Raw genomic sequence first — 57,671 nt, forward strand, 5'->3', positions numbered from 1 at the left:
CGGCTTACCGATAGTCGAGAGCATGGCTTGCGGAACCCCGGTTGTGACGTCGAACTGTACGGCAATGCCAGAAATTGCGGGCGGCGCAGCCATACTCGTGGATCCCGTATCTGTTGAAGAGATTTCGGTGGCAGCAAAGCGGCTTTTGGAAGACTCCCAACTGCGTCGCACCCTTGCCGAGAAGGGCGTGATTCGCGCTAGGGAGTTCAAATGGTCAGATGTTGCGGCAAAGGTCGAAAGCGTTCTGACGATGCTAGATGTAACAGCCGAATTAGCGCAAGGTCACCGCGTGTCATGAGTCGGCGAGCGACTCATTCGTCGCCTAACGGCATGAGCCCAAAAATGGTAGTACTGCCGAAGAGCAAGTCCTTATCCCATGGATAGCCGCATTGTCAAGAACACGGCGATTAATTTCGCAGGCCTGTTGCTGCCGACGTTTGTATCACTTGCTACCGTGCCAGCATACGTTCACCTGCTAGGGCTGGAACGCTTCGGCGCTGTCGCGCTGATATGGGTGCTGATCGACTATTTCAACGTCCTAGGCTTTGCGATGAGCGTGGCGACGCAGAACCAAATTGCTCCAGCTTATTCGAGTGATGACCTAGTCACATGTCGCGACCTACTCTGGAGCGCATTCTGGTCAAACCTTGCAGCCAGCCTGGTGATTGGCATTGCGGTATATGTGTGCGGATGGGCTTATAGCAGGTACTGGATGGATCCGACCGCAACGCTAACGCAAGAGGTGAGAAATAGTCTGCCTTTACTGGCGTTAGCTGTTCCTGTCGCAAGTGGTTCTTGCGTTTTCTCGGCGGCTTTGGCTGGCGCTGAGCGCTTTGCCGCGTTCAACATGATCCAGACTTCGGGCACCATTTTATTTCAATTGGTTCCGCTTTTTTCGGTCTGGTTATTTGGTCCGACTGTCGGGATCGTTCTCGGTTCGGCGATAATTGTCCGCTCGCTGACAGCTCTGCAACTACTCGTCGAATCGTCCCGCGTACTCAAGTTTCGTACAATATGCCGGCCAAGGTTGGACACGATTCGGCGGCTGTTGAATTTCGGTGGTTGGATGCTCGCAACCACAGTCGTTACTATGGTGACGGATTCGATCGATCGGCTTGTCGTTGGCGCGACATTTGGAGCTCGGACCGTCGCCTGCTACACAGTGCCTAAGAACCTTGTGATGCGGCTAAACATCGTGTCAATCGCGCTCGGGCGGACGCTGTTTCCGCGGCTTTCGGCAGCGAGCCGAGATCAGGCGAGGGTGCTCACGCAACAGTCCCTTGGTCTCCTTGTGGCAATATTCACCCCGCTATCGATAATGGCGATGACTGCGATCGGCCCGTTCTTGCAGGCATGGGTGGGCGGCGACCTAGCATTGATTGCGGCTCCGATAGGGCGCGCACTGATCATAGCTATGTGGTTAGGCGGCCAAGCGGACGTTACTCGAATTCTGATCCAGTCGCAGGTCAGTGCAGCCAGCGCCGCAAGAGCATCGCTTCTGCAATTATGTCTGTACATGCTCATTCTTTATATAGCAATCAATCGGTTCGGGTTGATGGGGGCGGCCGTCGCAACGGTACTGCGAGCCATGTTTGAATATCTCCTTTTGGTTTACGTGTCGCGCGTGCAAGCTTGGCCCACGATACTTTGCATGCTTTCTCAGTTCCCGTTTTTGTTGGCCGATCTATGGCTTACCACTTTATCGCTTGGAAACCTAATGCAGCTGGCCTTGGGCGCAGTACTCGTTGTGGCCAGCTTGGGGCTGTCCTTTAGCACATCTTTGACGTTTCAAGATGTTGTGCGGTCCTCCTGGCAACGGCTGTCGCCAAAAAGCGGAGTATGAGTCAGAGAAATCGCGGCGCAAACCGATGAGCGACTATTGACATGAGGCAACTTAAAGAGTCGAGACGCAGGCTGCTTGCCTCTCTAAAGGCGACCGCCGCATTCGCCGTGTTATCAAGCGCTGGTATGCGAATCCGCGGCGCGCCCACGAATAGCAGAAACGCCGTCCGGACACCGGCCGTGCCAGCGGCGTTCGGAGCAATAGCCGATGGTTTATCGCATCCATTGTCGACGCGCTTCGCCACACTTACTGCCGCACGTGCGGTGTATCCATTCGCAAGCGGACTACATCATGAGATCGACTGGTGTGCCATTCAAGCCGCCATCATGTCAGGCACGCCGGTTAGACTGGCGGCTGGCCATTATCGCATCGACGATACGCTGGCACTTAGGAGCGGCAGTACGTTGGTAGGGGCGGGGGACGCTACCGTTCTCTTGTGGACCAAACCAGTTCTCGGCACAATCTTTTCGATCTTTGCCGCAGAACGCGTTACAGGTGTCCGGCTCGAGAATTTCTCTGTTGTCGATTCGAGCGGCTCAATGACCGGATACGTACTCGCCGGCTATAACGTCCAACACGCATCCGTCGCACGGCTGTCGGCCAGAGGCTTAGCGATCGCTGCGTTTCTGCCTGCTCGAGAAGCCGAGGATAAATACAATCGAGTAACCATAGAGCTCAGCGATGCCGGATTTAACGGTAGTGCCTATTTGAGCGTCACTGGATGCACCGCAGAAGATGTGGCGGAGAGCCCGGACGCGCGAGCGGCCGTTCTATTTAGGTATTGCGTGCAATGGTCAGTGACAGATTGCAGTTTTGCAAACATTCCGTTCGGAGTGCAATGGTGGGGAGGCGACTCCGACCCTGCAGTCGACGGTGGAATAGGGAACCGGCGCAAGTGTATAGATGGAAAGGTAACGAACGTCAAGGCGGTCCATTGCATCGCGGGGGTTTGGGGTTCCATGGGCGACGACGTCCACGTCGTCAGGTGCGAGGTTGATGCAGCCTCTGATGTTGGCATCGACTTTGAAGGATGCGTAGACTGCTCGGCAAGCCAGAACCGAGTGAGCCATTGTAAGAACGGCAACTTGACAATATTTTGGTGGAATGTGGGTATCTCGTTCGTCGAAAATGTTTCTAAACAGATTCGCTCAGACTATCCGCATGTTCGCGTGTACAACGCTGCTCAGGACATTAGAAATCGATCACTCCTCGTCAAAAGCAATAGGTTCTCTACTGAAGGCGCTATAGGTGTCGTTGATACGGGTTCGGGATGTGTCGAGTCGCTGACCTTTGAAGGGAATGAGCTCTTAGACACTAGCATCAATTTTGTCGCGAATAATCTGCGGTACGTGAACGTCATGCGCAATAGAACCGTCTTTACCCGCCTGCTGTTACAGCCTTGCTGTTGTGCCATGCAGATTGGTCAACTCCACAACGGCGGCCGAGCGGTGGTAGCCGAAAATACCCTCGTATCTACGGTTGAGCAGATAAGCCCGGCTATCGCAATCTACTTGTGGTCGGATGACTACAATTCGGACGCGGAGTTCACCGTAGTAGAAAATTCCATACAAGGCTTTCGGATTGGCCTCACGACGGACAACTTCGGTAGAAACCCGGGTAAAACGAGCATCTTTTTCATCGAGAATAATAGGTTTGGATCGGGCGTATACAGGAAGTTGGATCACGGTTCAAGGCCGAGTCAATCATTCTTGCGCGGCAATACTCCTTTGATCGACTAGGCACCGCGATTCGCATCACGCGGTCATGCAAGGCATCGGTTCGGTCTGCTCGAACCTCCACGACGAGTTAAACCAAGAGGAGCACTGACATGCGTGCAAGGTCTCAACGGATATCTTCAGAGGAAACCTGTGTCGAACGCGTTAATGCTTTGGTCGAACGAGCAGACGCGTTGCGAATGCAGTTTGCAGCTGTTCCGGTGAAGGACCTCGTTATGATTCTCAGAACGTATCAAGCCGTCCACAAGCAAGATGAGTGCGTGCCCGTGGGAGATCCACGTGTCCCCGCTGCTACCGAAGAACCAGACGTGGAGGACGTCGCTATGTCTCGCGAGATGAGCAGTTCCGACCACTAAACGATCGTTCCGCCTTGATATGCTCCCGGTGAAGCGCCTGACCTATGCAAAAAGGTTTCAGTATCCGTCTAGCTTCTGCTAACCGGTTGCCTTACTGCCGGGTCTACCGCCCGATGGCTCCGAACGTGTCTTACTTTTCCATCGTTTCAATACATGACGGATTGGGTTCACCAGGCAATAATGCTGCAAAGCGGGCAGCGGATCGTCCCACCGGATATAGCCGTCGAAGACTTGCATGGGCCGAGTTCGCAAGTGGCGAGGGACGCGGTCGGTGATTGAGGCGCGCCAAGCCACATCTGTTTCTTGCGCGTCATCCTGCGCCGGCGGCAGGCCGACTTCGTGCCTAAAGGCGGCTGCGGGAATATTCGTGCCACAAAGCGTGGCAATTTCTTCCTGCCAATCCGTCCTTCCGACAGTGGGCTCAATCATCATGAATTTCTTATAGTTCTCATCCCACTTGTATTCCATGCTTCCCATGCCTTCGAAACCGGCACGTTCCGCGAAGGCCATTGTCATTGGCTCGAGTATCCTACGGACTTCAGGTGCCCTCACACATACGGCCGTGCTTCCGACTTGACGAGGATAGCTAAGCAGCTTACGGCCCGTGAAAGTAGACACATTCCGTCCGTTAGCGCCCCGATAGAAAAGGGTGAAGTATATGTTCGAGTCGGGTCCCTCAATCCATTCCTGTGCGACAACCTTGATCCCTGCGGCCAATGTCGAGCGCGCTTGCTCCTGAGCGTTGACCAACGAGGACGCGAGCACTGCCCGGTCCACACTTCCCACCAGGACTTTGCGCTTGTCATCCGGCTTAAGGACACAAGGAAATTGTAGCTGCGCTAGCTTTTCGAGGTCGTTCTCCGTCTCAAGGACAACGGAACGAGGGACCGGGAAACCTTCTCTGGAGGCGAACTCGTGGAATTTAGACTTATCGCTTAAAATCTTGACGGACTGATCTTCGGGCAGGCGAATGCGAAACCATCTAGATAACCGTTCGCGACCTTCTGACACTGGATGGACGCACTCTTCAAGTGTCAAAAAAAGGATGGGGCGGCGAGTAAACGTCTTGCCTAGTGCGATCATGTCTTCCATGAACGGCTCGCCGGTAAAGCCTCTGATCAGACGCGCTGAGGTGTGACGAGACCATAGCGCGGCACCAGTGTATCTGGTGCCGACCGCGGTAACACCTATTCCGGCACGTGCCAACGAACGAGCGACACCGAGTCCATTGAGGGAGCATCCCACGACTACGGCCTCTGTTTCTGATTTCGTCACTGTTCGCATAGATGTCAGATTGGATTGCATATAATGTCGGTATCCCGAACGAACTTTGGCATCGCTTGATCGCGTTGTCATGCGGTTGATGTGTGGCGCCAACGAGCCTTCGGAAGTATTCCGACGTTGTTAGGGGATGACCTCTGCAGGACAATTGAAGATCATTTCGGAAGAGGTCACGACTGCTCCGGACGATTACTCTGCAATACCCGGGAGAAAGTGATACCGGGGATGACTTGATAACGGAGACTATGCGAAAAACGACTGACAGTGTGCGACGTACAACACGCTATGTGGTGTAGCGCACATGCGGTTGAAAGGCATCGCGAAGGCCGTTCCCGCGCATACGTCTCCTGGCGCCTCGATTTAAACCTGTGATGGTGGGCTGGTTGATGCAGCTCAGTGCCTCTGCTGGCGAAATTTTGCCTACTGCTGCGGCATGAAGCGACGACTGGTTGGCGCGCCTGTATCGTCAGCGTTCTGCGGTGCAGGCCTCGACAGTTTGCGCATGATTGTTCGCTGAAAGCAGCTGAAGCTGCGATTGGTGATAGGGCTGGAGCGCAACAGCGCGAAGAAGTTGGCGTCGGGAAATGATAAACCCATCAAACGACTGTGGATGAACGATAACCATGTCTCTGGCATTACAGCGAGCGGTCTTGCCGCTCAAGCATGGATGTGGTGACATGCCCGTTGTTGGTTTCCGCCCACTCATCGCCGGTGCATCCTCGACCAAAAGCGCGATCGGCAAAGCACTTAGCGTGGGCTATCGGCACTTTGACTGTGCGCAGCGATTTCTGAATGAGCGTGAGCTGGGCAGAGCTTTGCGTGACAGACTGTTGAGCGGAGAGGTTCGTCGTGAAGAAATATTCATAACGACCCGGGTATGGACTCGCAGGCGACAGCTCATCCGACCCGCAATCGACGCGAGCCTTGAAAGATTGAAGGTTGACTATCTCGATTTATATCTTATGCAGGTTCCGCTCGCTGTTCTTCCGGCAGGTGAGCATGATCGGCGGGACTCAAGCGGGAACATTCTGCGTCTTGAACACGCGATGCTGCGCGACGCTTGGAGAGGTATGGAAGACCTGGTCGACAGCGGGAAATGCCGCGCGATCGGGCTGTCCGACACCAGTCTTGTTGAACTGGGGCATCTTTATAAGTCGGCGCGAATCAAGCCGGCGGTCGTTCAGGTCGAGGCGCACCCGTATCATCCGAGGACCGAACTCTTGATGTTCTGCAAGGCGCACGGAATTGCTTTCTTGACATTCTCACCTTTAGGCCGCGGAGTCAAACCAGGTCCGCTGGACGATGGCGTCATACTCGGCATCGCCGCCCGATTGAACCGGACGCCGGCTCAAGTGCTGCTTGCCTGGGCTGCTCAACGAGGTACGGCATTCCTAACCACGCCTGAGACCGGGCAACGCGCGAAAGAAGTTTTGGCTAGTGCAGTGCTTCCGGACGAGGCATTCGAACAAGTAGACGCGATCCACAGGAGAGCGCGACAGACTTCATATGCAGTTTCATCAGGCACCGGCACGCTGTTATTGTATAGCGGGCCGCGCTGCACTCGGTCTATAGCTGGCGGTGTTTAAATGCCTTAAGTCCTGGGAACGGCGCGGGCATATGGTCCTCGACAATGGAGGAGTTCTGGGCCGCAATGGGCGCTAAACCGGCGCATCGGGACAACTTCGAGGCGCTGCGGCAGCGGATCACTGAGCCAGCGGTGGCGGAGCTACGCTAGAAAAACGGACTTTTGATCGACTGGCAACTCATCAAAGACGGGCGCAGGGTCGGGGCGCTGCGGTTTAAGTTCGTGCGGAACCCGTAAGGCACGCTGTTCTGAACCGGGTATTTGGTTCAATTGGTTGACGCGTTCGGTGTACCGCAGGGCGGCTGCTTACCGCAGGGCAATACCCCGTAGCGCGGCGCTTTACGCAGCGAAGCACAACAGCAGCATCTCGGTTCCTTCGCGCCATTTGCACTCGAAGCTATGTACCGGGTGATCGGAAGGGCTATTCCCCGCCTCCTTCTCTTCTGCGCGCCGGGTACTGCCCTCTCCTGACCGGCGAATTTATACCCGATCCAGCGCTCATTGTTGACGAAGAGCTTGGCGCCGCAACGCCAATTTGTTCGCGGACGTCAGCCACGGTACCACGCTGATTGAGCCAGATCGAAATGTTCACGCTCACAATCATCAGCACACCGATCGACAACATGCTGAGGTTGCGCAACTCGTCCTGGAAACCGAACAGGAGAAAGAGCGGCACATTGACGACAAGCGCAATCCACACATGGCGCCGCACTGCGTCCGGCAGGGCGCTCCAGCCCGCTCGCAGCAGCAACACGGCGATCGCAAAAACAATCAAGTTGAAGCCTTTGGTGGTCACCACGCCGTAGTTGTATTCGAAGCGCAGGTAGCTCTTCGCATGTGCGAGGAAAGCTAAGTTGTCCAGCAGGTGATACTCGACCATTCCTCCGCCGTTGTGCGCATAGCGCAACTTAATCAGCATGTTGACGCCCCCTGCAAACGCCAACATGCTTGCTTGGATCGTCCAGGCTTTCGGCGCTGAGAAACTGGCCCGCAAAAATGGATACAGCGTCAATGTAAAAAACAAAAACGATTCCTTGTTGAACGTTGCGACGACAGTCACCGCGAGCAGCCATAGCGCGCGGCCCGTGATCGCCATCCAGACGGCGAGCGCCATGAACAGCAATTCAGGAAAATCGTAGAAATAGCCCCCCTCCGTAAGAACCAACGGTGAAGCCGCTGCGACGACCATTGGCGCGAGCGTGCTTGACACCGGGTCTGAATTTAACGCCAAGCACACGGCGCGCATGGCGAACATCGCCAGGAACAGCGCCGCGAAACACATGTAAAACACCAGGTAGTAACGAAGCGCGTACTTGGGGTTGCGCGCGTCCCAGGCGTTCGGGTAAAACCAGGCAATCGGGCCGTGCACGCGCCCATCCGCAAAAAGCCAGTCTATCGCGCGTGCTCGAAGCGTCTCTGGTGTAACACGCTCCACTTCATTGGCGATCGCCGGCAAGAGCCGCCTGTAAACAAAAGGACGATCGCTGGTTCCGTCGAGCATGGCTGGCAACGCGAACTGGGGGGTCTCATCTCGAAACTTCCATTTAGCGAAGTAACCGTGGAACGCGGCCGCCGCCACCAGGTAGAAGATCACGGCCAGAAGAAACCAGCCGGCGCTGCGGCGTCGAATCGGAGCATCTGGCATCTAATTCTCCAATGCTATGCGCAATTCCGGTGCGCGCGGTGCGCCGGCCGTCCAACCCGCAGGAAGGAAGTCGTGCAAGCGTTCCGAACGAAACGCGCATGTTCGCCCAATTTTGTTACCAGGAAGGTGGTTTACCGCACCAACGTTTGCACTGCCAACGTGAGCGAACGTTCGGGACCGGAAACTGCTGCAGGGAGCGACGCGCAATCAGGCTTCGGCGCGCTAAGCGAAGCAGCACCCGCCTGCATCATGGCGACGCGGCTCAGAGCGGGACGCGCCAATCGAGCATCAAAGAAGCAGCGGGGGTTTTGGTAGCCTGTGCGCTGCGCATCCCACCCTACGTCATTCGCACGGATGGACACGCCGATCTGGTCACCCAGATTCACGTGCCACTGATTGGCTGCTTATGGCCGTTGAACTGATACGACTTTCCCTGTCCCGCGGTCGGTTCTCAGTTTTCGGTTCATGAATTTACTGAGGGCGACGTAGTAGTACGTCTCGACTGGTCGGTCGCACTGATATCCGCGCGTTGGTTACCGCATTATTGTAGTCCGCCCTTTGAGCCTGCCGCTACCTAATCGCAAGTCGCATAGTCCAATCGCGGGTTACTCGGGTGTCCATGGTGATCTCTGGAGGTCAGTCACCACTGCATCACAGGTCGAAACTATCTCCACATCCTTGCTCGCCCACCTTGCCGAAGCCTCGCCATGCCTAGGTCGGAACCCTCAGCAACCGATCACCTTCGCATAGTTGCGACCGGAGCATAGGGGTCGGCAATGCTAATCGGCGGCGCTCGGAAGCCGACGTTGAGGTACACAGGCTTGGCAACGACAGCTAATTGACGTGCCGCAGGCGCACGACGCTTGACCGGCGAGTCGGCTATGGCCGACATCCGCGCGTTGGGCATCGGGCGGGTTGCGCAGTTAACCAGCCGATCGAATGACCGCTTCATGGCGCAGCCGAGCCGCAGCAAGCGGCCGAACCCTGACCGACGAAGATCTGCCTTAGGGCAGGCCATCTGTCGGGGTTAGTATCAGTCAGAAGTCGCTAATGAAAAATAATCGGATGGCCTGGAAACGGACATTACGGGGCACGCAAGCATAACCAGCGGAACGATCCTAAACGGTGCTCCCGCTTGCCGAGCATCAGCAATGACAATTAACAACGCAAGTATCGGGGCGTATCGAGCGCATACAGTTGGTATCATGGCAGCGGTGCAATCACTGAGCAATGAAGCCATGAATAGTCTTGACGTTGCTGCTGAACCCGCCATTCTTACCTCGGAAAAGTTTGACAACTTGACCGTTCATATGTGTCGGATAGCCGCGCCGCACTTTCTTACCCAGTCTCGTCCCGGCCAGCAGGCGGCCACAGCGACAGGAGTAAGAACGCAAAAGAGAATCGATATACTTCTCGAGAAATTATCATTGTTCCGCAACAACACTTTTGCGGCGGGGTAGACGAACAAATAAACCGCAAACAAAATTAGAAAAAAGCACTTTAGGGGCTTGCGATTTGCTCCTGCAATCCAGTACAGAACTATGAGCGTGCGCGAAAAGAAATGCCAGGTTGCAATAGACAACCACAAGCAGCCGACAGTTAAAACAAGCCACTGCGATACGCCCCAGGCAAACTGAATATGCCCAATATCACCGTGCCTTGAGATTGATCGAAGCCCGATGTAGCTTATCAACTCGGACAAATTCGTGACGTTGACCCAGAGACAAAAATAAAAAAGATACGGTCGCCCTACTACACTTGGCGTGCGAAGCGCGCGTAGTGATACAAAATATAAAGATGAGGTCGCAATAAAGGGGCCCGCAAAAGCGATAAGTCCTATTACGTTTTTGGCACCGAACAGGTGTATCAAGAAGTAATTCACGTGCTTATCAATGCCATCCAAGAAAATGACGTTTCTCCAGTCAAAGCTTCCATAGTCTATATCAAAAGGGCCAAGTTTATATCCAAGTAGCCACGCGGTGATCGAATGAGCGTACTCGTGCGGAAGAGCGGAAATCCAAAGCGATAGGATGAAGAAAATGGGGGATAATACGGCGAAAGCAACCGGGCGTTGTAATTTTATCATCTGACTCTCCAACGCAGTTCAGCTCAGCCAACTTCCTATTGCCGCTTATGACCCGCGACGTTTCATCGATTCCACGCCATTCGTCCGCTATTTGGCGCGCAGTCAGCCGATTCTTGTCTCTTATGCAAGGGTCAGCACGGTAGGATAATAGCAGAGCGGCCGTCTCTTCATTACCCGATGCGGCAGCGGCCATTAACGGCGTAACGCCGTCTTCGGTCGCCCGATTCGCGTCGGCACCGTGCTGGTGCAAACTTTCGATAATCGCAAGGCGACCTACCGTCGCAGCAATGATCGTGGCCGTAATGCCGCTGCTGTTCTCGGTATTTGCGTTCGCCCCTCGGATTAGCAAATACTCTACTACTTTGGCATACTCATTGATTATCGCATAAGCCAAAGCATCCAAGCTTTTACCGTCCTTCGCGCCAATATCGGCCCCTTCGTCAACCTGGTGTTGCACTTTGGACAGGTCACCGAGTTCGGCAGCCAGCGCAAGCGGGCTTCTGTCAGTTGCTTTCCCGCAGGCAAATATGAACGGCAGCACGAACAATGCAATAGATCGTTTTCGTTGGCTGTCGATACAAGCAAGCATCGGTTTTCCTCTCTCGTCACGGAGGACAGCTGGGTTGAGCTTCCAACCGCTGCCGCCGCATGTGCTCGTTGGAGGATAGAACGATTCTGCGAACTATGAACACCAATTTTTGGGGAAGCCGGAACTTCCCACCCTAAGCGAGCCCCGCCTCGAGAGTTAAAGGACCGTTGGACTTCTCACCGCGATTGGCGGCCGCACAGCTCGAACATACTCAAGACGCAATTGACATTACCCCAGCGCTCGTTCGAACGGCTCATTCCGATGGCTCGGGGGCGAATCCAAATTGGTTCCGACCTCGCTGTAACGTTCCAGCGACGCAGAGCTCTCCGTTCGGTGTGTTCCGACGGAGTCTTCTTGTGGCCTCCCTTCCCATAAGGTGCGTTGTTCTTTGACGAACAGTGTTGTGGTGCCGCCCCCCCAAGTTCTTACTGTTGCCGCACGAAATGGGGTGCCGTTTGACGTTCGCCTGCACGGCCTGGTCCAAGCCCGACATGCAGACGATTAACCATACCATGGCGATTAACGCATGCTATAGAGACGCGCGTGGTGGTCCATCGCAATCGAGCGCAGGAAGAGGGCCGAGGATCAGGCAGTCTTCCTGAAAACACTAGTAATCGCGGGAGCGTTGCACAGCGCCCGTCAGGAGCCGGCGCATGCATTCAGACCTTATGACCTTTCCGATCTTTGACCATCACAAGGGCAGAATGGATATCGACAAAGTGCGGCACCCGCCGACGCATATCGCGTCAGAACGCCACCGTCTTGTCTGATGCGATCGTCGAATACGCGGACCGCGCGATAGCCCCACGATTCGGCTTGCACCCCACCTTCCATTGAGCCGCCTTGGCGGGCGGGTTTGTGCTGCATGCGCAAGTCGACGGGCGCGGCGCCTATTCGGGGCAAGCTCCACGACGCTGGTGTTGTCGACACGCAGTTGCTTGATAGCAGTACATCTGTTTTCATCAGTGACCAGCGGAACGCTCGACGAGTCTAAGCCCCTGGATCGTTATGAGCATTGTTGTAGTACCTTTGCACTGAAGGATCCTCGACTCTCAATACAGCGATACGGCTACCCAATAGGACGCTTGCCGTTCAAAGAAAATAAAACTTTCTTGGCGCGATCCTTCGAAGAAAAACGTTCGCTCGTTCGCCTGACACTCAAGGAAATGCGCGTGTACCAGTGGAATACGATCGTCTTGTTCACCTTCTCCGCCGCCGCCGCGATGTGCCGGTTGCCGACGACGATCGCCTGCCGCGACGCCTTGGGGTGAATCGCGGTAAGGCGCATCCACGCCGAACACCATTCAAGCCGCCTCGGCCTGTAACGTGAAATCAACGTGGATAGCATCGTAGGGAAAAATGATGTCGCCGTTGTCCGAACGTTCCAGGACGCCAACATTGATTAGCGCGAGAACGTCATCATGCACGCGGCGGACATCGCGATCGACGCGTCGGGCAAGTTCTCGAATCGACATGGCCCCCGCGCCTGTCATCTTCTTGAGGATGTCCCAGCGCAACTGGGTGAGCGTCCTGAGCAACAGGTCGGGCGTTGCGAAGCTAATGAATTCGCCCTGTTCTTCGCCGCGCATGGCGGCTGCGAAACTTCGGGTGATGTCGTCGCGGGAGGCGATCCCAAGCGTTACCGTGGTCATTGTGCGGCCCTCCATTGGTCTACGTCTGACCAGAAATCTGCCATAAGCTGTTCCGGCGTCGTGAATGCATAGGGCGTCTCGACTTCGCCAACATGCTTATGGTCGCCCTTCCCGCGTTCGTTGTCGTAACGAAGCACGCATACGTTCCTCACGATGTACGCGGCACTATATTTGTAGAAGTGTGCGCTGCCCTCGACAGGTTGCGGAACCTTCCAAACAAGTAAAGCTGCAAATGACTGTTCATCGACGGGGACACGGCGTTTCAAGAGGCGGATTGCATTCATGTTGACAATGATGACAACGCGCGCCGTTGTTGTCAATCAAGCGGCCTAACCAGCGGTCCAAGCGGCGGCCTGTACAGCGGCTCAGGCGGCGACGCGAGCGGCGGTTCAAGCTCGACAAGTCGACTGACGCTGGCTCCCCTCGAGCGCCTCGCGGTGCCGCACGCGCTCTCCGGCGCCCATGGTGAAAACCGCGCGACGGCGTTCTGCTACATCCAGGCGAACCACGATCTCGATGCGGTGCGCGCGTATCTGAACCGCTTTCGCGATCAGCCGAAAACCTTGCGTGCGTACACCAAGGAGCTCGAACGCTTCTTATTGTGGGCGGTGGTGCTGCGCGGCAAGGCGCTCAGTGATCTGCGGGTGGAGGACTGTGAGGCGTACAAGGATTTCCTGAAAGGCCCGGATCCGCGCTTTGTGGGGGAGCGGTTCGCACGGCACTCGCCGCGCTGGCGACCCTTCGCCGCGTCGGCGGATGGATCGGCTTCGCTATCGCCCGAATCACAGCGGTACACCGTTCGAGTACTGCGGACCGCTTTCGCCTGGTGGGTCGATGTGCGCTATCTCGCCGGCAATCCATGGAAGGCCGTGAACGATCCGGTGGTGATCAAGCGAGAACGCGCGATGAGGATCGAACGGGCCTTGCCGGCGAATCTGTGGCGCAAGCTGCGTGATGAGCTCGATGTGCAAGCAGCAGAGGAGGGCGGGGCTACGAATGGTGCGCAATGGCGGGTCGTGCGTGCGGCGATTCTGTTGATGGGTGATTCCGGTCTGCGACGCGAAGAAGCCGCGAACGCTCGGCGCGAGGATCTGCGCCCTTCATCCTTTGGAACCCCCGAGCGACCGGTCTGGGAGCTGACCCTCGTCGGCAAGGGCCAGCGCGAACGCACGGTGCCGGTGAGCACCGCGACGCTGGGGGCGCTCCGCGCGCATTGGCTCGACCGGGGACAGGATTTTGACGGGGTGACCGAAGAAGACAAACACAGCGGGCCGCTGCTGAGCCCCGTCGTCATTCCGTGGACCGACGCGTCACGCCGGCGACATCGAGCTGGGCAATGTGGTGATGGGCAGCCTGCGAGCGAAGCGGGCTACACCGCCGACGGACTAAACCGGCTGATTAGTCGAATGGTCACCGAACTGGTTGAGACGATGGATGACTTGAGCCTCGATGAACGGGTGCGACTGGGGCGAGCCAACGCGCACGCTTTCAGGCACACATTCGGCACCCAATCAGTGGCTGATGATGTTCCGGTAGATGTCGTGCAGAAAGTGTTGGGTCATGCGTCGCTGCAAACGACGACAATCTACGTTCAGGCAGAGAAGCAGCGAGTACTTGAAGAAGTGGCTCGCTACTATGCTGGCGCCGCAACGCCCAGCAATCGACGTGAACAGTGAACCGCATGCTCATGATGGTTGAAGTCCGACGGCGCGCCACGAACATCACAAGGGTCAGTCTACCGTCGTGTGCGTCACCCATTGCGCTTAAGCCCCGAATCGACTGCTTCAAAAACTTGCACATTATCGAGCTTGCGAACTAAGCGAGCCGTGCCTTTTGACAATATGCCAATCGACCTGACACCATTCGAGCACGGCACGCTTTGCTTCGGCAACACGTGGTCTATCGCTGACGAGTCTGCTCTCGCACTAAACATCGCCCGGGTGGCGCTGGGGCAGGACCGACATATCCAGAAGATCTTGGCTGGGGCTTCACTCGCGGCGCCGCCGACAACGCCGCGCGCTGGTGCAAGTGCTGTCAAGCTCCTTACTGTGCCTGCCGGCCAAGATCCTTGGCACCGCGACGGTTGGATGTTTCAAGTACTTTCTTGGATCGCAGCCTATCGCGCGTCGCCGACTAGCATCATCCGCGCACCCCAAATGATTTCGGCACAGAAGGGGTTCGATGGCCTTGAGTTATTGGTCGATACGGCGAGCGGCAAAATCAAGGGCGCGGTGATCTTCGAGGACAAGGCAACGGACGACCCGCGGACAACCATTCGTGACAAGGTATGGCCGGAATCTGCTGCGCTCGAATTGGGCGAAAGCGAGAACGTGCTGGTGTCGGAGGTGGTCGGCTTGCTCGCAACTCGGCCAGACATAGACTCAGACGCCGCGATAGAACGCGTCTTATGGGATGACGTTCGGCGATACCGCATCAGTATTACGGTGGGAGACACCCACGCCAGCGAGCAGGGACGACGACGACTATTCGATGGATACGACACGGTTGCGAGCGGGGAGGCTCATCGTCGTCGCGCCGAGACACTCCACGTATTGAACTTGCGCGCGTGGATGCAGACGCTTGCAGAGGAGGCAATCGCTGCCATTCACGACGAGGTGAAAAAGTATGTTTGACGCTGACACGGTTTCGCTAATCAAGCAAGCGCCCGCATTGCCAGGACTCGATCTCCAGAACCTTCCACGGCGTCTCACGGATGCGTATGCAACGCTCGTGTCCGCGCGGATACGTCTCCGGACGGTCGTAGACGATCAGCCGCTTCCCGATGATATCCAGAAACTGGTACGCGACACCAACCGGCTCGCATTTTCGCAAGAAGCGCTTGTCTCCGCATTGGGCGATAGAGAGAATCGTGCGGCAGCGGCCTTCGTCGGGGGAGCGGCACACCACGTCGCGTTACTTGCCAACAAGATCGGTCAACGATCCCCGCGACCTAGTCGACTCTTGTTGGAGAGCATCCCGCCTGAAGTATCCGCGACGCTATTGTTCTTGATCGCTGAATCCAGCGCGGATGCCGGAGAGATGGCAAAGGCTATCGTGGTCGACACGGATGACGTTGTTGAAGCCGCGCTCCTTGACGCAATCGCTCAACTTGCAAACGGGCGCCTGGAACCAATACTGTCCGCAGAATTGCCCGTCGCTGGGCAGATACTCTTCGGAAATCAACAGGAGCAAGCTGTTCGAGCCCTATACTTCATGTTGCTGCAAGGCGTCCGGCATCTAGCAGAAGAACTGCTCGGTCGCACCAGTGACGATTTGGTCCCCGTGAAGGGCAGTGGCCGACAGTTTTTTAAGCACGTGAAGTCGCTCTGCGTGGAGCCCTTAAGCAGCGCCGATGATGGTGATGACCTGCCGTTTAGCGTGTATCCAGGCCCGAGGCACCTAGCCTCACTTCTTTCCTCGGCAGCGAGAGATCTGGCTGCGTCAAGTCTTGTGGAGATTCCGCCACCGACGGGACTGGATGGGGGTGATTGGATTGAACTTAAAAAGACGATCGCCACGCGACGTCCCTATCTGTGGCGTAACCATCGGCAGGCTATCAAAGCGGGGTATCTGACGCCCGGCGTGTCGGTCGCCGTAAGTTTTCCAACGGGCGCCGGGAAGTCTACGCTCGCGGAACTCAAGATCGCCACCGCGCTTCTTCGCAACAAAAAAGTGGTGTTCCTAGTTCCGACTCTCGCCTTGGTCGACCAAACGGCAAATTCGTTGCGGGAAACATTTCCTGCCGCCGATGTCTTGCGTGACACCGGAGATGTCGTCCTCAGCGATGATGTTAACGATCGCTTGTCCGCGATCTCAGTGATGACGCCCGAACGGTGCCTTGCAATGATCAGCTTTGCTCCGAATCTCTTCGGTGGCGTTGGTTTGCTCGTCTTCGACGAGTGCCATCTTCTTCACCCTCGCTCTAATGATTCCAGTCGGCGTGCCATCGACGCAATGTTGGCAATCTTAAATTTCGTCAACTTGGCGCCTGATGCCGATCTCCTGTTTTTGTCCGCGATGATGATGAATACAGGCGAAATGGCCGATTGGATAGGTGAACTCACCGATCGTCCCGCTTTGCCGCTCACACTGACTTGGAAGCCAACCCGACAGGTGCGGGGATGCGTTGTATATGGCGATGAGGAAATCGCGAGTCTAAACCGGCTCTTGCGAGAGACCAGGGCTCGCGTCAATAACGTCAATCCGCCAGTGGCGCTGACGAGGCAGCTCACGGTCAATCCATTTGGGTTTTTCTGTCTGCACCAAACGTGGCAGTCCAAGTCCAGAAGCGACTATGCGCTGCTGCCATTGCTGGAAGGGACAGTTACGCTTGCGACTGGAACGTTCAAAAACAAGGACTGGTATTTGACCCCGAACGGCAATCGTGTCGCGGCGGCAATCGCAGAGGCAACGGCGCGCCAAGGGCTAAAGACGCTTGTGTTCACGCAGACCGTGACGCTCGCGAATAGCGCAATGGAGAACATATCAGAAGGGTTGGGCGAGGGGGCCTGCGTCCTGACTGATGCCGAGAGCGACCTCTATCGAACAGCGGTTGATGAGTTGGGTGACGCAAGCTGCCTTTACATTCGAGTAGCCGAGCCGAACCTCCTGCTTTCTTCCAGCGTCTGTCACCACGGGCTATTGTTGCCTTCGGAGCGGCATCTGCACGAGTCGCTGTTCAAGCGGAGGGATGGGGTCAATGCAATGGTTGCGACGTCTACCCTTGCACAGGGGATGAACCTCCCCAGCGAAGTAGTCATTATCGGCGGAGACAGTCGGTTCGATCCGGGCGCGGAAAAGATGGAGCGACTTGAAGCTCATGAGTTGCTCAACGCTGCCGGAAGGGCGGGAAGAGCGGGGGAGGCGTCTCATGGATTTGTCCTTGTTGTACCGAGCAAGGTCGTCGATTTTGACAACAAGAAAAGTACGATACACGGCCACTGGACAGACTTGCAGGCCATTTTTTCGCAGAGCGATCAATGCCTCACGATCGACGACCCAATGACTGCTTTGTTGGACGATCTTCACAACAATATTGAAGCATCGCCGATGGCAAAGTATCTATTGCGACGGCTTCCGGTTAATTCGTCTGTTGCGTCTACCGAGAACGATGAGCCAGCTAGGGCCATGCTGGCCCGATCGTTGGCTGCTTTTCGCGCGAGACAGGCTGGCAATGCAGAATGGATCAAATCACGAATTGATGCGGCGATGTATCGACGGAGCCTTGATCCCGACACGCCGATGGTGCTGACGTGGGCTGATCGGTTGGCAGCATCGGCCGGAATTCCTGTGGCGATCGTACGCGAACTTGGAGCGCCGCTACAGCACATCGATCCGAGTGCAAGCGTCTCCGATTGGTTCGAATGGCTCGCCAATTGGCTGACGCAACGCTCGCATTTGATTCCGACGCTCGTTCGCCAAGAGAGCCTTGAAGGAATGTTCGGAACCGAATATAAGAAGCTGCACGATGATCAAGCGAAGGGCGCTCACGTTGTCGGGCCCATTTGCGCCCTCCTTCGCCGCTGGATGGCGGGTGACTCGCTAATGGAGATCGAGCAAGCCTTCGATACTGCGAAGGGAAAAATCGGAAAATGCAAGAATGCTCGCGAGTTCGTCGTGCGTCTGTTGCCGGAGATTGCATACGTGTTTGGACTCCCCGCGCAGATTGTTCGTGCGATCGCATTAGAGCGAGGAGATTCGCCGCAACGGCTTCCCCTTGCCCTGGAACTCTTGGGAACATGTGTTCGGCAAGGGTTCGACAGCGTCGACAAGTATGTGTTGCGAGGGCTACTTCTAGGGAAGCCGGCTCGTCGAGCCGTCCACCGCAAATACATTGTTATCGAACCGCTTTTGATGTCGCCTGAGGCTGGAGAACATTTCGCCGGCGCACATCGGCGCGTCCGGACAGCTGTTGAAATGTCGGCCTGACGGCGACAGCCTGCGCAAAAGCTCGACCCGACCGCGTCGAGCGATCGGTTGACACAACGCTGTCTTATCCGTTGTCGCAGGTAGTTCGATGTACTACAAACCGGAACGCCTGCATCACCATTAACGCTAATCCTCATAATACGAATTATCAGGATTAGAGCCGACCAATTTTTCTGCGTTTGAAGCGTCCCCGCGTCGGGGAAGGAATGACAGCAGCGAAATCAGGCCACCGGGTGGAAGGGCGCCGTGTGGAACGCATGCCAAGCCGTAAGTCGGATACGAGAGCTAACGGGCAATCTGCAGCCGGTTCGGTAAGATGACGTTCGGCTCAACGAGAGGAAAAGTCATGAACAAGCAGGAATTGATCGAAGCAGTTGCGTCGCAGGCCGGAGTCAGCAAGAGCGCCGTTGAACAGACTATCAACGCGGTTGTCGAAACCATCGCCAATGAGGTGGCCGCCGGAAACACGGTGCAATTGATCGGATTCGGCACTTTTGGCATCGGCGAGCGCGCCGCTCGAAGCGGCCGCAATCCGTCGACCGGCGAGGCGATCGAGATTGCGGCTGCGAAGACGGTCAAATTTACCGTAGGCAAGGCGTTTAAGGACGCAGTCAACCGCGCGTGACGCTAACACGACGGTGACGCGGCCAGCATCGCTCGCTGATTCGAGCCTCTCCCATTCAACCGCCGCTTCACCGTCCGTCGGTCGCCGGCCTTTGCCGCGGACCAAACGGGGGCCGGCTCTTCTTCGGCGGATTGCGCGACGTCGCGAGCGACAGATTGTTCTTGAGGTCGAACGCGCGCGCTAAAGGGCCTGCTTCTGCGCGTCGATTCAACGTCCGCCGGCACTGGCAACGGAAGCTGACGGCGGTCAGCGCGTTGCGCTGGTAGTGTCGTTAGCTTGGTCTGCTATTGGCCTGCACTTCCAGTACCGCAAGGCGCACCTCGTCAGGCAACGGCGAAACGCGGGCGCTTTTGATGAAGCCCTCGAGCCGTTCTCGTGCGGCTGTCAGGTCACGATTGGTGATTCTGCGCAACTGCTCATCATGCAGTCGCAGCACTTGCTCGAGAACGGCCGCAGTTTCAGCGTCAATGAACCAATGATCGCCCTGTTTCCCGCGAGACAGACATCCATTCAAGTTCTTCTCGGCACGCGCGTACAACTCCAGCGGAAGCGCGCCGAAGCCGTTCTCTTGGAGGAAAAGCGTCATGTAAAGCACGCGCAGCAGCTCGTTAAATTGATAAGCGGTTCCGCTTCCTTCGCGCCGGCATGCGGCGAGCGCAATATGGATGGCCAGGGACATCTTACTGGCGGTTTCAATTGGCAACGGAAGCAACATGGCGCGGGTCAGCGGACGACGCGGGCGGGCCGTGCTGCGAGTTTTGCGCGTAGCACTACGGGGCATGGCAGAAGTAATGAATAGTGAAAAACGGAACCGTCGCGGGGCGCCGGCATTGCCCTCGCAAGTCTAACGCAACGAACCTTTTACTGCCTTGCAAGGCCATGATTGCTGGTGCGATCCGCAGCACGCGTTGCCGACGGCTAAGCATCTTCATCTCGCCGATTCGGCCTAGCGCTTTGTACAAACCAAGGATAGCTTTGTTACATGCTGAGTCGACGCGCATTTTGTCGCAGCAGACGAATATACTCTTCAAAGCAAAGCTTGATGAAGGCCGAATTCAAAGACTTGTTCAATCTTATCGAGGGCAGCTAACTGGCGCTTAACGGCGTGTAGAAGATTGGACGGTGATCGGCACACTGACCTGCGCGTCCACGGGTAAATAATGGCCGCTATCCGAGGCACTATGGTCCGTTCTTCGTGGCCTTCAAGAATGCATCTTTCTTACGGAGGAGCGTTTGAAGGCAGCACAGGAGGAAGAAGCCACTACATCCGCGCTGCGCTGAGCTCCGATGGTCTCAATGATGAGCACCGACCGGGCGCTCATTGCGATTGTTCAGTCGAGCTGGTGGCTTTCCTCGAGCAGTTGACGAAGCGCCGCTTCTTCCTCCGCCACCACGTTCGCGAGTTCGGGGAAACCGAAAAAATTGAGATACAGTCCTGCCTGCTGAACCAGCATGTCGAAGCCGGGTACCCCGCGTATGCCACGCTGACCCACTGCGCGCAACAATGGTGTCGGTTGCCCTTTCATAAGAATGTCGTAGACGAAAGCATCCACGTTGAGCCGATGGACGGGAACAGGTAATAGGTCGTCGGGGTTTAGCCCAAGCGGCGAAGCATTGATTACCAGGTCGAACTTCGCGGGATCGTTTGATTCGACTGCTTCAATCCTGCACGCGGGGTACGCCGTTAGAACGTTCCGCGCTAACTGCTCGGCCTTAAAACGGTCGGGATCAAACAGTGCTATGTGAGGACACCCGCGGTCGGCGAGTGCGGCGGTCAGCGCTGACGCCGCGCCCCCTGCGCCGATAATCAGCACTCGTCGCGACGAAATGTCTATGCCATAGCGGTCGAGAGAGCGGGCAAAACCGAGACCATCGAACAACGCGCCTTCGAGAGCGCCGTCTTCGCCGCGGCGAATCGCGTTTACCGCTCCTGCAACCGACGCCTCGCGGGTTACTCGACCAACGGCCCTCGCACCCATCGCCTTATGAGGGATGGATAGCGCGGCGCCGCCCACCGATGGAGATGCAAAAAGCGCACGCAGCGTCTCCATGAGGTGTTCCGCCTTGACTTGCATTGGCACCATTACCGCATCCACGCCATGCCGGTCGAACAAGGTGTTGTAAAGTTCCGGGGCGCGCACCTGGGCAATGGGGTCCGCGATGCAATAAAAAATCCGTGTCGATCCAGTGATGATCATATTCGGCCAGGTTTTTGCGAGAGGACAGCACACTTTGGCGCGCCACGAGACTACCCAAAGCGATTCGGAAAGTGCACCGTCGCGCGCAAACGTCGTTCGAGGCCTGCATTCCCTAAAAGCGGCGCGCTCGCGCTTATTTCCGGTTAGCTGGGGTGTCGTCGACTGATGAAAGGAGACGCGGCGGCCCTAACGACGCCGCAAGGGTATCGATCGAAAGATCCGGCTCAACGGGTCTTCATCCTCCACGCCACCAAAACGGAAATCAGGCAGCCGATCGCGAGGTACGCTGCGACCGGATGCCACGACCCGCCCGCCATATTGACCAACGCGACCGCGATAAACGGCGTGAAACCACCTCCGACCACGCTTGCGAACTGATAACCGACGCCCGCGCCGCTATAGCGCATTTCAGCGCCGAAAAGCTCTGTGAACATCGGTTGCTGCACGCTCACCAACATGTCATGCGCGACGTTCGCGAGCATCACCGCAAACACCACGATCCAGAAGACTGAACGAGCCTCGAGTGCAAGAAAAAACGGTACCGCGGAGAGCGTGCCGATAATTGCGCCCGCCATGTATACCCGGCGTCGACCGAAGCGATCAGCTGCGAGTGCAAAAAGCGGGATGGTCACGATACTGACCGCACCTACCAGCAAGCCGATATTCAAAAACAGCTGGCGCGACATACCGAGAGCGCTCGTCGAATAGCTGAGCGCGAAAGCAGTCACGATGTACATCGTGAATAGCTCCGCAAGGCGCAGGGCAATGATTAACAGAAACGCCTTGGGGTTCTCGCGAAGCGCATCGAAAATAGGCAGACGTGCGCGCCGGTTGCCGCGTTCGACTTTTTCCACGAACTCCTTCGACTCTTCCATGCTGGAGCGCACCCACAGCCCGATCAGTACTAGCACGACGCTGAAAACAAACGGCACGCGCCAGCCCCAGGAGCGGAACGCGTCGTTGCTGAGCGCCGAGGTCAGGATGGATACGATCCCGGTCGACAGCACGAGTCCCACGCCATACCCGACTTGTACGCCACTGCTATAGAACGCCTTCTTGTTTTCCGGCGCGCTTTCAACCGCCATTAGAGCGGCACCGCCCCATTCACCGCCTACGGCGAAACCCTGAATCGCGCGCAGCAGCACGAGCAACGCGGGTGCCCACCAACCAATCGACATGAAAGTCGGCAGAAACCCGATCGCAGCCGTGGACAGGCCCATCATGATTACCGTCAGCACCAGCATGCGCTTGCGGCCTAGCTTGTCCCCGTAGTGACCGAAGATAAAGCCGCCTAGTGGCCGGAATAGAAACCCCACGCCAAACGTCGCGAACGCCGCGAGCGTTCCCATCGCCGGACTGACCTTGGGAAAGAATTCAGTATTGAAAATCAGCGCGGCGACGATCCCATAAAGTAGAAAGTCGTACCAGTCGACGACAGCCCCCACGAAGCTGCCGAGCGCCGCCTTGCGCGCCCGGCTTTTGTCGGTGGCGACCCGACGCAGGGATGAGTCGGTGGGATTAACTGCCGAGGTCATAGCGTGTCTCTTGGTTTCGGGGTGGTCAGGCCTAGCCAACGTCCGCCTGAGAGCGAGTGAAGAATAGGCACGCAGGGGAATCGATGCAATGCATCTCCCTCACCAGATGCGCGATAATCGGACTCGGGCGCGCGATAATCGCTTCATTCTGGGGTTTGCCCCAGTGGAAGCGAGTGTCGACGGCGCAACACCCGTTGGCCCATCATCAAGCAATTAAGGAAACACGGGGCATCTTATGGATCGTGCGCCACTGGACAGACGCGACTGGATCGCGGGCCTTGAGAAAGGGCTGGCAATCCTTGAGGCTTTCGACAACGAGCACGCACGCATGACGCCGTCTGAGGCGGCCGCTCGAACGGGCTTGACGCGCACTGCGGCACGCCGTTATCTCCTTACGCTTGAACATCTCGGTTATGTCTCTGGGGACGGTAAGCAGTTTGGACTGACGCCACGTGTCTTGCGTGTCGGCTGGTCGTACTTCGATTCCGCACGCCTTCCCAAGCTGGTCCAACCGTATCTGCAGCAATTGAGCGCACGCATCAATGAATCAGTCTATGTCAGCGTCTTAGACGAATGGGAATTGGTATTCATAGCCCGCAATAGCGCATCCCGAGTGATGTCTACCGGCTTCGTACTCGGTGCGCGTGTACCGGCACCACTCACATCTGCGGGTATTGTGCTGCTCGCGCACTGGCCCGACAGCGAAGCGGTGCGCCGCTGGCTCGTCGAATCGGAATTACATCCGTTCACCCCCCACACCGTGACAAGCAAAACAGGCGTGCTCGATTCGCTACAAACCGCTCGTGCGAATGGCTATGCAATCGTCGAACAGCAACTGCAGTCGGGCGTTCGTGGATTGGCGGTGCCGGTGAAGAATCGGCACGGCGAAGTCATCGCGGCGTTGAGCACGAACATGCCCATCGACAAGGAATCGGCGGAGAAGGCGATTCAGCGTGTGCTGGCGCCCCTTCAGGAGGCCGCCCTTGCGCTGATGAACGTCGTTTAGAAGACGGGGCGCCTCATGGTCCTACCGGGCGCGGACTCAAACGCCTGGGTTGCAGGATTGGGGGCGGTGGTCGTTGTACGGCGGCGTCCCTTTGACCGAACTGCGGGCACCAAGCTAGCCGTCGTCAGCACGCTGCACAGCAGTGGACGAACGCGCACAACGGGGAGCCAACTGTTCGAGGCTCGGAAATAACATTCCACGGTTCCTTGGTTATCAATGTATACCCCCGAAGCGTGCGTTAATCGAACGAGACGGTTCGATAATCGCTCGGCACGATTCGCTACTCGGCTTAAATTCAAAAGCGCTGCATTAGTCTGTAGGCGGGAGCTACGACAACAGAAGGCTGCTCGCCTAGGCGCAGGAAGCAACCAAGGAGGGTTAATGGTCATAAAAGACTGCTGAGATCGTTCCATACGTGCCCGTAGAGCATGGAACAAGTACGACGTCTTTTCCCAGTTGATGATGTCCGATGCCCCAAGTTTTACCCTTGTCGGAGCCATTAGCGCATAAGTGAGTGCGGCGTCTTACCTATTCGAACTGATAGTTAACCATTAGGAGTACAGACGTGAAGAGTAGCTCTATCTTGATCGCAAAAATACTGTTCGCCGTTCGTTCTGCAAGCAGACTTCTTCGGTTCCACCCTACGCAAGTACTAACGGTTTGCACGGTCATCATGCTTAGCAGTGTCATTTCCGCATGCGGCGGGCACAGCGACAGTGGTTCAACTGCAGCACCGCAAAATGCGTTCGCGGTAACCAAGCCGGTAATAGCATGCGCTGATCTAGCCAAGGCCAACTTCTCAAATATTGGGGGGGCTCCCGCGTCGATCACTAGCGCCACGGTCGCCGGCAGCGCAGACGCGTCCTACTGTGACGTCAAGGGAACCGTCACTACGACGACTAATTTCGAAATCCGCCTGCCGATGCAGACCTATACGCAACGGTTCCTCATGGTGGGCTGTGGCGGGTACTGCGGTTACATCTCAGCGCCGAGCGGCGTTGCCAGCCAGAGCGCGGGATGTGTGCCGCTTAACTCGAACCAGATGGTTACAGCAGCAAGCGATCTCGGACACCAAGCGCCGCTGTCTAGCGGCACCTGGGCGAACGGCAATCCAGCGGCAACCATTGACTTCGCCTACTCTTCGATGCACAAGACGACGCTCGTAACCAAGGCGATCACTCAAGCGTTCTATGGAAAGGCGCCGACGAAATCGTACTATCAAGGTTGTTCGGACGGCGGTCGTGAAGGCCTGCAAGAGGCACAACGTTACCCTGAGGACTTCGACGGTATCGTCGTTGGCGCACCGGTCATCGATGAGGTACCGACTAACTCGTTTTATCACGGGTGGAACGTCCGTGTAAACACGGGTCCAAACAACGCCCCGATTCTGACGGTCGACAAGATTCCGGCGCTCGTGAACCTGGTTCAGACGACTTGTGCGGACAAAGGCGGACTCATCCAAGACCCGCGTGTGTGCAGGCCGGATCTGACAAAGATCCAATGCGCGAGCGGCACTGACACGGCGCAGTGTCTAACGGCGACGCAAATCGATGTGGTCCAGAAGATCTGGAACGGACCGGTTGATGAAAGTGGAAATCACCTTACCGCTGGAGACATGCCGATTGGTGGCGAAGCTAACTGGCCTGGCACAATGGTTCCGAAGACCCTCGGTGCATTGATGACGCCTGCCAACGTGAGCGACGCTGTGTGGTCCAGCGACTTTCCCAACTACATGGCGTTGCTGGGATCGCCGACCGGTATTACGTACACAAACCTGCAATTCACAACGGCCGGTTTCGCCCAAATGATGCAGTACGGCCGCGTCTGGGACCCGACTAACACCGACCTCAGCAAGTTCGCAGCTCACGGCGGAAAGCTGATTATGTGGCACGGCTGGTCGGATACCGGTGCATCGCCGTACATGTCGCTGAACTATTGGACGCAAGTTCGAAATACGATGGGTGCCGACACCGCATCGAAGTTCATGACGCTGTACATGATTCCTGGCGTGTACCACTGCAATAGCGGTCCCAACACGACGACAGAGGACTTCCTCACGCAGATGCTGAACTGGGTCGAAAACGGGACCGCGCCGGGCCAAGTCAACGTGAACTTTGTCGCGAGCTCGACGGACTCGACCGTGCTCAAGAGCCGACCTGTGTTCCCGTATCCTGCGACGGTCGCCTATAACGGCGGTGATGTGAACTCCGCATCGTCGTATAGCCGCACGGATGTTCCGGCAGGGGTGAGCGACACCTTCCAATGGCTCGGGTTATCGTCGTACACGGCAGGCGCAAACCAGTCGTGCTCGGTGACGAACGGAAGCGTTAGCTGCCAGTAAGCTCCGTCAGCGCGCTCGCTTGTGGCGAGCGCGCGCTTCTAAGCCGCATGGAGGTCGATGACAGATCGCGCAGATAAAGGCCGGAACGACCACAGGGTTGCTTGCGACGACTGCTTGAGCCTCGGCGCTGGCCGCAGCTGGTCGCAACGGCCTGGACTGACGGCGTCTTCCACCGTTGCATCGCATCGCGCCACAGGGACGTTACGGGCCGCTGTTGAAGAATGTTTCCTTTGCGGGCATCTCCGGCAATATGGCGTTCACGAGTAACGGTGAAAGGAAGGATCTGGTGGCGACCTTCTACAAGGTCGTTGGTGAAAAGTGGGGTGCTCTAGGCAATCGGGGTGGGCGAGAAGGTGGAAACCATTTCGAACCACGAGCGTCACACGATCATGCGACAGAAGCTTCGATCTAAGGGTCACGTCGAGAGCGGTCATTCAGGCCGGTCCAACTGGACCGGCCAATTTCTCAGACGATGTGGAATAATTGATCGCAAAGTTTTGGTTCGTCACTGCTTCTGACAATCGGTAGCATTCGCGTTAGGAGACGCCCGACCCCGGTTTCTCCTGACGCAGAGGGCAGCCAACGCACGAAACGCTCAAGGATAATGTAAAGACCGGCGCAAGCCCCCGAGCCGATAGAGGCCGCTCATCATGCGCGGGCCAAACGTGACGCGTATCTCGTTCGGGCGCTGCCTGCAGCAATGGGAGTCCCGGCCTTGATGCGCTGTACAATTTCGTGCAGGTAATTGCCGCCTGCCCCTCGCTCGCGGCATGGTCTCGATTTAATCTCAGAGGAGATCATGGTCGCAATAACGCTGGAGTTGAACGATGACGTATATAAAGCGCTGCGGTCGGTCGTCGCCCGTTGCAACGAGGCGCACCAGAGCAGCGGGGGTCTGGACACCCATGGCAAGCTAGATGCGAAGAAGCTGCTGACAGTTCTTGCGGAAGACGCCGCGATGACACACAGCCGGCCAGAGTCATGGCAGGCCTGCAAGATGCAGCATTTGCTGGACTCGCACGGCTATTGATCGACGTTTGTCGTACCCATCGATAAAAGGACGGAGAGTCATGTGAAGCGCGAATCGCGGGGTGCGAATGCGGATTGCGTGAACAAGGGAACGACGACGCCCGCGAGCCCGGGCCTCCCAAAAAAGCAACGGCAACGCTGCAGCGTCGCCGGCCGTTCACGTCTTATTTTGTCAGCCCACGCGCGAGTTGGTGCTGTAAGCCGGAGCGTACCTTTCGGCCTGACACGAACATGGCCTTCTGCTTCAAGCGCCTAACCGCCGGTGCGAAAGCACCTATGGAACCAAGTTAGCTGTCGACGAGGAGTCGCCGCCGCCAATTCGTGCAACGTCGAAGAGATAGACTTTGGCGCACAAGGGCACGCGTAATCGTGCCGGCCGGCTCCAATTTCGCGCCTCGCAGACATAAGCCGTCTCTTCAGCGCAAGCCGCTCCACCGGTAATGCCGAGCCGCGGAAGAGCGACGTAAACCGGTCCAATTAGACGAAGCTCCACATTAGCGAGGCCTTAAAGCCTTCGCAGTGGTCTTTCCTCAACGGGGATTCGCTGCGTAGAAGTAAGGGCTTATTCGCGCCGGGCTTCGTCGGCCACTTCAATCACTTGCCGAAGTCTGCCACTTCCGTGGCAAGGCCACCATAACTCTAATCCGACAGGCGTTTCTGAGCCAGAACGGATTCCGCTCGTCGCAAATTACGCGGGTAGTCCGAATCGACGCTAGATTGGTAGCCCACCTGCTCGAGCGCGGCTAGCTGTGCGCGCACCTGATCCCGGGTCAACGACCGAACGGTATCCGCGTAAAGACGATACTGGCGTCCCGAGAGCGGCAGCAAGGAATGAATAGAGAAGTAGTGTTTTCATGTGGCCGTCGCGCTAATTGGCAGGTTTGACAGGTCGATGCCATGAAGTGATTTTATTGGTTAGGGAGATTAGGGAAAGCCTTAGTGAGGCCCATGGGGCTCTTCCGCGGTTACGGGCGGTTACAGAGCCCCGCGAGAGAAACTATAAGCTTCGCTTATGCGTTTTCCTGAAATGCTGGATTGTTTGAGCTCTGCCTGGTCCCGTATAGTTGACTTCAAGTTAAGCGGTTGCCGAGGGAGGTCTGTCCTGGCGACACGAACACAATGAATCAGGAGACACGCATGGTCATGAAGTGCCGAATCGCCATCGTCGGAGGAGGACTTGCCGGTGCTGCGACGTTGAACGCGCTGCACACCTTCGGCATCGAGGCGGAACTGTTCGAGGCGGCGCCCGCGCTGGGCGAAATCGGTGCCGCGGTGAGTTGCAGCCCGCAAGCGGTTAAGGCGCTGTGGGGCCTGGGTGCAAAGGGCCGCATCGATGCCGTGGGGCATCGCTCGCCGGGCGAATACACGCGCAACATGCAGTCCGGGGAATTCCTGCAGTTTCGCGATCGCTTCAAGCTGGCCGAGAAGTGGGGCGCACCTTACTACTCGTTTCATCGCGCGGATCTGCTTGACGCGCTCGCCGCGGGGCTGGATCAGTCGCACATTCATCTTGGACATCGGCTCGCATGGGTGAACGAGCGTAGCGATGCAGTCGAGCTCGTATTCGAAAACGGCACCCGCGTCGAGGCCGAATATGTGATCGGCGCTGACGGCGTGAAATCGGTGCTGCGTCAGGCGCTCTATGGCGACGACAACCCGACCTACACGGGCCAGATGGCGTGGCGTGCGCTGCTCGATGCGAGCATCGTGCCGGACTGGATTCTCGAGCCGAGCGGTCAGACCGAATGGGTCGGCCCGGGCGCGCATGTGCGAGCGTACTACATCCGGCAGAAGAAGCTGGTCAATATCGTGACGCAGCAGGACACGGCCGAGTGGGTCGAAGAGAGCTGGAACAAGCAGGGCGATCCGGACGAAATGCGTGCGAGCTTCGAGAACCCCGAGCCGCGTTTGAAAGAACTGCTGGGTTTGGTCACGAAGTGCATGAAGTGGGGCCTGTTTGCGCGGCCGATCAATGACAACTGGGGCCGTGGGCGCATTCAGTTGATCGGCGATGCGGCACACGCAATGGTACCCAACGCGGGACAAGGCGCGTGTCAGGCGTTCGAGGACGCGTACATCCTCGGGCGCTGGCTGAGTGCAAGCGCCGATCCGATTCAGGCGTTCACCGAATTCCGCCGGGTGCGCATCCCGCGCGTGCATGGTGTGCAGCGTCTGTCGCTGGCGAACCTGCGCTTCAAGCACATGAAGGACAGTCAGGCGCAAAAGGAAGCCATCGTCACGGGCAAGGGCAGCGTGCACGGCACGAACGACTGGCTCTATGGCTTCGATCCGACGACCGACTGGAACAAGACGCCCGTCGTGGCCGAACAGTATGCCGATGCGCCTGCGGGTCCGGACTCCGCAAAGGACGCATCGCCCGCGACCACCCATTGAGAGCATAACGATGAAGATCTGCCGCTATAACGAAGGCCTTCCCGGACTCATCGAAGGCGAGAACATCTACCCGCTCGCCGACGCACTGGTCACGGCCGGCGCCACACGTGTCAACGCCACGATGGCAGAAGTGGTCGATGCCCTCGCGAATCACCCGTCGGCGCGAGATGCAATCGCCGCCGCGCGTCGCGCTCAGGCCGTGCCGCTCGCTCAGGCGAAGATGCTTGCGCCGATCGACAACCCGCCCGCCATCTGGGCAGGGGCCGCGAACTATCGCTCGCATCAGGCGGAAATGACGGACCGCGTCGGTGCCTACGACCGCTCGCAATTCTCCGCTGACGACCTGATGGCCGAGGTCTTTCTCAAGCCGTCATCGTCCATCGTCGGGCCTAACGGCACGGTGATCCTGCCGAAGATCGCGAAGCACGTGGACTTCGAATGCGAACTGTGCGTCGTCATCGGCCGCACCGCGAAGAACGTATCGGCGGAGCAAGCGCTCGACTACGTGTATGGCTACACGCTGTGCTGGGACATCAGCATCCGCGATCCTTGGGGCCGGCGTCACAACACGCGAAACATCCGCAAGGGCTTCGATACTTTCTGCGGCGTGGGCCCGTGGTTTGTGACGCGCGATGAGATCAGCGAGCCGCAGGACTTGCGCATCAACGTTGAGCAGAATGGCCGCACGGTGATGCAGGCGCACACGAAGGACATGATCAACGGCGTGCGCGATCTGATCCGGTTCCTCTCGAGCGTCACGACGCTCAAGCCCGGCACGCTCATTACGACGGGAACGCCCGCCGGCGTGTCGCAGCTTTTCGACGGCGACCGGCTAAGAGGCACGATCGACGGCATCGGGTCGATGGAACTCGACGTCGCTGCCGACAAGTGATCGCCCCGCATCTCGACACATAACGGATAACCCATGCTTCTGCCGCTGAATCAACGCACCATCAGCTACGACATCGTCGGTACCGAGACCGGTCCTGTGGTCGTGTTCTCGCATTCGCTCGCCGCCGATCTGGGTCTTTGGGCGGAGCAGGTGCCCGCGCTGCTCGCCGCTGGGTATCGCGTGCTGCGCACGGACCTGCGCGGACACGGCGGCAGTACGCCGACGCCTGCGCCGTACACCATCGATCTGCTGGCCGACGACGTCATCGACGTGCTCGACGCGTTGCGTATCGAACGCGCGCATTTCGTCGGCCTGTCTATCGGCGGAATGATCGGACAGTCGCTGGGCTTGCGTCATGCGTCGCGGTTCAAATCGCTGATGCTGTGCGATACGCAGTCGGAATCGCCGCCCGATGCTGCGACATTCTGGGGACCGATGATCGAGTCGATCACGCAGGCAAATTCGCTGGAACCTATCGCTGACCGCACCATGCAGCGTTGGCTGACCGAGGACTACAAGCGAGCGCATCCGGTGCGCTGGAAGCAGATTCGCGATACGGTCGCCGGTTGTACGCCGACGGGTTACATCGGTTGTGCGGGCGCCATCGGCAACTTCAATTTCACCGACCGCCTAAGCACCGTGAAGACGCCGGTGCTGGTCGCATGCGGTACGCAGGACCCGCGCGCGACGCCGGCCGAGAGCCGTCGAATTGCGAGCCTCTTTGCGAATGGAAACTACGCCGAGTTCGAGGGCGCAAAGCACGTGCCGAACGTCGAACAGCCGGAGAAGTTCAACAGCGTGCTGCTGCAGTGGCTCCCAGCGCACGCATGAGGGCAGAGTCATGAGCGAACTGATGACGAAGACACTGAAGGCGTGGCGGTTTCTATATCGCCGCGGCTTTATTGAGGGCTTCGGTCATATCAGCGTGCGACTGCCGAACCAGCGCTTCATGATTACGCGCCATTCGCTCGGTATGAACGCGACGCCCGAAGACTTCGTGGTCATGGACTTCGAAGGACGCAAGCTGGAGGGCGCGGGTGATCCGCCGGGCGAGTATCCGATCCACCTCGAAGTTCTGGCTGCGCGACCCGACGTGAATTCGGTCATTCACTATCACGGCATGTATTCGACGTCGTTCACGACGAGCGGTCAGCGGCTGCGCCCCATCCACCTAATGGGCACGCTGTTTCACGACGGTATTCCGGTCTATCACGACCCGCGTCTCGTGAGTGATCGCAAGCGCGGCGCGACGCTGGCGCAGGCGCTCGGGTCTCACCGCGCGGTGTTGATGTGCGCACACGGGGCAACGATTACAGGCGCGAGTGTGGAAGAGGCGGTCGCTAGTGCGTTCCTCTTCGAAGAGAATGCGCATCGCGCCTGCATCAGCGCGACGCTCGGCACGCCGCAATGGATCGATGACGAAACCGCTGCCGACGCTGGCGCCGAGTTGATCCAGACACGCGGTCCGTTCCGCCGCGTGTGGGCGCTCGTCGAAGCAGAGGACGAGGACGAGCAAAAGCGCAAGGGCTGATTTCATCAGGTAGTGGTTGCCCAAACGCTTATCGTCAACAAACATGTTTAATAGTACTAAATCATGAGTGACAAGGCCGATTCCTTTTGTGTCATGACCTCCGGGGTCTTTACCTCTGCGTATCTCGCGCTGGTTCCTCTTCTGGAAGCCATGACGGGCAAACGGATCATGACGTTGACGACCTCGATCGGCACGGGCGAGACCTCGATCCCGTGCCGCCTCGCGCGCTCGGAGCCCGTCGACCTGGTGATCGTGGCGGAACCGAACATGCAGCGTTTCGTGCAGCAAGGCTACATCCTCGCGGATACTCGCACGCTGATTGCGAAGTCATCGGTGGCGATTGCCGTCCGTGAAGGAGAGCCGCCGCCCGATGCGAGCTGCGCGGACGCGCTCAGACGCACGCTTCTTCGGGCCAGGACCATTGCCTACTCCGCAAGCGAGAGCGGTAAGTATCTCACTACGCAGTTGTATCAGCGTCTTGGCATTCATGAGCAGTGCTTACCGAAAAGCGTGTTCGTCGGGAACGGTGAGCGAACCGGCGCGGTCGTCGCACGAGGCGAAGCGGATATTGCCTTCCAGCAGATCAGCGAGCTTCGGCCGGTGAAGGGTATCGCGCATATCACACCGATCCCGCCGGAGTTGCAAGCCACTGTGTGGGTCGCTGCGGGCGTGCCCGTTTGGAGCCGGAACGTCGAGTTGGCGCGCTCGGTAGTCCGGTTTCTTTCATCGGCCGATGCAGCGGCGGCAATAGAACAAAGCGGCCTCGAACTCATTGAAGGCGTGCCGGATGCGGTGCCATACTCGAGTCCTGAGGCGGCAATCGCGCCGGCGGAAGCCGTCAACGTCGACCTTGCGGTGGACATGACGACTTCTATCCCGAAGCCGGCGGTACTTTAATTCATTCGGAGACACAGCATGCATTTGCGCAGCGTTGAACTGGAGATGCCGGATCGCGCGACGGCGATCGATTTTCTCAAGAGCCCGTGGGGCATGACGGAAGTCGGCACGCGTGGCGATACGACTTATCTTCGCGGCACGGCGGGCCAGCACTACTCGGTCGCAATCATCGAGCGGCCGGCGCGCGCGTTACGGTCCGCCACCATCGTCGGCACCCGTGATGAGATCGAAACCGTGTACGAACGAGCCGGGAAGGCAGGCTTGCGACGCGGCCCGTGGATCGAGGAATTCGACGAGCCCGGTCACGGTACCGGCTTTTACGTCGCGGGACTCGAGGGCGAGCCGTTCCGCTTCGTCGCCGAGGCCGAGCCCGCACCGGCGGCGCTTTCCAACGAGCGCGCGAATCCCATCCGCATTGCGCACGTGGTGTTCAATACTCCCGACCGGGCTGCGGCATCGCGCACGCTTACCGAGGTCTTCGGCTTCAAATTAAGCGACAGCACGCGTTTCATGGACTTCCTGCGTTGCGACGACCTGCATCATGTGATCGCGTACGCAGACTCGAAGCAGCCTACGCTCAATCACATCGCCTTCGAAATGAAAGATACGGATGCCGTGCTGCGCGGCATGGGACGACTCAGGGATGCGGGATGTGGCACCGTATGGGGCCCGGGTCGTCACGGTCCCGGAGACAACGTATTCGCCTATTTCGTGGGGCCGTTCGGCGCGTGCATCGAATACACCGCTGAAATCATGCGCGTTGACGACGACTACTTGACGGGGACGCCGGACACCTGGCAGTTCCCCAACGGTCGCAATGATCAGTGGGGCATCTTCAGTCGCGACGTCGAGGCACTGGCTGCGTCGGGCGATACGTTTCCTTACGCGCCCGTCGCGGCATGAACGCTCGCTTGCTCGCAGGAGTCGCGCTTATGCTGACCGCCGCCCACGCCGTCTCACAGGACCGAGACCCGGATGACGCCCGCATTGCGGACGTCGTCACTGCGAGTCACATTCTGGCGAACGAAGGCATTCTCGACAGCTTCGGACACATCAGCACGCGTTCCGCGAAGGACCCGAATCATATGTTCATGCCGCGCGCGATGGCGCCGGCGCTCGTCTCGCGCGCGGATATCGTCGAAGTGGATATCAGGAATGACTGTAGCGCGGTGGTTTCGAATGCGCCACGGTTGAATGGCGAACGTTTCATCCACTGCCGCGTCTATGCAGCGAATCCCGACTTGCAGTCGGTCATTCACTCGCATGATCTCGCGGTGATTCCTTTTGGTATCGCTAACGTGCCGCTGCGTCCCGTGGTAGCGCAGGCCGGTTTCCTGCCGCCCGAGACGCCTCTGTTCGAAGTCCGCGATGCTTATCCGCCCGATGCGACGAAGCGTGGCGTGCAGGTGACGAACGCGCGGCTCGGAGATGCGCTTGCGAGCAAGCTCGGCAAGAACCCGGTGATATTGATGGCACGTCACGGCGAGACCGTGGTGGGCACATCGGTGCGCGAAGCGACCGTGCGCGCGCTCTACATTCATATCGACGCAGAGGCACAGTTGGCGGGCATGCAACTCAACCCGGACATCACGCCGCTCGACGGGCCGGAACTCGCCGTCAACGCGACAGAGAACTTCGACAGTGACCGGCCGTGGCAAAACTACCTGTCGCGTCTTCATCGAGGGCAACAGGAACAGCAGGTCCATTGAACAAAGGCATTTGCGATGACTACGACCGCACCTCAAATCAAAGTTCCCGCCACCTATATGCGCGGCGGCACGAGCAAAGGCACGTTCTTCCGCCTCAATGACCTGCCTGCATCATGCCAGCAAGCAGGGCTGGCTCGTGACCGCTTCATGTTGCGCGTAGTGGGTAGCCCCGATCCCTACGGCAAGCAGATAGACGGCATGGGAGGCGCTTCGTCCAGCACGAGCAAATGCGTGATCCTTGCGAAGAGCGCGCGGCCGGACTATGACGTCGACTACTACTTCGGGCAGGTTGCAATCGACGCCGCGCTCGTCGACTGGTCGGGCAACTGCGGCAACCTCTCGGCAGCCGTCGGCGCGTTCGCGCTGCATGCCGGGTTTGTCGACGCCGCCCGCGTGCCGCAAAACGGCGTGTGTGTCGTGCGCATCTGGCAGGCGAACATCAGCAAGACGATCATCGCGCATGTGCCCGTGACGGATGGTCAGGTGCAGGAGACGGGCGACTTCGAACTGGACGGCGTCACCTTTCCCGCTGCCGAGATCATGCTCGAATTCATGGATCCTGCCGACGAAGGCGAGGACGGCGGCGCGATGTTTCCCACGGGCAACGTGGTGGACGATCTCGACGTACCCGGCCTCGGCACGCTTAAAGCGACGATGATCAACTCCGGCATCCCGACCATCTTCGTCAACGCCAGCGACATCGGTTTGATGGGTACTGAGTTGCAAGACGACATCAACGGCGATGTCTCGCGTCTCGCGCAGTTCGAAGTCATCCGCATTGCGGGCGCGCTTCGCATGGGGCTCATCAAGACGCCCGAGGAGGCGGCGAAGCGTCAGCATACGCCCAAGATCGCGTTCGTCGCGCCGGCGGCGGATTACATCGCATCGAGCGGAAAGGCCGTTCGCGCAGGCGAATTCGATCTGCTGGTGCGCGCGGTGTCGATGGGCAAGCTGCACCACGCGATGATGGGCACGGCGTCCGTCGCGATTGCGACTGCCGCGGCCGTGCCCGGTACGCTCGTCAATCTCGTGGCGGGCGGCGGCATGCGTGAGGCGGTGCGTTTCGGGCATCCGTCGGGCACCTTGCGTGTTGGTGCGCAGGCCGAGCGGGTGAACGGTCAGTGGACGGTGAACAAGGCCGCGATGAGTCGCAGCGCGCGCATCCTCATGGAAGGCTTCGTTCGGGTGCCAGGCGACAGCTTCTGAACGAGCGTCATGTCCGGACCGGCGACGAGCATACGAAGCGAGTGCGTCTGATCGGGGCCGGTCGACTTTTCCTCTAGCCACCACGGCCATGCAGTAAGGAGAACGAAGTTTGAAAGAAAGGAACGAGTCGACACAAGAATGCTGGAACCTTATTCAGCGCAACCATGCCATCCATGGAGGAGATAAATGAAAAAGCAGACAATGGCCGTCGCAGCACTAGCGGGGATCGTGGCGAACGGGGCGTCGGCGCAGACCAGCGTCACGTTGTACGGGCTCATCGACACGGGTATCCAATATCAAAGCAGTTCGACCACGCTCGGTACGACGTCGGGCGGGCGCTCTGCCGTCAAGATGTCGAACGGCGTGTGGCAAGGCAGTCGCTTCGGACTGACCGGCAAGGAGGACATTGGCGGTGGCACGCAGGTCATCTTCACCCTGGAATCGAGCTTCAATTCGGGGACCGGTGCGGCCGTGCCGACCAACGGCATGTTCGGCCGCCGCTCCTTCGTGGGTCTTTCGAATCCCGCCTACGGTACGGTGACGATCGGGCGGCAGTACACGTCATATTACACGCTGCTCGTGCCGTATAGCCCGATCAATTGGTTGACGGGCTATGCAGGCGCGCATCCGGGCGATATCGATTCGATGGATTCCAGCTACCGCGCGAACAACTCGGTGCTGTATGTCTCGCCGTCGTTTCACGGGCTGACGGTGAGTGGCTATTATGCGCTCGGAGGCGTGCCTGGCGCGTTCAACCGCGGTTCGACCTGGAGCGCGGCGGCACAGTACCTGAACGGACCGTTCGGGATCGCGGCGGCGTTCTTGCGCATCAACAACTCGACCCTCGGCGGCGGCGCCTGGGGTGCGGATTCGACGACGAGCAGCGGCGGCTCACAGCCGGGCGTGTCGGCGCTGACGTATGGATATCGCAACAATCAGGCGCAACAGCGCGTGGCCGTGGCGGGTGGATGGCAGTTCTCGCCCGCGTTCGATATCTCGCTTTCTTATTCGAACGTACAGTACATTCCGGGCGTGAATTCGGGCTTCCGCGACGAAGCGATCTTCAACACAGGCGGGGCGGTGCTGCACTGGAAACCGCGTATCGAATGGGACCTGGCGGCGGGCTACGCCTACACGCGCGCAACTGAAGCGAACGGAGTAAAGAGCCCGGCGCATTACAGCCAGTTCAACTTGATGCAGTACTACAACTTGTCCAAGCGCACCGGGCTTTACCTGCTCGAAGCGTATCAACGCGCAAGCGGACAGACCTACGCGCTCAGTGCGAACGGAGTGGGTAGCATCATCGGCGCAACGGCCAATGTGGGAGATGGCATGAACAGCACACCGTCGTCATCAGGAAGCCAGTTTGTCGGAATCGCCGGCATTATTCATCGCTTCTGATGAGGTAGGGCAAGGCGCCATCTGAGCGCCTTCTCCATTACAGCCGCAGCGTCCCGAGCGAATCGAAGAGACGGCGCGCAGCCGTGTTCGGCGACTGGCCGAGGTAGAGGTTATAAGACACGTCCGGCAGGCGCGGGAGCCCTTCGGCTTCTCCCAGCACGCGGAAATCCGGGCCCATCATCTCGACAGAGCGCGCTGTCACGCCGAGTCCCGCTCGCACAGCCGCGCGAATGCCGGTCAGCGTCGGGGACGAGTAACTCACACGCCACGGCGTCTTCGAACGTTCGAGATGCTCCACCGCGATGCGTCGAAAAAGGCTGGGTTCATCGGCGGTAATCAGATCCAGCGGTGATCCTGGGTCGTAGTTATAGTCGGCTGCGCAAATCCAGACGGTCGGCGACGTTCGCAACGTGATGCGCCGATGCTCCGGGTATTCGCGCGGCGAAATGGTCATGTCGATCTCGCCGCGCTTCATTGCCTGCATCAAGAAAGGGCTGCGGCCGACGTGGATGGTCATGCGCAAGCTCGGAAACGCTTTTGAGAATCGCTGCAGGAGACTCGGAAGCATCGAATCGGCCACGTCTTCCGGCGCGCCGATACGCACTTCGCCGGTCAACACCGAGCCTGTGATTGCGGCGCACGCTTCGTCGTTGAGAGCCAGCATGCGTCGAGAATACTCGAGGAGCTTGAGGCCCTCGGCGGTCAGACGCTTCGCGCGCCCTTGCTTGAGGAATAGTGTCTTTGCCAGTTGCGCTTCGAGCTTTTGCATCTGTTGCGTCACTGCGGATTGCGTCCGATGCACTGATTCCGCCGCCGCCGAGAACGATTCGCGCTCTACGATGGCCACGAAGGTTCGCAACAGTTCGAGGTCGAGATTGACTATTACCGCCATGTTTCCACCCGCAAAGTTTCATAAGCGAAGCTAATGCATTCTAACGAAATGCTGGATTGTTTGGGCTCTGCCTGGTCCCGTATAGTTGACTTCAAGTTAAGCGGTTGCCGAGGGAGGTCTGTCCTGGCGACACGAACACAATGAATCAGGAGACACGCATGGTCATGAAGTGCCGAATCGCCATCGTCGGAGGAGGACTTGCCGGTGCTGCGACGTTGAACGCGCTGCACACCTTCGGCATCGAGGCGGAACTGTTCGAGGCGGCGCCCGCGCTGGGCGAAATCGGTGCCGCGGTGAGTTGCAGCCCGCAAGCGGTTAAGGCGCTGTGGGGCCTGGGTGCAAAGGGCCGCATCGATGCCGTGGGGCATCGCTCGCCGGGCGAATACACGCGCAACATGCAGTCCGGGGAATTCCTGCAGTTTCGCGATCGCTTCAAGCTGGCCGAGAAGTGGGGCGCACCTTACTACTCGTTTCATCGCGCGGATCTGCTTGACGCGCTCGCCGCGGGGCTGGATCAGTCGCACATTCATCTTGGACATCGGCTCGCATGGGTGAACGAGCGTAGCGATGCAGTCGAGCTCGTATTCGAAAACGGCACCCGCGTCGAGGCCGAATATGTGATCGGCGCTGACGGCGTGAAATCGGTGCTGCGTCAGGCGCTCTATGGCGACGACAACCCGACCTACACGGGCCAGATGGCGTGGCGTGCGCTGCTCGATGCGAGCATCGTGCCGGACTGGATTCTCGAGCCGAGCGGTCAGACCGAATGGGTCGGCCCGGGCGCGCATGTGCGAGCGTACTACATCCGGCAGAAGAAGCTGGTCAATATCGTGACGCAGCAGGACACGGCCGAGTGGGTCGAAGAGAGCTGGAACAAGCAGGGCGATCCGGACGAAATGCGTGCGAGCTTCGAGAACCCCGAGCCGCGTTTGAAAGAACTGCTGGGTTTGGTCACGAAGTGCATGAAGTGGGGCCTGTTTGCGCGGCCGATCAATGACAACTGGGGCCGTGGGCGCATTCAGTTGATCGGCGATGCGGCACACGCAATGGTACCCAACGCGGGACAAGGCGCGTGTCAGGCGTTCGAGGACGCGTACATCCTCGGGCGCTGGCTGAGTGCAAGCGCCGATCCGATTCAGGCGTTCACCGAATTCCGCCGGGTGCGCATCCCGCGCGTGCATGGTGTGCAGCGTCTGTCGCTGGCGAACCTGCGCTTCAAGCACATGAAGGACAGTCAGGCGCAAAAGGAAGCCATCGTCACGGGCAAGGGCAGCGTGCACGGCACGAACGACTGGCTCTATGGCTTCGATCCGACGACCGACTGGAACAAGACGCCCGTCGTGGCCGAACAGTATGCCGATGCGCCTGCAACGGCTGCCTGAAGGGAATCAGACAGACATGGATATGAGCACCGTATCGACCCGTCAAAGGCTGAAGGCTCTCGTTGAAGCCCGCCGTGGTGTCATCGTGCCGGGCGCGTTCAACGCACTGTCGGCGCGTGTCATCGAGGACCTCGGCTATGAAGTTGTCTACGTGACAGGGGCGGGCGTGACGAATATGTACTTCGGCATGCCGGACCAGGGGTTCTTGGGCCTCGCCGAGATAGCGGATCACACGGCCCGTATCAGAGATGCGGTGACGCTGCCCGTCATCGTCGATGCGGATACCGGTTTCGGCAATGCGCTCAACGTCGCGCATACCGTGCGCACGCTGGAACGTGCCGGTGCGGACTGCATTCAGTTCGAAGACCAGGTCGCGCCGAAACGTTGCGGTCATTTTTCCGGCAAGGACGTCATCTCGACTGATGAAGCCGTGAAAAAGATCCGCGCTGCTGTCGATGCGCGCCAGGACGAGAACCTCTTGATCATGGCACGCACGGACGCCGCGGCGACGCACGGCTTCGAAGCTGCCATCGAGCGCGCGCAACTGTTCGCGGAGGCGGGCGCCGACATCCTGTTCGTCGAGGCCGTCACGCAGCCCGACGAGGTGCGTGCATTGCCATCGCGCCTCGCCAAGCCTCAACTGATGAACATGGTCATAGGCGGGAAGACACCCATCCTCAGCGCGGAGCAGTTGGGTCAACTAGGCTACGGCATCGTTCTTTATGCGAACGCTGCACTTCAGGGCGCGGTAATGGGCATGCAGAAGGCGCTCGGCGTGCTGCGCAATGAAAAGCAGTTGCTCGAATCGAGCGGCCTAGTGACGACTTTCGCCGAACGGCAACGTCTCGTGGGCAAGCCCGAGTGGGATGCGTTGGAACGACGCTACGCCTGAATCCATTGAGCGGCCCCATGCACACGATAAAAACGGAAGACTCATTCCGTTGTCAATCAGCTTGAAACTGCGTCTTCGCTAAAGCGAGACGTCAAGGAGACAAAAATGGCAGATATGGCCCAGAGTCGGACCGATATCGCGGGCGCCGGCGTAGAGGCTGCGCGAGCGTCATCGTCGACATTGGCTGGGGTCAGGAGGATGACCTACACCGAATTTCTCGACGATTGCCCCATGACGGGCTTTCTATGGACGCTGCTTCTAGGCTGCGTGCTCGCCCAGATACTGGACGGCTTCGATTTTCAGACGACGTCGTTCGCGCTGCCGCTCATCATCAAGGAATTCGCGATCAGTCCCGCGCAGGCTGGGTTGATCGGCTCGGTGACCAACATAGGCCTGCTGCTGGGCGCTTTGTTGTTTGCTCCGCTCGCCGATCGCATCGGCCGTCGACCTATCTTCCAGTGGGCGCTCTTCGCCTATGCATTCGGCACGATGTTGAGCGCCATCGCGCCGACCTATGGCGTGCTTCTGCTGGCCCGGTTCACCACAGGGCTCGGTATCGCCGCCGAATTTCCCGTCGCCTTTTCGCTTCTCGCCGAGTATTCGCCGAAGCGGCTGCGGCATATCTTTGTCGGGTCCGGCGCCATCGGCTATTCGTTCGGGTGGTTCGTCTGTGCGGTTGTGGCGACCATTGTCGTGCCGACCTTCGGATGGCGCGCCCTGTTCTGGATCGGAGTTACGCCTGCGCTCATGATCGTCTATGTGCGCCGCTATATTCCCGAGTCGATCCGCTTTTTGCTTCAGCAAGGGCGCACGGCGGAAGCGGCTGCCGTCGCAAGAAAGATCGCGGACGATGCAGGGTATGGCGCCATCGAACTGGTTGCTCCCGACTCGACGGCCGAAGTCCGTCCCAACATCGGCCAGCAGTTCTCGGCGCTGCGCTTTTCCGCACTCGCCATCATCGTGCTCGGTCTCTTTCAACTGGCGAACAACATTCAGGTCGTGGGCTTCGGCACATGGCTACCGTCGATCTTCTTGCGGCAAGGCTTCACGCTCACGAAGAGCTTCACGTTCACGATGATCGTGTTGGCCGTGACGCCGCTGGGTCAGATCTTCGGCATGTGGCTGCAGGACAAGATGCCGCGAAAGTGGGCCATGCTGCTGCTTTCCGGCGCCAGCGCGGTGTGCTTCTTCGGCTTCGGTCTCGCGTTCGAGTACAAGTGGCCTATCGAGATCATCGTGGCCTGCGACGTGGGTTATCAGTTCTTCTCCGGCGGCGTGGTTCCGATCTTCTACACGTTGACCTCCGAACTCTTCCCGACGAAGTGTCGCGCGTTGGCCTCGGGTCTGGTCATCGCGGCTGCGCGTCTCGGGTCGATCTCGGGTCCGTACATTCTCGGGCTATTTCTTACCTTCGGCACGGTCATCCATCAAATCATCTACTACTTCACGATGCCACTCGTCGCTGCTGCGGTCATCCTGGTTCTGACCGTGAAGGTGGATTCGCGCCAAAAGACGCTCGAAGAGGTCACGGAAGAATGATGACGATGACGCTTGCTCGCTATGTCAGATTCGCCTTCGTTCCTGCGGCGGCATGTGCAACGATCACCGCCTTCTCCTCTTTTTCGGCTCACGCAGCCGAACTGGACGTCATGACGTCTGGGGGCTTCACGGCTGCCTATCAGGCGCTCGGGCCTGAATTTACCCGCGCGACCGGTAATACGTTGCACACGATTCTCGGTCCTTCGATGGGGCAGTCGCCCGAGGCCATTCCGAACCGGCTTGCGCGCGGAGAATCGGCCGATGTCGTCATCATGGTGGGCTATGCACTCGATGGCTTGATAAAGGAGGGCAAGGTTATGCCCGGCTCACGAGTCGAGCTTGCCGACTCGCGCATCGGCATGGTGGTGAAGGCGGGCGCTCCGAGGCCCGACATCTCCACCGTCGACGCATTACAGCACGCGCTTCTGAATGCCAAGTCGATTGCCTATTCCGACAGTGCCAGCGGCGTGTACATCAAGAATGAGATGTTCAGGAAACTGGGAATCGAGGAACAAGTGGCATCGAAGGCACACATGATTCCGCGCATTCCGGTGGCATCGGTGGTGGCAAAAGGGGACTATGAGGTCGGCTTTCAGCAAGTTGCTGAGTTGCTGCCGGTCGCCGGCGTCGAGTTCGTCGGCAAAGTGCCGGAGGACGTGCAATCGGTCACGCGCTATGCGGCCGGCATCCCTGTCGGGGCAAAGCACCCTGACGAGGCGCGGGATTTGCTGCGATTCCTTGCTTCGTCGGCCGCGCAGGCAACGGTGCGCAGGACGGGCCTCGATTCCGTGAAGCCTTAGACGCATAGTGTTGATAGAAAGACAAGGGCGGCGATTACCCGCCATATACTCGTATGAAGACGTCCCCCTAACGACTGAGGAGTCATCGTGAAACTCAAGGCCGCAAACGTCGTCCTCTCGTTCATCCTGGCTAGTACGACGGCTTTCGTCGCCCCGCTCTCTCACGCCCAAGGTTCCGGTGCAACGGCTACCGACAGTACTCAAGCCGCACCGACTACCAAAGCGCAAAGAAAGGCTGCACGAAAAGAGGCGCGCGCAAAGAAGAACGCGGAGCTCAAGAAACTCGAAGACGCGGGATACAACCCGGCAAGAGCTAACGACACGGACTATCCTCAAGATGTTCAGCGTGCGCAGAAGAAGGCGGGCGTAGGCGCGGGTGCGAGTCAGTAGCGCGTCGAGGGCGGCTAGCCAGGCTTCCGAAATAATTACCAATAGACGGCCGCTAGTAGAGACGTGAGCGCCTTGTCCGTGCGCTCACCGACGGAGACATGGCAGCGCATAGGCGCGTCGAGTGCGCGGATCGAATGGCCTAGCAATGAGCGCTTGTCAACAGAGCATCTCCCAACGTCCGTCGATCATGGATGAGTCAGTTTCTGTCTGAGCGACCCTTACAGGACAATTTTGTAAGCGTGGCGCTGGCCTTTCTAATGTATGTTTCTACAAGGGTGGAAGGCATCGCGATGCGCTGCATTAACTGGCGACTCGGCGATGGGCAAAAGCAGTCGCGAACCGCGATGCGAGGGAAGCGTCGGCGCGCCGGCGGAAGTGCTCGCCCTTTCATCGCGAAAGCATTTTTTATTGATTGCAACAGCTACTCGCTCAGTAGCGTCAGTATCGCCCTTCAACTGGCGCCTCTGCCGACCAGCCTAATGGGAAGAACCATGACGTCCTCTATCGTGCACAGCGTTAGAATGAAGGTCAGGGCGGCTTGCCTCGCGGCAATGGGACTGCAAATCGCGGAAGTCGTCGCAGTCGGGCTTTTCGGGGCTGACAAGACTACTTTCCAGAATTTTCCTTACAGAGTGACGGCTTTTTTGCTTATTTTAGGTTCTGTCGTAGTCGCGCGAATGCATTATCTGTGGCGTATGCGCATCCGACGATCGGACGCCGGGGCTGCGGACCGGTAACTGGCGTCCTTCAAGGTTAGGTCTGCCGACCTGTCATCGTTCTCGGCCGGCCTCGATGACCGCTTCACCGAGAAACAGACAATTCTGCGTTGCGTAGAGCAGCACACTGAATCTCGCCATCTGTTAGCTGGGCGGATCGAAACAGTCGGTCCGCGTGTGCCGGAATCAACGGCGGTATCGCCGCAGTCATCGCCTACCGGCACACAGTGAGCACGCGCTCCGGACCGCCGGAGAACACTCCCGCAACGTCGCGGGCAGCGCGTCAACTACCGCGTCTTCAGGCACGAGCGCGTCTGATAGCCCGACCCGTATCAGTGCGTCGGCACAGAACACTGCGTCTAGCGCGAATCCATCGTCTTCGTCCCGTTCCAGTTCGACATCTGCTGCGGCGACATCAGCGACTAGCGCGACTGCTCCGGCAGGTGGTCGGCGGGTGGGGGCGGCGGCGCGTCTTCCGCGACGAGCGGTTCCGAGACGTCCGAACTCGATCAGATGAACTCGCTCGCAACTTCGCTTGACGCTCAACTGTCGCAGGCGTCCTCGGGTGGCGCAGACACCAGTCAAGTCAAGGCGCAGTTAGATACCGCCAAGACGCAACTGCAGCAAGCGATTCAAACCTCGGACACCACCCGGGTCGCCCAGATCCAAGCGCAACTCGACAGCGCGCAAACCGCGCTCGCACAGTTGATGGTAAAAGCCGGAACGACGACAGGCTTGCTTGCGACGACTGCTTGACCCCCAGCCGATCCTCGCCAGATGCAACGGTCTTTATTGATGGCGTCTCCCGCCGTTGCATTGGATAGCGACCCAGCGACGGCGGCTGTCGTCTTGTCTCCTTTGTCGGACGCGGCTGGAGCCGTAAGAGTAAGCGAGGCGCTGCGTGTAGACGTTGGGGGGAACGAGCGTCGCGTCGAGAATTCGCATGGCGCAATTTGGCCTCGGCGCTGGATGGCGTTTATTTCCTCGGGCGTCGGCATCGTTCCCGACGTCCCGGCGGCACGGACGCCGCGCAATAGCGCGTAAAGGCCAGCGCTCACGGCCGTTTGCAGGGTTCGGCGTAGATACTGTTCACGGGCGGGTCGCGGAATGGCCTTCACGTTGGCTGACAAAGACATCTTCAGGCCATCGATCGATGCAGTGCCTACCCCGGTTTGCAGTGTTGGCGTTCTTTGCGTGTTCTGCCGAGCGGTGCAATGGGGTTATCCAGAGGTCCGACCGCCGAGGCAGCTGTTCACAGTTGGACGTCGATGCAACTGCGAGGACAGGGTTAATTGCGGCGGCGGCTTGGTCTCTAAGCCGCCGCTGTCACTGCCATGACTTACCGCTGAACCGCCGCCAGCGCGATATCGGCTGCGCTGTCGAGCTGCTCGACGTGCCAGCACTTGTCGATCAACGCGCGAGTCTGATCGGCGGGCAGAATGCCGTCCGCGAGATCGGAGAACTTCTTCTCGAGTTGCTCATCGGTCATCGGCACTTCGGTGCTGCCGATCGCGTGCTGGATGAACCTGTGCAGCTTGCGGCCGTCCTTCAGCGTGATGGTCATGTCGACCTGCTCCGGTTTGATGGCCGGATCGACGATGGCATTCACCTTCTCGCGCAGAGCAACGGTTCGCGGGTCGCGGACCTTGGCATCGCTGAACTGCTTCTCACCAGCGGCGCCGTCGATGATGGCGATCGCCACCGCGTGATAGATGCTGAACTTGCCTTCGAGTCCGATTTTCGGCGTCTTCTTGCCCGTCAGTTCGATGACGAGCGGATGCACGCGCAAATCGATTCGCTCGATCTGATCAGGACTCAGGTGATTCTCGTTGCGAAGCTGGATGGCTGCATCGAGCGCGGGATGGATCACGATGCCGCATGCGAAGGGCTTATACGTGTTGAGCGTCGATTCCCAGTGCGTGCCGAGACCGTCGGTGATCTCGCGGTAATCCTGCTTCGTGCTGATGGTGTTCGCCCAGCCGCGTTTCGCCTCGATCATGCCGTCGGAGCTCGTGTAGTCCTTGCCTGCAAGGATCGCCGCGAACATGCCGTTGGCGGCCGCACGGCCTGGGTTGAAGCTCTTGTTCATCGAGCCGAACGACTCGCGCAGGCCGACCGGCTGCGACGCTGCCAGCCCGAGCGCCCAGACCGTCTGCTGCACGCTCAGGCCCATCAGTTTCGACATGGCAGCCGCGGAGCCGAAGACGCCGCACGTTCCTGTGATGTGCCAGCCGACATCGTAATGATTCGGGTACACCGCATTGCCGATCCGCAATTCCGTCTCCACGCCGAGCACCAGCGCGTTGAGGAAATCCTTGCCCGTCACCGGCCGATATTGCGCGTACGCGAGAATCGCGGATACCACCGGACCCGCCGGATGGATGATGGTCTTCAGATGCGTGTCGTCGAAATCGAAGATATGGCTGCTTACGCCGTTGATAAACGCCGCGTTCATGATGTCGAAGCGCTCCGTGCGGCCGAGCAGGTTGGCTTGCGGCGGACCCGAGAACGGCGTCAGCGCCGCCACCGCGCGGTCCACGGTTTCGTCGTGCGATCCGCCCACCGCGACGCCGACCCAGTTCAGGAGCGTCCGGACGCCTTCGCGGCGTACGTTCGCGGGCAAGTCCTGATAGGCCGTTTGATGAATGAATTCGGCGAGGATGCGCGTGACTTTGGGCGGCTGCGCGTTGCCCTTGCCAGTGGAAGAGGGGGCAGACGCGCTCGGCGTGCCAGAAACACCCGGAGCACTCGATAGGGCATTGGTGCCCTGCGCGAATGCGCCGGTTCCGGCAGCGGCCGATGCCAGCGCGCCCACCGCCCCGGTTCTCAGAAAATGGCGACGGTCGAAGGCTGCCATGTGTTCGTCTCCTTGTCTTTTGATGGGTGTCACGCCGAGATAAGCGGACTCAGTTCGCGGATATCCTTGAGCGTTTCCAAGCGCTCGATCTTCTCAACTAGCGCCGCCGTGCGCGCCGCGCCGAGCACCGGCGACATTAGATCGCGCGCTTTTGCGGCAACCTCTTCGCCCGACAGAGGATTCTCTTTCGTGCCCGGCGGAAAGCGCGTGAAGTGCTGGACGGTGCGGCCATCGGTGAGTGTGACTTCGACCTTTGCGGAGCGCGGCGCGGAAGGGTCATGCAAGGCCGGGTCCGGCTGCACTGTCACTTTCGCGCGCGCTTCAAGGATGGCCGGGTCGCGCATGAGCGCGGCGTCATGGCTATCGCGGAATGACACCGCGCCTTTCACGAGCGCGAGCGCCACAAGATGCTGGCAGTTGACGTCGGGCATCGCGCTGTCGCCGACGATGCCTTGGGCATCAGGCGGAATACCCACGACGATGCTGCGCACATTGGCGGGCGTCAGGCCGTATCGAGCCCGCAGGCGAAGTAGCGCGTCAAGCGGCGACTGGATCGGATAACCGACCGAATAAGTTTTGATGGCGGTCTCGGCAACATAGAAACGCGAGCCGAGTCCATCAATCATGGCTTGCGGCGAAGGTTTCGGGGACAGCGCGATGAACAGGTTGTGCGTGCCGTCGAGCACGTCGCGCACGCCAGTCATTCCCGATTGCACCATGCTAACCGCCATCACGCCGTTGCGCGCCCCCATCCCGGCGAAGTCAAAAGCTTTCTCGATGTGGTCGCGGTCCTTGATCCAGCTCCATAAGCCCGACACCTGTTGCGCCGCGTAGGAGATCGCGTAGCACATGCCGATTTCATCGAGATCAGTGAGGGCCGCCGCCGCGCCAAGTGCGCCGAAGGTCGATGCCGTCCCTTCCGCACTGCGATGCGACCCGCGCACCAGGTCCGGACCGAGCGCCATCAACAACCGGCAGGCGAGGTCGTAACCGAGCGCCACAGCGCGGATCATAGCTTCGCCGCTCTGCGCGCCAAATTCCGCCAACGCCAGGGCCGACGGCACGACCGTACTGCCGGGGTGCGCCTTGGTAACCGGTTCGAAGTCGTCGGTTTCATCTGAGTGGGCGCACATGGCGTTCGCGAGCGCGGCATTGACGACGTTTGTCCGGATGCGCGTGCCGATTACGCTGGACTGCGGCGCGCCGCCCATTTGGCGCACGTAACTCGCAGCCAGCATCCCGGGCCGCATTCGTGAGCCGGACACCATCGCGCCGAAAGTATCGAGGATGCGATGCTTGCAGGCAAGCGCAACGGGCGCAGGCAATGGCATCGTGCGCGCCTGCGCCATGTAGCGCGCGAGCTGCGCGGTAATGGAGTTGCCGCGAGCCTCCTCTTCCGCGGCAGCGCTCGCGGCGTCATCGGCCGCGAAGGCGAAGGGTTTGCCAGAGAACATCAGCGCGGAAAAGGCACCCGCCGATTGGACCATTCTGCGACGCTTGAGTGAAAGTCGCTCAGACATGATTGTGTCTCCGGGCTGTTTTGTCGACCATCGATCTGCAGGCGAATTGCGTCAACGGCCTTTTTTGAATTTTGGTGAAGGCGGTATCGACCGTCACCATACCAAACATATTCGGCCCGCGTCGTGGGCCGGCGTGTTGACACAGTCAAAATAAATTAAGCCGCGACCTGATGCCTCTCGCGGGTGGTAAGCGTCACCGACTGGCTCTGCGGACCAATGGCAAGCTCGACATCTTATCGGCCGGGTGTTGTGCGCATAGTTGCCGCCTTCTTGCAGGCAAGGAAGATTGCGAAACGTTTGCGATGCCATCTAATTTTTTTATCACAACCGGTGATTTCGCCTTCGGCACAGCACGTCCGCTTGCGTTCGCCCGTAAGCCGAACGTCGCATTCGCGCTCCGCAGTATGCGTTCCTCGTGTGGGTTAACACTGACTGCCGACGCGGCCACTCGTTGATCATTCTCGAACGCACTTGCAAACCGGACATCTTCGTCCGCTTGACGTAAGTGCAACCGCAGGTCCTATCGACGATGACAAATCCGGAGGCGATGATGAGGGCTGTCCTTGAAGCTTCTAGCTTTAGGCACGCGTGGCGATGCGCGCAATGGATGCGCAATCTTGCAAGATCTTTTGCGCTTATCGGTACATGGCTCCTATTGGCGATCGCCGGCGCTGCGTCTTCAGCTGCGTCGGCTGCAACATCATCGGGACTTGCGGATCTGCCGCCCGTCATGCCGGCGATGAATTGCGCGCAGGTCGCGGGCCTCGACCTGACGGGTGTCACCGACGGCACCGTGACCATCACGTCCGCGACCGTGCTGCCTGCGGGCACGGTAGTCGGTCAGAGCACGCTGCCGTCCGCCGTATGCGACGTCAAAGGCAGCATCGGTCCGGGCGCGTCTCTCTTCGAGCTGCGCCTGCCTACCCAAGGCTGGACGCAACGCTACCTGCAAACCGGTTGCGGCGGCCTGTGTGGCAATCTCTTGATCAACGCACCGATGGCCAACACGTGCGTGCCGGTGACGAACGGGCAGATCGCCATTGCCGCCACCGACATGGGACACGAAGGCGGCAACGACGGCTCGTGGGCGCTCGATCCGAAAGCGAAAATTGACTTCGCTTATCGCGCCGAACATGCCACGGCGCAGGTTGCCAAGGCCATCATCAACAAGTTCTATGCGCGCGCGCCGAAATACGCTTACTTCGACGGCTGCTCGGACGGCGGACGCGAGGCCCTGATGGAAGCGCAACGCTATCCCGACGACTTTGACGGCATCGTCGCGGGCGCGCCGGCCAACGATCTCATCGTGCAGAACACCTTTCATCACGCCTGGGCGGCTGTAGCGAACATCGATCCGACGACCGGCAAGTACATCCTCACTGCCGACAAGCTGCCGCTGATCCACGCAGCCGTGCTCAAGGCCTGCGATGCGAACGACGGCGTCGCGGACGGCATCATCGACGATCCGATGGCCTGCCACTTCGATCCGGCCTCGCTCATTTGCGCGCAAGGCCAGCCGGACGCGACGTGTCTCACGGCCGCGCAGGCAGCCGTGGTGCGCAAGATCCACGATGGCGCAACGGACCAATACGGCCGTCACTTGGAGCAGCCGATCTCGCGCGAGTGGGGCTCGGAACTGCAATGGACGCTGTTTGTGCCGACGACCGATGCGGGACCGAGCGGAGCCATCAACTTCGTTCTACCCTTCCTCGCGTATCTGGACTACTACAACACGTCGAATCCGAACGCCACGCTGAGCGATCTGAAGTTCACCGTCGATGGATTCTTTAAGACCGTGCCGACTTCGAACTATCTGTCGGCCACTGATCCCCACTTGTCGAAGTTCGACGCGCACGGCGGCAAGCTGATTCTCTGGCACGGTCTGGAAGATCAGCACATCTCGCCGCAGTCCACCTTGCAGTACTACAGCAAGATGAAGGAATACATGGGCGAGGAACGTGTGAAGAGCTTCGCGCGGTTCTACCTGTTCCCGGGCGTCGCGCACTGCGGGGGCGGTGACGGTCCAAATGTATTCGACGTCCTCACGCCAGCGATGGCCTGGGTCGAAACCGGTGCGAAGCCGGGCGAGATCGTCGCGTCGATCGTGGACGGGACGGGGCAGACGACGCGCACGCGTCCGGTGTTCCCGTACCCCATGACTGCGCAATACACCGGCACGGGCAGCACCGACGATGCCGCCAACTTCGTTGCGCTTCCGCGCGTCAATGCGCACGTGGATTCGCACTGGGTCGGCGAATGGCTGTACTCGCCGGGCTATGAAGCCACGTGCACCGCGCAAGGTTCGCAGCTGAACTGCACCGGCGGCAACAACTGGAGCGCGGCTCGCGTGGGGCGCCATGACGACGACTGGGAATCGGCTCGCTGGGAGAGAGCCAACAGCCGCTAAAGCGTTGTTAGAAGCGGCATCGCCGTTGAAAGCGATGCCGCTACGCGAGCTTAACTTTGTTTTCTCTGATGACGACATGAGTTTGCGCGAAGGCCGAGGCAACGGGCGATAACGTTGTTGCAACGGTGCTTTCTTTGCCGTCCTGGGCTCCCCTCGCAGTCAGGCCGACGGCAACGACCTTGTCGTTTCAAGCTGCAGCACCTGCAATTGTGTAGCCGAGAAGCGGTGGAAGGCGCCCTGACTCGGTCGGACCCCTCGCCCATAAGCGGCTGGGACAGGGGGGGGCCGTTCGATGCAGATAGTCGCCGTCGCACCCCTCCAGCTTAGACCGTCGCCAGCGGGTTGCCCGGAGCCTAATGCCTCGGGAAGTCGCCACCTATTTCCGTGCTCTGCGTCAGACTGTGTGAGGCCGCTTGAAGAAATGAGCTTAGCCCTCTTGAAGATCTCTGCAAGCGGATCACGTTTCTCAAGGTAACAGGATGTGCAGTGATGCGTTTACAGCAGGTGACGTCACCTCTCTGCGAACCGTCCGGCGTCCTCCCGCTGTTGCGCCCGTCACAAAAGTCCCTTGCCTGCGCTCGACGCAAACACAACTCGCACGCGAAAGCCGCCGCCCGGCTCATTGCCGATTTCGCAGACTCCGCCGAGCTCGCGTGTCAATCGCGACACGATAGCAAGCCCAAGTCCGCTATGTCCTTGGCTGCCGCGCGCCGGATCGAGCCGTACGAACGGTTTCATCGCCGCAGCCAACTGGCCTTCCGGGATGCCGATCCCATGGTCGCGCACCGATATGACCCAATGACTTCCTTCCAAGGCGGTCGATATCTCGATCGGCGGCGCGCCGTGTTCGAGTGCGTTGTCGACGAGATTCGTCGCCACGCGATCCAGCATCGCGGCGGGCAGCCCGAACGCGGGGCCCGCACGCAAGTCGAGCGCGAAGAGTCGCTCTTCATCGAGCGCATCGGACGCGGGAAACTGCTCGCGAAGAAATGCATCAACGCCGACGGGTTCGCTTTCCTCTACAGGCTGGCCCGCAAATTCGAGAAATTGCTGCACCACGTTGGAAAGCGAGTCGATATCGCGCAGCAGTTCCCGCCGCTCCGGTTCGGAGGCAAGCAGGCTCGAGCGCAACTTGAGCCGGGTCAGCGGCGCCTTGAGATCGTGCGCAAGACCAGCGAGCATGACCGCCTGGTTGTCGTCGGCTTCGTTCAGCCGCCGCATCATGTCGTTGAACGCGCCGATGAGATCGCGAAGTTCTTGCGGTCCCCGCTTCGGCTCGGGTGGCGGACGTCCGCCTGATCCGAAAGCGCGGGCTGTGCGTGCGAGTCCGGATAGCGGCCGTTGCATTTGCCACGCGACGAGCACCGACAGCAGGATCGCCGCGATCAACAAGGATACGGTCTCGACGATATGGCGCGGCGGAGGCGGCGTGTCCATCGGCACGACCAGCCACGACGGCTTGCCCGGAAACCGTACCCATAGATGAGGAGGGCGATTGTCATCGAAGGCCATGGCCGTGCCGGGCGGCAACCTTGCACTGAGTTCGCTGGTCAGGTCTCTGAGTGGCGGTTCGTTTGGTTGATGAAGCCGAACATGCGTCGGATCGAGTTCGCCCGATACCGAACTCACACGCATGGCCGGCGCAAGCTCTTTACCGCTTACCTTGTCGCCGTTCGCTGCGTGAAGGGCAAGTACGAGTCCTTGCGCGAAGCCCTGCATGTGCTGGCGCGGCCGATCGCCTGCCATCATCCAGAACCAGCAGAATTGCATGCCCACCAGCACCACGACAGACAGGAACGCCATCCTGCCGAATAAGGAATTGAGCGGATTTTTCATGCGGGCATCACGACGGATCGGGCTCGGGCGCGTCGGCGTCGGGCACGAAGACAAAGCCTTTACCGCGCAGCGTTTGAATGTATTTAGGGGAGGACGGATTGCTTTCGATGATCCGGCGCAAGCGCCAGATGGGGACGTCCAGGCCTCGGTCCTGGAAAGTCACTTCGTCGCGATGCACGAGGTCATGAATCAACACCCTCGGCAGTACCTTATAGGGGTTGTTGACGAAGATCTTGAGCAACGCGAATTCGCTGTCGCGCAAGGCGATGTCGGTTCCGTCGCGGCTCAGGATGCGCGTCGTGAAATCAAGCTCGAAGGGTCCGAAGCGAAAGCGTGCTCGCGCTTCTGGCGCGCTCGTTTGCGCAGGACCCCTGCGACGCAGCACCGCGTGAATGCGCGCCAGCAGTTCGCCGGGGTCGAACGGCTTGACCAGATAGTCGTCGGCACCCAGCGAAAGCCCCGCGATACGGTCGGGGACGGCCCCGCGTCCCGTGACGAAGATCACGGGAACGTCGTCGCCCGACGCCCGAAGCGCCCTGAGGGCCGACAGCCCGTCGGTGTCGGGCATCATGATGTCGAGCACGATGGCCGATGGACGCTCGCTCTCGAGCCGCCGCTGAAGGTTGCTGGCATCGTGCAGCACGGACACGTCCATCCCGTTTGCATTCATGAAGCGGCGCAGAAGGTCGCGTACGACGGGGTCATCATCGACAATGAGAATGTGGGGCATCGTGGAGTTGAAAGGACAAAGCGGGACGGGCAGCTTTCCCGAGGTGATTTCGGGACATTGTCCGATGATACGCTGTGCGCTGCCCGTGATACTGCTTAGGCAGACGTGCTGACGAACACGCCTCGCGCACCTGCGCCGCCGCTTTGCAGGTTGCTCGCGAGGGTCGTCAAGAAGGTCTGAAGCGTGGCGGTCGCGCTGTTCGAACTACCGCTGCTGTCCGTGGAGCCGCCAAGCGCGGTCATCAGATTCTGGAAATCACTCGACAACGTGCTGGTGCTCTTGGAATCGCTCGCTGAGCTACTCGAAGAACCGGTGCTGCTATCCGCAGTCGTCGCGCTGCTGCCCGAGCTGCTGCCCGAGGCGAGCGATTGCGCGAGGCTTTCGATGGCGGACGCGAGGTCGTTGCCATAGCCTTGTGCTTGCAAAGGCGGCGGAGGGGGCGGAGGCGCCGAGTTGACCGTGGATGATGGGTCAGTGCTTGCGGTCGTGCTCGTGCTCGCGTCGCTGGCGCTGCTGGGAGCTGTGCTCGTGCTGCCGCCGGGCGGCGGCGGGGGCGGTGCGCCGTTCTGACTGGCGAGCGTCTGGAACAGATCGCCCATGAACTGCTGAAGCGCAGACGCGACCGAAACCGACGAAGTGGTCGATGACGATGACGTGCTGCTGCTCGCATCGGTCGTCGACGAAGAAGAACTTCCGTCGGTCGACGATGTGCTCGAATTCGACGTGATGCCGAGCTGTGCTAGCGCTGCGGCGATGGCGGCCGCGAGCGGGTTGGTGCTCGAGTCGCTACTTGATGAGGAAGCGACGCTGCTTTGCGACTCGCTCTTTTTCGAGTAGCTCGTTTGCCAGATCTGTGCACTGGACGTGGCACCAGACAACGACGAGATGGACATACCTATCCTCCAGATTATTCGGCGAAACCGTTCGCTAGACGTGGGCTAACGTTAGAGCCCGAGCGATATAACGGCCGCGATGCTTGCGCCTTAACGGAGCGCGGACTGCCTTTGCCTTACCAAAACTTTCCCGGACGAGTCCGCCTTTGGCTTTAGCTGTTAGGGTTCCGTCGCTTGCTTGATCCACGTTCTCAACTCCAGCCCCATGACCTCGCAGGGGCGCCGGGGCTTCTGCCGACGGACTGCGCGTTGCTCAGTCCGTCGGCACTTTTCGTCTGGATCGCGTATATCGCTCTGCAGGTCCGGGATAGTTGAATTTTGCGTTCCTACTGGCTGATATGCCGTGCGGAAGCGATGAAAAGCCCTGTTACCAAGTTCTGCGTTGGAGCCGGTCGTCCTAGATGGCGATCAGGTCGCAGGGGCTATGTCACCGGCTGCCTAACTTAGCTTCAGGCATGTCCCCCGCGAGGGGCCGTTTGCCCCCGCTTTGCGATTCAGCGCCATATTCCCTAACCGTTTCTTACCACGCGAAGAATTCCCCATCATTGCGGTGTAAAGTGCGCGTCGCACGAGCTTTCGTCACATGATAGAAGCGTCGTCCACCTCCTGCTGGATTGCAGCGCCCGGCTGCACTCAGACACTTCCTCAAATAAACCGCTTTCTATCTCAATAGGGAGCTCCGTTTCAATTACCCGTTCCGAAACAGCGGAACACTCGACAATGCAAACGTTTGTCCCTAGCGGTCCATTGCGATCCAGAATGAGCCATGTACGACTGAATCCTTCGTTTCGAACAGTCCTGCGCACCCTGCTGTTGGTTGGCACCGCCTTCCTCGCAATCTATTGCCATCGGTCGTTCGCGGCTGTGACGATGAACTTCTCTCACGCCGACATTTCGGAAGTGGCGCGCGCCATCGGGCTCGCGACGTCGAAGACGATTATTGTCGATCCGCGCGTGAAGGGTCAGTTGGACCTGATCTCCGAGCGCCCGGTCACCGAAGATGAGGCACTCAAAATTCTGCAGTCCGCGCTGCGAATGCAAGGCTTCTCGCTATTGCAGGATCATGGCGTGCTCAAGATCGTGCCCGAGGCCGATGCGAAGCTACAGGGCGTTCCCACCTACGTTGGCAACAAGCCGACTGCTCAGGGGGACCAGATTGTCACTCAGGTGTTCCAGCTTCACCGGGAGTCCGCCAATAATCTCGTGCCGACCCTGAGGCCGCTCGTATCGCCCAACAATACGATCAGCGCGAACGTGACCAACAACACGCTCATTGTCACGGACTATGCGGACAACGTGAAGAGAATAGCGGCGATCATCGCAGGGATCGAATCGGCATCGAGCCCGCACATCGCTGTGGTTCAACTTAACTACGCCGATGCGACCGCCGTATCGCAAGAGGCCCAAAAGTTGCTCGACCTGAACGGCATCGGCAATACCGACCCAACGCAAAAGGTCGTAGTCGCACCGGACGTCAGAAGCAACACCGTGGTGCTGCGTGCAAGCGGCGGCGCGCGTCTGGACGAAGCCGAATCCTTGGTCGTCAAGCTGGACACGCCGACTAAAGCGCCGGGCAATATACATATCGTCAGCTTGCGGAACGCGGACGCCACTGACGTGGCGAAGACGCTGCGCAGAATCGTAGGGCAATCGACCAGCAGCGACTCGCAGGCGAGCACGGCGAACGGCGGCAATACGCAAAGCTCATCGGGGCTGCCGAGCAGTAACGGGACATTGCCGCCGTTGCCGAGCGGTGCGGACTCGGCCTCGTCGGTGAGTGCTGCATCGTCTTCTGCGAGCAGCCCTTTCGGCGGCGGCAATGCAGCGCAGTCGCGCGCAAGCGAAGACAAGGACGACAAGGGCAGTGGCGAGATCGTCGCGGACGTCTCGACCAACTCATTGATTATCACGGCGCCGGAGTCCGTGTTCAGGAATCTCAGCACGGTCATCGCCCGGCTCGACCAGCGCAAAGTGCAGGTCTACATCGAATCCCTCATCATGGAGGTCTCGTCCGACAAAGAGGGTGAGTTCGGCATCGAGTGGCTCACTACCGCGGGCTTGCAGTCAGTCGCCGCCACGACGACGAACGTCGGACTCGTAGCGGGGTTCGGCAACATCCTGGGTACGAAAGGTCTCTTTCGCGCGCTGCAGTCGAACTCGGACGTCAATGTTTTGTCGACACCGAGTCTCATCACGCTCGACAATCGCGAGGCGCGGATTCTCGTAGGGACCAATGTTCCGATCGAATCTGGTTCCTACTCGACGAATACGACGACTTCATCGTCGGTGTCCGCGTTCAACACCTATGACCGCAAGGACGTGGGGGTCATGTTGAATGTCAAGCCGCAGATCAATCAGGGCGGAACGATCACGCTTCAGGTCTACCAGGAAGATTCGAGCGTGGAGACCGGGACTGCGGATCAGGCGGGCGGTTACAGCATCGACAAGCGGTCGCTGCAGACATCGATACTCGCCGATGACGGGCAAATCGTCGTGCTCGGTGGGCTGATCAGCGATAACTACACCGACGGCAACAGCAGGATTCCGTGGGTGTCTAAGATCCCCGTCCTCGGTGCACTGTTCAGGCATGAGACGAAAAGCCGCAAGAAGACAAACTTGCTCATCTTCCTTCGACCGGTCATAGTTCGCGACGCGTCCATGCTCCAGGCGATCGCGGCGGACCGTTACGGCTACATGCAGTCGCGATCCGCGACGTACAAGAGCGACAACTGGCTGGAGAGGGACGACACTGTGCCGGTCCTGCCGCCTCTGCAAGAGAACGTGCAAGGAGCGGCTAGCAGCGTGATCGATCTTACTCGTGCGCGGCAAGCCGCGGTGATTTCACCAGCCGATAGTACGGCGCCTACGCCATGATATAAGCGTACTTGACTGGCGCTTGCGGTTTATGTGCAGCAAGGCCGAACTGAGCGTGCGCAAGCGGCATCGCAAGCGCATTGCCGCTGTCGAGCGCGAACCGCTGCCGATGCCAACGGGACTGAGCCAGAACTGGTCGGTCGACTTCTTCAGCGATGGCTGGCCTATGGTCGACGCTTTCGCTGTCTGAACCTGGTCGACGATTGCACGCGTGAGTGCCTGGCTACCGGGGTCGACACCTCATTGCCAGGTCAACGCGTTAAGCAGGTGCTTGAAGGGTTACGCGAGATGCGCGGCTTGCCCGAATCCATCGCGGTGGATAACGGTCCGAAGTTCGCCGGTAAGATGCTGATTGCATGGGCTCACGTAGTGGGGCGTTACGCTGTCCTTCATGCGGCCTGGCAAGCCGGCTGAGAACGCCTACATCGAAAGCTTTGACGGGCGATTCCGGGACTAATGCCTGAACGAGCACAGGTTC

Annotated in this window: 50 protein-coding genes; 36 read left to right on the forward strand and 14 right to left on the reverse strand. The window is 59.1% G+C overall.

The window, feature by feature from the left end; translation table 11 throughout:
- The 3 genes from GV035_RS28660 to GV035_RS28670 form a co-directional block, all read left to right on the forward strand.
- Window positions 1-298: glycosyltransferase (locus GV035_RS28660; RefSeq protein ID WP_159839472.1), on the forward strand; the 298-nt coding region annotated here is incomplete at its 5' end.
- A 78-nt stretch (window positions 299-376) separates the two neighbouring features.
- Entirely contained in the window at window positions 377-1,843 is a 1,467-nt protein-coding gene (locus tag GV035_RS28665) for an oligosaccharide flippase family protein (protein WP_159839474.1), read from the forward strand.
- Window positions 1,844-2,022: 179 nt separating this feature from the next.
- Window positions 2,023-3,582 (forward strand): hypothetical protein, encoded by a 1,560-nt coding sequence (locus GV035_RS28670; protein ID WP_159839476.1) that lies wholly within the window; start codon window positions 2,023-2,025, stop codon window positions 3,580-3,582.
- 431 nt (window positions 3,583-4,013) lie between these two features.
- On the opposite strand, the gene GV035_RS28675 is transcribed toward GV035_RS28670, so the two are convergent.
- Entirely contained in the window at window positions 4,014-5,018 is a 1,005-nt protein-coding gene (locus GV035_RS28675) for a carboxylate--amine ligase (protein WP_159839572.1), read from the reverse strand.
- Between the two features lie 821 nt (window positions 5,019-5,839).
- Here GV035_RS28675 and GV035_RS28680 point away from each other — a divergent pair.
- A complete protein-coding gene (locus GV035_RS28680) occupies window positions 5,840-6,802 on the forward strand; it encodes an aldo/keto reductase (protein WP_159839478.1) in 963 nt (320 codons plus the stop codon).
- Between the two features lie 420 nt (window positions 6,803-7,222).
- On the opposite strand, the gene GV035_RS28690 is transcribed toward GV035_RS28680, so the two are convergent.
- Window positions 7,223-8,446: a hypothetical protein gene (locus tag GV035_RS28690; protein WP_159839480.1), complete on the reverse strand. Its 1,224-nt coding sequence runs from the start codon at window positions 8,444-8,446 to the stop codon at window positions 7,223-7,225.
- A 1,151-nt stretch (window positions 8,447-9,597) separates the two neighbouring features.
- On the opposite strand from GV035_RS28690, the gene GV035_RS28695 reads away from it, so the two are divergent.
- Window positions 9,598-9,906 carry a hypothetical protein gene (locus GV035_RS28695; RefSeq protein WP_159839482.1) on the forward strand — a complete coding sequence of 103 codons (309 nt, stop codon included), beginning with the start codon at window positions 9,598-9,600 and terminating at the stop codon, window positions 9,904-9,906.
- A gap of 498 nt (window positions 9,907-10,404) precedes the next feature.
- On the opposite strand, the gene GV035_RS28700 is transcribed toward GV035_RS28695, so the two are convergent.
- Entirely contained in the window at window positions 10,405-11,121 is a 717-nt protein-coding gene (locus GV035_RS28700) for an ankyrin repeat domain-containing protein (protein ID WP_159839484.1), read from the reverse strand.
- 1,085 nt (window positions 11,122-12,206) lie between these two features.
- Here GV035_RS28700 and GV035_RS28705 point away from each other — a divergent pair.
- The gene (locus tag GV035_RS28705) at window positions 12,207-12,392 is read left to right on the forward strand and encodes a hypothetical protein (protein ID WP_159839486.1); all 186 of its coding nucleotides are present in this window, start codon (window positions 12,207-12,209) and stop codon (window positions 12,390-12,392) included.
- Between the two features lie 33 nt (window positions 12,393-12,425).
- Here GV035_RS28705 and GV035_RS28710 read toward each other — a convergent pair whose 3' ends face one another.
- Window positions 12,426-12,773, reverse strand: a complete 348-nt coding sequence (locus GV035_RS28710; protein ID WP_159839488.1) for an HVO_A0114 family putative DNA-binding protein — start codon at window positions 12,771-12,773, stop codon at window positions 12,426-12,428.
- Window positions 12,770-13,057, reverse strand: a complete 288-nt coding sequence (locus GV035_RS29660; protein WP_236572931.1) for a toxin-antitoxin system TumE family protein — start codon at window positions 13,055-13,057, stop codon at window positions 12,770-12,772. The genes GV035_RS28710 and GV035_RS29660 overlap by 4 nt, the downstream gene beginning before the upstream one ends.
- Before the next feature lie 153 nt (window positions 13,058-13,210).
- On the opposite strand from GV035_RS29660, the gene GV035_RS28715 reads away from it, so the two are divergent.
- The 4 genes from GV035_RS28715 to GV035_RS28730 all read left to right on the forward strand — a co-directional run bounded on the left by GV035_RS28715 (window position 13,211) and on the right by GV035_RS28730 (window position 19,326).
- Window positions 13,211-14,449: a tyrosine-type recombinase/integrase gene (locus GV035_RS28715; protein WP_236572915.1), complete on the forward strand. Its 1,239-nt coding sequence runs from the start codon at window positions 13,211-13,213 to the stop codon at window positions 14,447-14,449.
- A 165-nt stretch (window positions 14,450-14,614) separates the two neighbouring features.
- Window positions 14,615-15,406: a hypothetical protein gene (locus GV035_RS28720; protein ID WP_159839578.1), complete on the forward strand. Its 792-nt coding sequence runs from the start codon at window positions 14,615-14,617 to the stop codon at window positions 15,404-15,406.
- On the forward strand, window positions 15,399-18,701 hold the full coding sequence (locus GV035_RS28725; RefSeq protein ID WP_159839490.1) for a DEAD/DEAH box helicase: 3,303 nt from the start codon (window positions 15,399-15,401) through the stop codon (window positions 18,699-18,701). Before GV035_RS28720 ends, GV035_RS28725 begins: the two co-directional genes overlap by 8 nt.
- 346 nt (window positions 18,702-19,047) lie before the next feature.
- Window positions 19,048-19,326: an HU family DNA-binding protein gene (locus GV035_RS28730; protein ID WP_159839492.1), complete on the forward strand. Its 279-nt coding sequence runs from the start codon at window positions 19,048-19,050 to the stop codon at window positions 19,324-19,326.
- A 271-nt stretch (window positions 19,327-19,597) separates the two neighbouring features.
- Here GV035_RS28730 and GV035_RS28735 read toward each other — a convergent pair whose 3' ends face one another.
- The 3 genes from GV035_RS28735 to shiA all read right to left on the reverse strand — a co-directional run bounded on the left by GV035_RS28735 (window position 19,598) and on the right by shiA (window position 23,059).
- Window positions 19,598-20,005 carry a hypothetical protein gene (locus GV035_RS28735; protein WP_159839494.1) on the reverse strand — a complete coding sequence of 136 codons (408 nt, stop codon included), beginning with the start codon at window positions 20,003-20,005 and terminating at the stop codon, window positions 19,598-19,600.
- 652 nt (window positions 20,006-20,657) lie between these two features.
- Window positions 20,658-21,524, reverse strand: coding sequence for a shikimate dehydrogenase family protein (locus tag GV035_RS28740; RefSeq protein WP_236572917.1), 867 nt, complete (start codon window positions 21,522-21,524; stop codon window positions 20,658-20,660).
- A 224-nt stretch (window positions 21,525-21,748) separates the two neighbouring features.
- Window positions 21,749-23,059, reverse strand: a complete 1,311-nt coding sequence (shiA, locus tag GV035_RS28745; RefSeq protein WP_159839496.1) for a shikimate transporter — start codon at window positions 23,057-23,059, stop codon at window positions 21,749-21,751.
- Window positions 23,060-23,294: 235 nt separating this feature from the next.
- On the opposite strand from shiA, the gene GV035_RS28750 reads away from it, so the two are divergent.
- From GV035_RS28750 to GV035_RS28760, 3 genes are all read left to right on the forward strand, one after another.
- The gene (locus GV035_RS28750) at window positions 23,295-24,065 is read left to right on the forward strand and encodes an IclR family transcriptional regulator domain-containing protein (RefSeq protein ID WP_159839498.1); all 771 of its coding nucleotides are present in this window, start codon (window positions 23,295-23,297) and stop codon (window positions 24,063-24,065) included.
- A 565-nt stretch (window positions 24,066-24,630) separates the two neighbouring features.
- Window positions 24,631-26,406, forward strand: a complete 1,776-nt coding sequence (locus GV035_RS28755) for a tannase/feruloyl esterase family alpha/beta hydrolase (RefSeq protein WP_159839500.1) — start codon at window positions 24,631-24,633, stop codon at window positions 26,404-26,406.
- A gap of 799 nt (window positions 26,407-27,205) precedes the next feature.
- Window positions 27,206-27,436 (forward strand): hypothetical protein, encoded by a 231-nt coding sequence (locus GV035_RS28760; RefSeq protein WP_159839502.1) that lies wholly within the window; start codon window positions 27,206-27,208, stop codon window positions 27,434-27,436.
- 638 nt (window positions 27,437-28,074) lie between these two features.
- Here GV035_RS28760 and GV035_RS30015 read toward each other — a convergent pair.
- Complete coding sequence (locus tag GV035_RS30015; RefSeq protein WP_442859617.1) at window positions 28,075-28,263, reverse strand: DUF4148 domain-containing protein; 189 nt, start codon at window positions 28,261-28,263, stop codon at window positions 28,075-28,077.
- A 315-nt stretch (window positions 28,264-28,578) separates the two neighbouring features.
- Here GV035_RS30015 and GV035_RS28770 point away from each other — a divergent pair, with 315 nt between their 5' ends.
- The 9 genes from GV035_RS28770 (at window position 28,579) to GV035_RS28810 (ending at window position 37,465) form a co-directional block, all read left to right on the forward strand.
- Window positions 28,579-29,829 (forward strand): FAD-dependent monooxygenase, encoded by a 1,251-nt coding sequence (locus GV035_RS28770; RefSeq protein WP_159839506.1) that lies wholly within the window; start codon window positions 28,579-28,581, stop codon window positions 29,827-29,829.
- A gap of 10 nt (window positions 29,830-29,839) precedes the next feature.
- On the forward strand, window positions 29,840-30,721 hold the full coding sequence (locus tag GV035_RS28775; RefSeq protein WP_159839508.1) for a fumarylacetoacetate hydrolase family protein: 882 nt from the start codon (window positions 29,840-29,842) through the stop codon (window positions 30,719-30,721).
- Window positions 30,722-30,754: 33 nt separating this feature from the next.
- Entirely contained in the window at window positions 30,755-31,552 is a 798-nt protein-coding gene (locus tag GV035_RS28780) for an alpha/beta fold hydrolase (protein WP_159839510.1), read from the forward strand.
- Window positions 31,553-31,562: 10 nt separating this feature from the next.
- Window positions 31,563-32,252, forward strand: coding sequence for a class II aldolase/adducin family protein (locus GV035_RS28785; RefSeq protein ID WP_159839512.1), 690 nt, complete (start codon window positions 31,563-31,565; stop codon window positions 32,250-32,252).
- A 63-nt stretch (window positions 32,253-32,315) separates the two neighbouring features.
- Window positions 32,316-33,149 (forward strand): substrate-binding domain-containing protein, encoded by an 834-nt coding sequence (locus GV035_RS28790; protein WP_159839514.1) that lies wholly within the window; start codon window positions 32,316-32,318, stop codon window positions 33,147-33,149.
- An 18-nt stretch (window positions 33,150-33,167) separates the two neighbouring features.
- Window positions 33,168-34,052, forward strand: a complete 885-nt coding sequence (locus GV035_RS28795) for a VOC family protein (protein ID WP_159839516.1) — start codon at window positions 33,168-33,170, stop codon at window positions 34,050-34,052.
- Window positions 34,053-34,081: 29 nt separating this feature from the next.
- Entirely contained in the window at window positions 34,082-34,858 is a 777-nt protein-coding gene (locus tag GV035_RS28800) for a class II aldolase/adducin family protein (protein WP_159839518.1), read from the forward strand.
- A 15-nt stretch (window positions 34,859-34,873) separates the two neighbouring features.
- Window positions 34,874-36,064 (forward strand): 2-methylaconitate cis-trans isomerase PrpF, encoded by a 1,191-nt coding sequence (gene prpF / locus GV035_RS28805; protein WP_159839520.1) that lies wholly within the window; start codon window positions 34,874-34,876, stop codon window positions 36,062-36,064.
- Between the two features lie 186 nt (window positions 36,065-36,250).
- On the forward strand, window positions 36,251-37,465 hold the full coding sequence (locus GV035_RS28810; RefSeq protein ID WP_159839522.1) for a porin: 1,215 nt from the start codon (window positions 36,251-36,253) through the stop codon (window positions 37,463-37,465).
- 37 nt (window positions 37,466-37,502) lie between these two features.
- Here GV035_RS28810 and GV035_RS28815 read toward each other — a convergent pair whose 3' ends face one another.
- Window positions 37,503-38,357 (reverse strand): LysR substrate-binding domain-containing protein, encoded by an 855-nt coding sequence (locus GV035_RS28815; protein WP_236572919.1) that lies wholly within the window; start codon window positions 38,355-38,357, stop codon window positions 37,503-37,505.
- Window positions 38,358-38,521: 164 nt separating this feature from the next.
- Between GV035_RS28815 and GV035_RS28820 the strand changes: the two genes are divergently transcribed.
- The 7 genes from GV035_RS28820 (at window position 38,522) to GV035_RS28850 (ending at window position 44,832) form a co-directional block, all read left to right on the forward strand.
- Window positions 38,522-39,739 carry an FAD-dependent monooxygenase gene (locus GV035_RS28820; protein WP_159839524.1) on the forward strand — a complete coding sequence of 406 codons (1,218 nt, stop codon included), beginning with the start codon at window positions 38,522-38,524 and terminating at the stop codon, window positions 39,737-39,739.
- 22 nt (window positions 39,740-39,761) lie between these two features.
- Entirely contained in the window at window positions 39,762-40,631 is an 870-nt protein-coding gene (locus tag GV035_RS28825; RefSeq protein WP_159839584.1) for an isocitrate lyase/PEP mutase family protein, read from the forward strand.
- Between the two features lie 198 nt (window positions 40,632-40,829).
- Window positions 40,830-42,170 (forward strand): MFS transporter, encoded by a 1,341-nt coding sequence (locus GV035_RS28830; RefSeq protein ID WP_159839526.1) that lies wholly within the window; start codon window positions 40,830-40,832, stop codon window positions 42,168-42,170.
- Entirely contained in the window at window positions 42,167-42,970 is an 804-nt protein-coding gene (locus GV035_RS28835; RefSeq protein WP_442859618.1) for a substrate-binding domain-containing protein, read from the forward strand. The genes GV035_RS28830 and GV035_RS28835 overlap by 4 nt, the downstream gene beginning before the upstream one ends.
- A gap of 87 nt (window positions 42,971-43,057) precedes the next feature.
- Window positions 43,058-43,360, forward strand: a complete 303-nt coding sequence (locus tag GV035_RS28840; RefSeq protein ID WP_159839528.1) for a hypothetical protein — start codon at window positions 43,058-43,060, stop codon at window positions 43,358-43,360.
- 191 nt (window positions 43,361-43,551) lie between these two features.
- Window positions 43,552-44,097 carry a hypothetical protein gene (locus GV035_RS28845; RefSeq protein WP_159839530.1) on the forward strand — a complete coding sequence of 182 codons (546 nt, stop codon included), beginning with the start codon at window positions 43,552-43,554 and terminating at the stop codon, window positions 44,095-44,097.
- A gap of 492 nt (window positions 44,098-44,589) precedes the next feature.
- On the forward strand, window positions 44,590-44,832 hold the full coding sequence (locus GV035_RS28850; RefSeq protein WP_159839532.1) for a hypothetical protein: 243 nt from the start codon (window positions 44,590-44,592) through the stop codon (window positions 44,830-44,832).
- 583 nt (window positions 44,833-45,415) lie between these two features.
- Here the strand turns inward: GV035_RS28850 and GV035_RS28855 are convergent.
- Entirely contained in the window at window positions 45,416-46,933 is a 1,518-nt protein-coding gene (locus tag GV035_RS28855) for an MmgE/PrpD family protein (RefSeq protein WP_159839534.1), read from the reverse strand.
- Between the two features lie 29 nt (window positions 46,934-46,962).
- Window positions 46,963-48,453: an MmgE/PrpD family protein gene (locus tag GV035_RS28860; protein ID WP_201304087.1), complete on the reverse strand. Its 1,491-nt coding sequence runs from the start codon at window positions 48,451-48,453 to the stop codon at window positions 46,963-46,965.
- A 607-nt stretch (window positions 48,454-49,060) separates the two neighbouring features.
- Between GV035_RS28860 and GV035_RS28865 the strand changes: the two genes are divergently transcribed.
- Complete coding sequence (locus GV035_RS28865) at window positions 49,061-50,860, forward strand: tannase/feruloyl esterase family alpha/beta hydrolase (RefSeq protein ID WP_442859619.1); 1,800 nt, start codon at window positions 49,061-49,063, stop codon at window positions 50,858-50,860.
- A 555-nt stretch (window positions 50,861-51,415) separates the two neighbouring features.
- Here GV035_RS28865 and GV035_RS28870 read toward each other — a convergent pair.
- On the reverse strand, window positions 51,416-52,696 hold the full coding sequence (locus tag GV035_RS28870) for an ATP-binding protein (protein ID WP_159839538.1): 1,281 nt from the start codon (window positions 52,694-52,696) through the stop codon (window positions 51,416-51,418).
- A 7-nt stretch (window positions 52,697-52,703) separates the two neighbouring features.
- Window positions 52,704-53,426 (reverse strand): response regulator, encoded by a 723-nt coding sequence (locus GV035_RS28875; RefSeq protein ID WP_159839540.1) that lies wholly within the window; start codon window positions 53,424-53,426, stop codon window positions 52,704-52,706.
- A gap of 183 nt (window positions 53,427-53,609) precedes the next feature.
- On the opposite strand from GV035_RS28875, the gene GV035_RS28880 reads away from it, so the two are divergent.
- The 6 genes from GV035_RS28880 (at window position 53,610) to GV035_RS30025 (ending at window position 57,650) form a co-directional block, all read left to right on the forward strand.
- Complete coding sequence (locus tag GV035_RS28880; RefSeq protein ID WP_159839542.1) at window positions 53,610-53,837, forward strand: hypothetical protein; 228 nt, start codon at window positions 53,610-53,612, stop codon at window positions 53,835-53,837.
- 243 nt (window positions 53,838-54,080) lie between these two features.
- Window positions 54,081-54,263 carry a hypothetical protein gene (locus tag GV035_RS28885; RefSeq protein ID WP_159839544.1) on the forward strand — a complete coding sequence of 61 codons (183 nt, stop codon included), beginning with the start codon at window positions 54,081-54,083 and terminating at the stop codon, window positions 54,261-54,263.
- 815 nt (window positions 54,264-55,078) lie between these two features.
- Window positions 55,079-57,193, forward strand: a complete 2,115-nt coding sequence (locus GV035_RS28890) for a secretin N-terminal domain-containing protein (RefSeq protein WP_159839546.1) — start codon at window positions 55,079-55,081, stop codon at window positions 57,191-57,193.
- A gap of 31 nt (window positions 57,194-57,224) precedes the next feature.
- Window positions 57,225-57,383 carry a hypothetical protein gene (locus GV035_RS28895; RefSeq protein WP_159839548.1) on the forward strand — a complete coding sequence of 53 codons (159 nt, stop codon included), beginning with the start codon at window positions 57,225-57,227 and terminating at the stop codon, window positions 57,381-57,383.
- Between the two features lie 29 nt (window positions 57,384-57,412).
- Complete coding sequence (locus GV035_RS30020) at window positions 57,413-57,607, forward strand: hypothetical protein (RefSeq protein ID WP_442859620.1); 195 nt, start codon at window positions 57,413-57,415, stop codon at window positions 57,605-57,607.
- Entirely contained in the window at window positions 57,576-57,650 is a 75-nt protein-coding gene (locus tag GV035_RS30025) for an integrase core domain-containing protein (RefSeq protein ID WP_442859621.1), read from the forward strand. Before GV035_RS30020 ends, GV035_RS30025 begins: the two co-directional genes overlap by 32 nt.
- Window positions 57,651-57,671: the final 21 nt, after the last annotated feature.

The sequence above is a fragment of the Burkholderia sp. 8Y genome, from assembly GCF_902506145.1.
Taxonomy (GTDB): domain Bacteria; phylum Pseudomonadota; class Gammaproteobacteria; order Burkholderiales; family Burkholderiaceae; genus Caballeronia.

What these genes read in the sequence shown, in the direction of transcription:
- GV035_RS28845 (WP_159839530.1), top strand. Translation starts at nt 43,552, where the DNA reads ATGAGTCAGTTTCTGTCTGAGCGACCCTTACAGGACAATTTTGTAAGC.
- prpF (WP_159839520.1), top strand. Translation starts at nt 34,874, where the DNA reads ATGACTACGACCGCACCTCAAATCAAAGTTCCCGCCACCTATATGCGC.
- GV035_RS28675 (WP_159839572.1), bottom strand. Translation starts at nt 5,018, where the DNA reads ATGATCGCACTAGGCAAGACGTTTACTCGCCGCCCCATCCTTTTTTTG.
- GV035_RS28855 (WP_159839534.1), bottom strand. Translation starts at nt 46,933, where the DNA reads ATGGCAGCCTTCGACCGTCGCCATTTTCTGAGAACCGGGGCGGTGGGC.
- GV035_RS28665 (WP_159839474.1), top strand. Translation starts at nt 377, where the DNA reads ATGGATAGCCGCATTGTCAAGAACACGGCGATTAATTTCGCAGGCCTG.
- GV035_RS28710 (WP_159839488.1), bottom strand. Translation starts at nt 12,773, where the DNA reads ATGACCACGGTAACGCTTGGGATCGCCTCCCGCGACGACATCACCCGA.
- GV035_RS28810 (WP_159839522.1), top strand. Translation starts at nt 36,251, where the DNA reads ATGAAAAAGCAGACAATGGCCGTCGCAGCACTAGCGGGGATCGTGGCG.
- GV035_RS28815 (WP_236572919.1), bottom strand. Translation starts at nt 38,357, where the DNA reads ATGGCGGTAATAGTCAATCTCGACCTCGAACTGTTGCGAACCTTCGTG.
- GV035_RS28785 (WP_159839512.1), top strand. Translation starts at nt 31,563, where the DNA reads ATGAGCGAACTGATGACGAAGACACTGAAGGCGTGGCGGTTTCTATAT.
- GV035_RS28890 (WP_159839546.1), top strand. Translation starts at nt 55,079, where the DNA reads ATGAGCCATGTACGACTGAATCCTTCGTTTCGAACAGTCCTGCGCACC.
- GV035_RS28870 (WP_159839538.1), bottom strand. Translation starts at nt 52,696, where the DNA reads ATGAAAAATCCGCTCAATTCCTTATTCGGCAGGATGGCGTTCCTGTCT.
- GV035_RS28830 (WP_159839526.1), top strand. Translation starts at nt 40,830, where the DNA reads ATGACCTACACCGAATTTCTCGACGATTGCCCCATGACGGGCTTTCTA.
- GV035_RS28725 (WP_159839490.1), top strand. Translation starts at nt 15,399, where the DNA reads ATGTTTGACGCTGACACGGTTTCGCTAATCAAGCAAGCGCCCGCATTG.
- GV035_RS28825 (WP_159839584.1), top strand. Translation starts at nt 39,762, where the DNA reads ATGAGCACCGTATCGACCCGTCAAAGGCTGAAGGCTCTCGTTGAAGCC.
- GV035_RS28720 (WP_159839578.1), top strand. Translation starts at nt 14,615, where the DNA reads ATGCCAATCGACCTGACACCATTCGAGCACGGCACGCTTTGCTTCGGC.
- GV035_RS28835 (WP_442859618.1), top strand. Translation starts at nt 42,167, where the DNA reads ATGATGACGATGACGCTTGCTCGCTATGTCAGATTCGCCTTCGTTCCT.
- GV035_RS28770 (WP_159839506.1), top strand. Translation starts at nt 28,579, where the DNA reads ATGAAGTGCCGAATCGCCATCGTCGGAGGAGGACTTGCCGGTGCTGCG.
- GV035_RS28875 (WP_159839540.1), bottom strand. Translation starts at nt 53,426, where the DNA reads ATGCCCCACATTCTCATTGTCGATGATGACCCCGTCGTACGCGACCTT.
- GV035_RS28700 (WP_159839484.1), bottom strand. Translation starts at nt 11,121, where the DNA reads ATGCTTGCTTGTATCGACAGCCAACGAAAACGATCTATTGCATTGTTC.
- GV035_RS28850 (WP_159839532.1), top strand. Translation starts at nt 44,590, where the DNA reads ATGAACTCGCTCGCAACTTCGCTTGACGCTCAACTGTCGCAGGCGTCC.
- shiA (WP_159839496.1), bottom strand. Translation starts at nt 23,059, where the DNA reads ATGACCTCGGCAGTTAATCCCACCGACTCATCCCTGCGTCGGGTCGCC.
- GV035_RS28800 (WP_159839518.1), top strand. Translation starts at nt 34,082, where the DNA reads ATGCTGACCGCCGCCCACGCCGTCTCACAGGACCGAGACCCGGATGAC.
- GV035_RS28865 (WP_442859619.1), top strand. Translation starts at nt 49,061, where the DNA reads ATGCGCAATCTTGCAAGATCTTTTGCGCTTATCGGTACATGGCTCCTA.
- GV035_RS28895 (WP_159839548.1), top strand. Translation starts at nt 57,225, where the DNA reads ATGTGCAGCAAGGCCGAACTGAGCGTGCGCAAGCGGCATCGCAAGCGC.
- GV035_RS28780 (WP_159839510.1), top strand. Translation starts at nt 30,755, where the DNA reads ATGCTTCTGCCGCTGAATCAACGCACCATCAGCTACGACATCGTCGGT.
- GV035_RS28680 (WP_159839478.1), top strand. Translation starts at nt 5,840, where the DNA reads ATGTCTCTGGCATTACAGCGAGCGGTCTTGCCGCTCAAGCATGGATGT.
- GV035_RS28860 (WP_201304087.1), bottom strand. Translation starts at nt 48,453, where the DNA reads ATGTCTGAGCGACTTTCACTCAAGCGTCGCAGAATGGTCCAATCGGCG.
- GV035_RS28740 (WP_236572917.1), bottom strand. Translation starts at nt 21,524, where the DNA reads ATGATCATCACTGGATCGACACGGATTTTTTATTGCATCGCGGACCCC.
- GV035_RS28790 (WP_159839514.1), top strand. Translation starts at nt 32,316, where the DNA reads ATGAGTGACAAGGCCGATTCCTTTTGTGTCATGACCTCCGGGGTCTTT.
- GV035_RS28795 (WP_159839516.1), top strand. Translation starts at nt 33,168, where the DNA reads ATGCATTTGCGCAGCGTTGAACTGGAGATGCCGGATCGCGCGACGGCG.
- GV035_RS28695 (WP_159839482.1), top strand. Translation starts at nt 9,598, where the DNA reads ATGACAATTAACAACGCAAGTATCGGGGCGTATCGAGCGCATACAGTT.
- GV035_RS28775 (WP_159839508.1), top strand. Translation starts at nt 29,840, where the DNA reads ATGAAGATCTGCCGCTATAACGAAGGCCTTCCCGGACTCATCGAAGGC.
- GV035_RS28750 (WP_159839498.1), top strand. Translation starts at nt 23,295, where the DNA reads ATGGATCGTGCGCCACTGGACAGACGCGACTGGATCGCGGGCCTTGAG.
- GV035_RS28760 (WP_159839502.1), top strand. Translation starts at nt 27,206, where the DNA reads ATGGTCGCAATAACGCTGGAGTTGAACGATGACGTATATAAAGCGCTG.
- GV035_RS28730 (WP_159839492.1), top strand. Translation starts at nt 19,048, where the DNA reads ATGAACAAGCAGGAATTGATCGAAGCAGTTGCGTCGCAGGCCGGAGTC.
- GV035_RS28690 (WP_159839480.1), bottom strand. Translation starts at nt 8,446, where the DNA reads ATGCCAGATGCTCCGATTCGACGCCGCAGCGCCGGCTGGTTTCTTCTG.
- GV035_RS29660 (WP_236572931.1), bottom strand. Translation starts at nt 13,057, where the DNA reads ATGAATGCAATCCGCCTCTTGAAACGCCGTGTCCCCGTCGATGAACAG.
- GV035_RS28820 (WP_159839524.1), top strand. Translation starts at nt 38,522, where the DNA reads ATGAAGTGCCGAATCGCCATCGTCGGAGGAGGACTTGCCGGTGCTGCG.
- GV035_RS28735 (WP_159839494.1), bottom strand. Translation starts at nt 20,005, where the DNA reads ATGTCCCTGGCCATCCATATTGCGCTCGCCGCATGCCGGCGCGAAGGA.